Source organism: Paenibacillus sp. GM2 (assembly GCF_900069005.2).
GTDB lineage: Bacteria > Bacillota > Bacilli > Paenibacillales > Paenibacillaceae > Fontibacillus.
In genome coordinates this window covers 608,658-661,157 of sequence record NZ_LN831277.1, presented here as the reverse complement: position 1 = coordinate 661,157, position 52,500 = coordinate 608,658, and the positions used below count along the sequence as shown (strand labels likewise).

Genomic DNA, 52,500 nt, shown 5'->3' with positions numbered 1-52,500 from the left:
CAAGATTATACTTTTCTTTATCGATGTACGGATCCAGCTCCACAAGTTTGCCATCGGCCACATACTTCTCAAAATTACTGGTGCCCAGCAGCAGCAGGTCTGGCTTCTCCTTATCAACCAGCTCATCAAAAGCCTCATCGTAAGACTTGCCTTCTGAATTGCTATACAGTCCTTGTGTAGAAACGACCTCAAACTCAATATTCTCTCCATTCTTCATGGTGAACAGGTCGCCATATTGTGAATAGAACCAGCTCTCATCACTATAAAGAACTTTCAAAGTTGATTTCGCGCTTTCCGTCTTCTTACCTGCCCCGCTCGTACAGCCAGCTACAAGCATACAGCTTACTGCGAATAGGGCTATCTTTTGCCACATTTTCCCCCGCATTTTTTCCTCCTATGATTTATGAATTTTTTTAATCCGGACATTGATAATACGTATTTATTGGATGTAAGGTTACACGTTTACTGCAATTACAAAGATTTTCTGCAATCCAGACATTAGGAAAAGACATCCCCGTCCTCTATGCGTAATAGGCGACTTGCCACACTACGCTAGAAGTGCAAAGATGCCTTTATAAAATTACTTTTTAATTAATCTTGTCTTTAAAGTTTAGCTACCTCTGCTACTCACCCGAAGTGCTCTCTTCTGTAGTTGCACCCGAGTCACTACTCATGTTGTCGGTACTGGCACCTCCTTCGGTTTTATTAGCTTCCTTGTCCTTCAGCCCTTTGTCGAGCGCTGCCTGAGCTTCCGCTTGAATCGTCTTCAGGGCTTCATCCAGAGTCTTCTTATTGTTTTTAACCAAATCTATCTCTTTCGTTTTTATCATATTGTATTCACCATAGAAGGTATCCGGGAGCTTATTCCAACTGAGATAGCTTTTGCTGATCTTCGGTTTCAACGCATAGAATGGATCCAGGCTTTGACCTTCGTAATCCTTCTTGAAGCCCATTCTGGACATCATATTGTTGTCGGATCTGGACTTAACACGGGCATAATCCTCACCGTTAACGAACTTAATGAACTCCCAGGCCGCATCTTTATTAGGTGAAGCCGCATTGATAGCAAAAATCTCACCCATACTCGTATTATAAGTCGAGGTAGGATCTGCCGGATCAACCGGACCAGAGACGATGCCCAATTCAAACGGCTTATAGTCCTTGATCATGTCCTTCGCTTCCTTAAGATTGCGAATCATGTAAGGATTACCTACAGTCAGCGCAACTCGCCCCATCAGGAAAGGTTGGCTTTGATAGTACTCTTCCATCGAACCGCCACTGAAACCATCATCCCCTTCCGGATTATAGACAACCCCGGATTTGTCAGCATCGATGGCCAGTTGGTACACTCGCTTCCATGAATCTGTGTCTAAAGTTACTTTCATGGTGTCCGGATTGACATCTACCAGGCCTTCCGAGCTGGAAATATTACTTACTAGAGTCTCCAACTGAACAGGATAATTATCGCCATACCCGTACACGCGAGTCTTCTTATCGCCATCAGTCGGGAAACGGCGGGCCAAATCGAGAATATCCTGCCAGGACATTCCGTCATGCGGTAGTTCTACTCCATACTTATTGAATAGATCCTTATTATAGAAGACGGCAGTTCCATAAAAGGACGGGGATAGACCGTATAACTTACTGCCGCCAATCTCCTTCAACATCTCGATAAAACCGGGATAAATACCTTCAAGATTATATTTATCCTTCTCGATATATGTATCCAGCTCTACGAGTTTACCATCGCTAATATACTTTTCTAAATTACTGTTATCGAGCATTAGAATATCTGGCTTTTCTTTTTCGATAAATTCATCAAAGGCCTCCTCATAGGACTTGCCTTCCTGATTGTTATAAAGGCCCTGTGTAGAAACAACCTCGAATTCTATGTTCTCCCCATTCTTCATCGTGAACAAATCGCCGTATTGTTGATAGAAATAGCTCTCCTCCCAATAAATCACTTTCAGTGTTGACTTTTCCTGTTCCTTTTTCTTGCCTGCCCCACTGGTGCACCCTGCGACAAGCATACAGCTAATAGCAAGCAGAGCTATCTTATGCCCTATTTTCCCCCTCATGATACCCTCCTAGATTAACTTTTTTTAACATACTTAATGGCTTAACGAACTTGGCAGTTAAAAAGTTACGCTATTGGCCTATACCTTCCAAATATAATATTATAAAAGCCTGGCTTAATGGCTATCGCTAGATTCTACGGAAATAGCCGCATCTGCACTATCGTTACTATCCGTCGATGATGCTGCCCCGTCCTTCGATGCACCCTTAGCTGCTTGGTCTTTGAGTGCTTGATCAAGTGCTGCCTGCGATTCTTCTTCAATCGTCTTAAGCGCCTCATCAATCGATTTCTCTTTGCTCTCTACTAATCCAATTTCACGAGAATAAACGGAATAATAATGATTATAGAACTCGTCTGGAATCTTGCTTTCCACAGAAATGGAACTATCATCGATCAAAGGCTTCAGCTTATAAAAAGCCTCCAGATTCATGCCGCCGTATTCTTTCATCATTCCCATACGCGACAGCAATCCATCATTCATCGACCTGGATTTGATCTTGGCATACTGCTCGCCATTAATGAATTTGATCAGCTCCCAGGCCGCGTCAGCATTCGGGGAATTGGCCCGAATAGCGAATATATTGCTCAGATACACATCGCGGGAAATCTCCGGATTGGCAGGATCCACCGGACCCGCAACGATTCCTACCTGGAACGGCTTGTAGTCTGGCAATCTATTCTTAATCTCCTTCAGCTCACGCAAATAATAGGCGCTATTGATGGTCATGGCCATACGTCCCGTCAGGAATAATTGACTCTTATAATAATCCTCCATAGTCCCTCCTCCGAAGGAGTCCTCCTTGGGATTATAGATAGCATCCGAAGCCAGCGCATCCTGGGCGAGCTTAAATGACTGCTTCCAGGCATCCGTATTGACAGTAACCTTCATGGTTTCCGGATTGACTACTTTCAAACCTAACGGAGATGCAATGCTTGATGCCATGTTTTCCAGAGTCATACTGCCGTAACCGTCTCTGCCATATCCATAAACCCGGGTATCTTCATCCCCGTCGGTTGGAAACCGCCTTGCCGTATCAATAATATCCTGCCAAGTCATGCCGTCATGCGGTGGTTCAATTCCATACTGTGCAAAAAGATCTGCATTATAAAAAATCACATTCCTATAGAAGGTAGGGACTAAACCATGCAGCTTCCCTCCGCCTTTATCCTTTAAAATATCAATTAATGCAGGATATATCGTATCGATATTATATTTATCGCGCTCAATAAGCGAGTCCAGCTCCGTCAACTTGCCTTCTGAAGCCATCTTGCTGTATGTATTCATATCCAGCATCAAGACATCCGGTTGCTCCTGATCAATAAAATCCTGCAGCGCTTTCTCATAATCCTCGATCGGACCATCGTTGTACATTTTCTGAGTATTTACCAGTTCAACCTCGATGTTCTCGTTTTGTATGGAAAATAAATCACCATAAGTCTGATTGAAAGAGTCCTCGTTGTAATACATGACTTTTACCGTGGTTGGTGTTTTCGCCTCATTCTTCCCTGAACCGCTACTACAACCTGCCAATAACACTCCTACCATTACCAAAATTACAAGCTTTTGAATCCATTTGTTTCTCATCATAACCTCCCAGTGATATAAATCCTATGAACCGATAGCAGCAACGCAGATCCCAAAATAGTTAGATATTGGGTGTCTGTGTTCCCAAATATTATTACATAGGATACCTAATTAATCTACCATAATCAGGGAATCAAGGGGTTTAATATTGTAATTGCATGGCGAATCATGCTGTCGATTGTCCGTGAAGCGGTAAATCGGACTAAACTAGAAAATCCCCAGGCAGCACTTCAAATTGAAGAGGTGACTGCTTGGGGATCGGTCCATTTTATGTGATTATATTAAATCTCATATCTGAAGTTGATGCATAGCAGTTATGCCGTTAGGAAGTTGGTGAATTAAGAACCAGATCCGCCTTCTAATAGACGGATGAATTCATCTTCATCCTCGATCACCATAATTCCAAGTGCCTGGGCTTTGGCCAACTTGCTGCCAGCCTTCTCGCCAGCTACGACTATATCGGTCTTCTTCGATACGCTGCCGGTTACTTTTGCGCCGAGCGCCTCCAGACGCTCACCCGCTTCATCCCGGGTCAGTTTATGCAACGTACCTGTAAGAACAATAGTCTTGCCATTAAAGAAAGAATCCACCGGCGGGGCCGCCTGCTCTTCAGGAGGTATCGCTTTTACACCTAGTGCCAGCATTTTATCAATACTAGCCCGGTTGAGCGGATCGGCAAAGTAGGAAACGATGCTCTCAGCTACAATGCCGCCGATATCCGGCAGAGCCGTCAGCTCCTCAACCGTGGCACTCATCACTGCTTCTAAGCTGCGGAAATGATCAGCCAGCACCTTGGTGGTCGATTTTCCGGTATTCGGAATCCCAAGCGCAAACAAGAAGGCAGACAGGTCGCGGCCTTTACTCTGCTCAATAGCCTCCAGCAGGTTGTTCGCTTTCTTCTCGCCAAACCGCTCCAGCTTGATCAAATCCTCAAAGGATAGTGTATAAAGATCAGCAGGCCCATGAATATGGACTTCTTCATATAACTGCTCTGCTGTCTTCTCGCTAAAGGTCTCGATGTCCATCGCATCACGCGAGGCAAAATGCGTAATCCGGCTTACAATTTGCGGCTTGCAATTCAGCCGATTGTTACAGAACAGATGGGCGCCGCGCTGCTCCAAGATGGAACCGCAGGCCGGACACTCAGTCGGGAATAAAATCTCCCCGCCATCCTGTTCATCCGTTACTTTCCCAAGGATTTCCGGAATCACGTCATTGGAACGGCGGATAAAAACCCGGGTACCCAAAGCGAATTTCAAGTTCTTACGCTCGATATCGCCAACATTGTTTAAGGTACAATTCTGCACGGTAACCCCGGCTAACTCCACTGGCTCCACCTTGGCAATAGGAGTCACTTTACCGGTTCGGCCGACATTCCAGCTGACCGATTCAAGAATCGTGGTTGTCTCTTCCGCCTCAAATTTAAAGGCCACGGCCCAGCGCGGAAATTTATCTGTATATCCAAGCACTTCCCGTGTACGCATATCAGTGATCTTGATGACCGCTCCGTCGATCAGATAATCCAGCGTTGACCGCTGCTCTACGATATGATGCAACTCCTCCATTACCTGAGCAAAATTCGTATGGTAAGTGACGTAAGGATTCACCTTAAAGCGATTATCCTTGAGGAATGCCATCATTTCACGATGATCTGCAAATTGAATATTGTCCGAATAACCGACATTATAGAAAAACGCACTTAATTTGCGTTCGGCAGTCGTCTTCGGATTCAGGTTACGCAAAGCGCCTGCTGCTGCATTACGAGCATTTTTCAGCGGATCAGCTGCTGTCTCATTGTATTTGTTCAGTACAGACAGGTTCATAATCCCTTCGCCTTGCACTTCGATCGTCCCTTCACGATACGGAATCGTCAACGGCACCGACTTGATTGTCTTCACCTGCGCCAGGATGCCTTCACCGACGACGCCATTGCCCCGCGTGGATGCCTGTACCAGCTTGCCGTCACTATAGGTCAGATTAAGGGTCAGTCCATCAAATTTCAGCTCAACGACATAAGTTGGGTCAGGGAGCGGATTTTCGGGATTTTTCGTGTTGTAGTCAGCGATTAACCGTAGCGCCCGAGCATTCCAGTTCAGAAGCTGTTCTTCATTCTGCGCCTTATCCAAACTCCACAGCGCGGCCAAATGACGATGCGGCTTGAACCCCTCGAGCAATTCTCCACCAACGCGGATCGTCGGGGAATCCGGCAAGGTTACCCCCGTCTCTGCTTCAAGAGCAGTCAACTCGTCGTAGAGTACATCGTACTCCTTGTCACTGATCAACGGTTCATCCAACGTATAATATTGATAACTATAGTGATTCAATTGCTCCACGAGCTGTTCCATTCTTTGCCTAGCGTCCATGCAGGGACAACCCTCCTTATTATAAAAAAAGTTGAGATTACCTTATCTCAGGAAGATGGTGATCATGCTTCATTCTATCGGCTTTACGCCGATTTATGAATAGTTCTCGAGTGGGTGATAGACACCCCATATATCTGATACCCGCAAGCATCAAGCAAACATTGTCCTCTTCACAGGGACATTTACGCAAAATGTCTTTTAGAATGCGGACACTACTTTTGAGAAGAAATACGTTCGTTCACAGCACACAGACAATATATATAGTGTTTATTATCTATCTTTCGTCTATATATTGATTGATATTTTGCTTCATCAATATATCCCTTGTGTCCACTTTTAGGCGGACATTTTACGCATTTGTGTGCAGTACAGGGACAAAAGAGTTCGTTGGTGCTTCTTTGGTGCTTCAAGAGCCTTCGATTGTCTTCAATAGTGCTCTATTGACGCTTTATTTATGCTCTATTTGTACTCCGTTTCCCATACCCTATTCCACGATCCGGCAGCATACAAAAAAAGTAAGTATTCTAATTGATTGTCACAATATGTATAGAAAGTATATGTAAAGTTATACAGCACTTATATATCAATTCGCATTGATTATCACATACATTGGAAATCAATCTCTTATATAACATTCTACACAAAACCGCTTTTCTCCATACTAGATCAATCGAGACCATTCGCCACCCGGGTTCATGATCTCGATTAAAAGGGAATATCTGATTCTATTACTAATATTCACATGAATAGATGCTTGTGCGGATGTATGTGCTGTGCAGTGGGACACTGCACTGTAAAGGCTGGGCGCTGGCCGGGATTGAGGCCAGCGGCTCTCGCGTGGCGCCTGGCGAGCCCGATTACTCAATCACCTTGGTGATTGGAGCGAAGCTGGCGAGCAGGCGCTTCACGCCGACCGGCGCCGGAAAGGCGATCTGCAGCTCCGTGTCATTACCGGAGCCCTTGATCGACACGACGGTGCCGATGCCCCATTTGCCGTGCGACACCTTGTCGCCGGCACTGTAGCCGCCGGGGGCTGCACCCGGTGCAGGGCGCATTCCGCCAGCGGCCCCTGGCACGCTGACGGTCACTCCGCTTCGGCCGCCAGGCGCNCCCCACGGTGGCCGAAGTTGCTGCCGCCGCTGCCGCTAGAGCCGCGGCCGCTGTAGGCGCCCCCGATACCTGCCCCGCGGCGGTATCGGTCGCGTGCGACGACGGTGTCTTCCTTCAGTTCCTCCGGAATCTCGTCGAGGAAGCGTGACGGCGGATTTGACGTTGTCCGCCCGTACAGAGTACGCATCTGCGCGCAGGAGAGGAACAGCTTCTGTTCGGCCCGCGTAATGCCTACATAGGCAAGGCGGCGCTCCTCCTCCAGCTCCATATCATCCTGGAATGCTCGGCTATGCGGGAACACCCCTTCCTCCATCCCGATAATAAATACAACCGGGAACTCCAGGCCCTTGGCACTGTGCATTGTCATCAGCACGACTGCGTCGTCCAAAGGACGCTCATCATCGTTATCATTCATCGAATCGATATCGGCAATCAGCGCCAGATCCGTCAAGAACGCCACCAGCGTCTTATCCTCGCTGTTCTTCTCAAATTCCATCGTGACGGACAGGAATTCATCGATATTTTCCAAACGTGAACGCGATTCGATCGTATTCTCCGTCTGCAGCTCCATGCGGTATTCGGTAAGCTCAAGCATCTTCTCCGTCAATTCCATAACAGACAGATATTCCAGCATCCGATGCAGGTTCTCAATCATATCAAAAAACTCAACCAGTGCATTTCGTGTCCGTCCGGCAAAACCCAGATCATCCACGGTCTCAAGCACCCGGTAGATCGATGTGCCCCGTTCAGCGGCAGCGGCTGCCAGCTTGGCGACTGTCGTATCGCCGATGCCACGCTTCGGTACATTGATCACCCGAATCAGGCTGATATCATCGTCCGGATTGGACAAAAGACGCAGGTAAGCGAGGATATCTTTGATCTCTTTACGATCATAGAACTTGATGCCGCCCACGATTTGGTACGGGATGTCCGACTTGATCAGCACTTCCTCTATAACCCGGGACTGAGCGTTCGTTCGGTATAAAATGGCATGATCGCGATACGATTTGCCTGCTTTAATATTTTTCTGGATTTCCGAGGTGACAAAATAACCTTCATCATGCTCGGAATCGGCGCGATACACCTTGATCTTGTCGCCTTCACCTTTATCCGTCCACAGCTTCTTCGGCTTGCGGCCCGCATTGTTGGCAATAACGCCGTTGGCTGCGTTCAGGATATTTGAAGTCGAGCGATAATTCTGCTCCAGCAGAATCGTCTTCGCCTCCGGATAATCCTGTTCGAAGTTGAGAATGTTGCTGATGTCAGCCCCGCGCCAGCGGTAAATCGACTGATCGCTATCGCCGACGACGCAAATGCGGTGGTGATTGTCCGCCAGCATCCGACACAGCATGTACTGCGCCCGGTTCGTATCCTGATACTCATCGACATGGATATATTTGAACTTGTTCTGATAGAAATCCAGTACCTCAGGCGCTTCCTTGAACAGTTGAATCGTCTTCATAATCAGATCGTCGAAATCCAGCGAATTGTTGCTGCGCAATCTTTTTTGATACATCGTATAGACCTTGGCCACAATCCCTTCAAAATAATCGCCGACCTTCTGTTCATACTGCTGCGGTGTAACCAGTTCATTTTTGGCCGCGCTGATCATGGACAAAACGGCCTTTGGCTCGAACTTCTTCGTATCGAGATTTTGCTCCTTCATGCAGTTGCGAATAACTGAGAGCTGATCGGTCGAATCCAGGATCGAAAAATTCGAAGTAAAGCCAATCCGTTCAATGTCCCGCCGCAAAATACGCACGCACATGGAGTGGAAGGTCGAGACCCAGATATCGCGTCCATCCGTTCCTCCCACTAGCCGGGAGACGCGCTCCTGCATTTCGCGGGCCGCCTTGTTCGTAAATGTAATCGCCAGAATGGACCAAGGTGCAGCCTTGCGGGTTGCTATCAAATAAGCGATACGGTGCGTCAGTACACGCGTCTTACCACTACCGGCACCAGCCATAATGAGCAGCGGCCCCTCCGTCGTCTCCACAGCTCTGCGCTGCTCGGGGTTCAGGCGGGCTACCGCCTCTTGTATATTAACAGGTTGCATAGATCAATCATGCTCCTTTCTAATAGCTTTAACCTAAATTTAAGCTCAATCTCGTTGAACTCATGATGTACGGATGAAGGCAGCGGGTTCGTTGGAGGCTAACGATCATATAGGTGTAAATCATACACTTATTCTGTGGAGGTTAGCGAATGCCCCTCTTGCAAGTGTATTTTGTACAATTAAAGCTCTTCGCTGCCCTGGAAGCTGTGAAAAACAGGGTTTTAAATGTATAATTTGCAATTAAAAAGAAACCCGAGCCACTCCGAGCAACTTTAGTTGTACTTTTTACAATTAGGCTGCACAGTCAGATACCTCTATTCTTAATGGCGTCCACGGTCTTCAATGCCTTATCCAAATCGCTGTAGACAATGTTACCCACTACAACTGTGTCACAGGCGGACGCAGCCAGACGAGCTGTCTCTCCATCCACAATTCCGCCGCCATAGAAAAGACGGGCATGCTCCAGCCTGCGCCCCACTGCTGAGACCAGCTCCATATTACCAAAGGTTCCACTGTACTCCACATAAACAATCGGAAGCTGCAGCATCCTATCGGCAATTTGTGCATATGCCGCCGATTCAGATTCGGTCAGCAAGGTGTTGGCTTCTGTACGCTTGGCTACCGTCGAATCGGGATTCAGAACGATATATCCTTCCGGAACAAGCAGGTTCCAGGGGATCATTTCGCCATACATCTCCGCGGCTTTCGCCTGGTTGCCGATCAGCCACTGCGGATCACAGCTATTAAGCACCATCGGAATCAGGAAAAGATCGAAGCCCGGCACAATCGCCTCCAGCGAAGATACCTCAAGCACACATGGAATTTGGAATTTGCGGATCCGGGTCAGCAAACAGTCGGTATTATCATAAGTCACACCACTGGAGCCACCCACCATGATAGCATCCGTCCCGGAACTGCAAACCGCTTCCAGCGTCTGATCATCAATAGGTCGATCCGGGTCCAATTTGAACACATGTCGCCATGCTTGTACGATTTGCTTCAACACCGATTCCTCCAGTTTTACTTATTTGACTAATAGAGGTCATTCCAAGAGTACTCTTTTGATAAGACAACCTGATCGGAGCCACTGCAAGGATGAGCAACCGCCGTTTAAATATAGTTTTCTTGCGATATAGAATGTTCATCAACAGGCACTGATAACTTATAAGTTCTATATCTGATACCAGGATATATTAATGAAACCATTCGGCAGCGAATCTTAATTCACCCGGCCTAAGCGAATGATTGAGGAAGTCCAGTTTCCTGCGGAAACATTTCGGGTGATCACGTACCAACTGCAAGTATATGTTCCCAAGCCCGTTTTCTCAAAAAAGGTGTAGCTTCGCTCCTCAGACCCTAGCTTCATCCAACTGAAGCGTTTCAAAGAAACACGAATTGGAAGTATAAGCTTTGAAGCCGAAAACAAGGCTTTCAACTCCCACTAGCAGGTCCTCATTCCATGAAAAAAAGGGCCTGCCTTCGCCCCGCCTGTCGTATAGTGTGTGCTCAACCTCTTACCGTCTTCCTGCTAATGAACCCAGTCTAAAATTCAGGGTTGAAACCCGGTCTTTTCCTTGGAAGAATGCGGGTGCAATGTACCCCGTTCCTCTCGCACTTCTTAGTCTAGTTTACCATAGAAATGCTGTCAACGTTCGCATAAAAGGCGAACACAAAAAGATGCCCTTCCTCCTATCTGGAAAGGCATCTTGTCTTATAATCCTAAGTAATTACGCCACCATGAACGATTGCCATCTTCCTCAGTCAAAGAATCCGTGTAGAAGCCATACACACCCATATTCCTAAATTTCTGCATTTTCTCCACATCATTAATAGTATGGACGTAAGAAGGTATTCCGAGCTTGTTCAACTCCGAGACCAGGCTCTTGTTTGCCCGAGCCTCCGACATCGTAATTGCTGCCAGTCCCTTTTCTCGGGCAAACTGCAGTACTTCATCATCGGACTCATGGGTCTGATACAAGGTAAAAATGACGGATTCAAACGGATAAATCGCTTCGATCTGATCCCACATGGGATGATTATAGATCTGCGGTACAATTCTTGCTAGAATCTCCGGGTCGCGCTGCTTGGCGCCATCTACGATTTTGGAGAAAATTTGCTCGATCTCTTCCGGCTTAATTTGCTTCGTATCCGTTACCAGGTACATATCGGGATAGTCAACCATCAGATCGAGGACATCGTCCCAAGTCAGCGGCTCATATCGGCCCATGATCTTCGCGTCCTTAAACTCCTTCGTGGTAAATATGGCCCCGTAACGCTCCGGCTTTAGCCCATCTTCTTGCCCCATCAATTTGGTGAAGCTCTCTCCCCATTCATGACGGGCGATCAGATCATTATCTGCGCTAAGCAGGAAATCGGCCTCAAATACGCGCAGCCCTTTCTCGTAATTGGCGATAAAAGATTCATAGCTGTTCGTATATGCCTTTCCGCTGATCCCGCCCATGGCATGAGCAATCATACGGTGAGCTCTGAAACCATCATTGTACTGCGATGAGTCGTTGGACTTGTTAAAGAAGAAGACTAAGCCCAGAAATATTGCGAGAAGTATAACAATTAATAATATGAAATATAGCCATTTTCTTTTCATTAATATTTTCCATCCTAATCTTGTTCTGCATTTCTGTTTGGGTTTATTTCTCTATTTTAACTTAATCAGGGTAAAAATACAATTTCATCCATTTAATAAGCGTTTTTGTTTACAAATCCTTGTAGAACGGTCTTAAATATAATTTTTATATCCAGCAAGATCGACCAGTTTTCTATATAGAAAATATCATGCTCAATCCGATCCTCGATCGACGTATCGCCTCGCAGACCGTTAGCTTGAGCATACCCGGTAATGCCGGGACGAACATGGTGCTTCACCATGTATTTCGGGATCTCTTCACGGAACTGCTCCACATAGTAAGGCCGCTCCGGCCTTGGTCCAACGACACTCATTTGGCCAGCTAGCACATTAAAAAACTGTGGGAGCTCATCCAGACTCGTCTTACGCAGTAAGGCTCCGAACTTCGTTCGTCTAGGGTCATTTTCCGTCGTCCAGCCCGTATCTGTCATCCCCTCCGGCAAAACCCGCATGGAACGGAATTTGTACATAGAGAACTTACGACGGTTCAGCCCCACTCGCTCCTGCTTGAAAATAATCGGTCCCTTGGAGGTTAATTTGATACCTATGGCAACCAGCAGCATGATAGGCGATGTAATGATGATAGCGAATAAGGAAAATACGATATCGAACATCCGCTTCACTAGACGATTTCCGGTCAGATCAAGCGGAATATCGCGCACGTTAATCATCGGCATGCCGGCAAAGTTATCGAAGTATGGCCGTGCTGGCAAGAAGTCAAAGTAGTCAGGAATGATCAATGTTCTGACTCCGGCTTTTTCACAAATGGATATAATCTTGGCATATTTGGGATGCGCATATAGCGGTAAGGCCAGGACAACTTCATCTATTAATTTCTTCCGCAGGATTTTCTCCAGTTCGTCCACCGCACCCAGGACTGGTTTGTAACGTTTAAGCTCCTCCGGTGTAAAGGTACGATGGTCATCCAGAAATCCGATCACTTCATACCCTAGCTCCGGATACTGCCTTAGATTCTCGTAAAATTTACAGCCCAGCGAGCCTGCTCCGATAATGAGTACGAACTGCTTATTGAAACCCTTTTTGCGAAAATGCTTAAGGGATTGCTTGAGGAAATAGCGGTAAAGCATAATTAGCAGCAAGTTAAAGCTTATATAGAGGGCCAGGTAATCCCGCGAGATATCGACCTGCTTCACAAAGAACATAATACTGAGCAGGACGAACAGGCTTGTCATATGGACCTGAATCAGCTTAAGAACTTCATCGGAGAAACGCTTTTTACGTTTAGGGGTATAGAGCGAGACCAGAACGCCAGTCATGATCGCAATCGCACCATAGACGAGACTCCAGAAGGCGTAGATTTCAACCGGAAGGGCTCCTTCAAAATCCATCCATCCGCTCTTAAACTTCAGCCACCAGGCAAGTAAAAAGGATACCTGGATGCATAAGAAATCGACTAAGCTATATAGCTGTGCTAAAAAGCGCTGGTTCTTGCGGATCATGACCTCACCTCCAATTTGGGATCGTTAGCGGACGACTGGCTTCCCATCCCCCGATTTGAATCCTTGCCCCGCCCGCGGGGTATCAATTTATTTTTCGCTAATGATATCGTGAATTTGACAGCAATTCCGCAAAAGACAGCCGTGTTTGTAAGCCAGGAGTATTGCTGTACATAATGTTTGCGATGAAAGATCCACATCGAATGGTGGAATTCATATATAATCTTGAACGGCTTGCGCCGGCTGCTCGCTCCCTTATAGTGAACAATGTATGTGACTGGATGGTACCAAATGTCCCAACCTGCTTGCTTGATTCGGTAGCACCAGTCCACATCTTCTCCATACATGAAAAATGTCTCGTCCAGACCTCCCACCTGCTGCAGCGTCTCCCGCCGTACCAGCATAAAGGCTCCCACCAGACAATCGATGGCATAGCTCTCATTCGGATTGAGATAACCGAGTTGATACTGATTAAACCGCGGTCGATCCGGGAACAGCTTTGCGAAACCAAAGGCATAGTAAAAAGAAGCGGATGGCGTCGGAAATCCCCGTCGGCATGCCTTGTCTAAAGAACCGTCCGGAAGGATCACTTTGCAGCCCGAGGCCCCAACCTTTGAATTTTCATCCATAAAGGTTATCATCGTCTGTAACGTATTCGGCTGCACAATGGTATCTGAATTCAACAGCAATATGTAACGGCCAACCGCAGCTTCCATCGCTTGATTGTTAGCCTTGGCAAAGCCTGTATTCTCTTCATTCGCAATCATCCGCACCTGCGGGTATTGCTCCCTAATCTTCTCTACTGAGTCATCCACCGAGGCATTATCTACCACAATCACCTCATACGAGTAACCCGTCTCGGAATCATACACCGACCGTAGGCAATCCAACGTCAATCGGCAGGTATTATAATTCACGATCAACACACTCAAATCCATGTACTACGCGCCCCTGACAAATATAGTAATCTATCGACACTCGTCAACATTATAGCATAATGTGGGGGAGAGAACCTGAAAGGGGGGGATTCTTAAGGTATTTGAAAGATCTTTGGGAAAGTTTACTTTTGTTTCTCTATTGTTTCTCTTTTAATTCTCTGTTTCCCCTTAACTTCATTTCTCTTCTCTTTTAAGCGCGGAATTTCTATAATCAATTCCCACCACGCCCCTAATACTTTAGGCTCGCGCAACAAGAAATACCCATTAGCAGCTATTTCATAAACCAGAAATTTAGGAAGGCTTTTTAGCCATGATAACCCGGAGAGATTTTTGTAGATCATTTTATATCGATTGATATAAGATTTTCTGCGAATAAATAGTGGCTGTGAGCTTCTACCACCCTTTTTCCAGCCGCGTTTATGATAGCCTACGGCCCCCGCACAATAATAGGATTTCCACCCTAATAATTGAGCTCTCCAGGCAACATCTACATCTTCTTTATAAGCAAAGAAATCCTCATCAAAAAACTGGCCTTGAACTGATATATCCTCAATCATCGTGCGCCTATAAATCGCAGCAGCTCCTGAAGGGCCAAATACTGAACCTGACTGCTTCCATTTCTCCGCCTGATCCCCTGCTCCACGATCAAAAGCGCGCCAGATGCTATTCAATACTAAACCTGTACTATCCACTGTGTCAGTTGCGGGCTGACGTAGTAGAAGTCCCGTAGCGCCCCCCATTTGAGGTTCCTCCTCCATATAGGAGATAATCTGTTCGATATAGTCGGGCTGGAGCCGGACATCCGGATTCAATACTAGGGCATAATCGCTACTAGATAAAGAGAGTGCTTGATTATGTGCAGGTGCAAAGCCCGTATTCACAGTGTTTTCAACTAACTTAATTGACACCTGTTCCTTCATAATCATGGACCTTACTTGCTCCACTGTATCATCAGCAGAAGCATTATCAATGACAATAATTTGTTCAAGTTTATGAGTTTGTGCCAAAACTGCACTCAAACAATCTACTATATCAGCAGAGCTATTATATGTAACGATCTGTACACTTACAGTTGGCATTGGGAAAATCCCTTTCTGATAGTATTCCAAAATAAAAGAACACCATTTTAACAATAGTGCTCTTAATCGACTAGTTACATTATAACAAAGCCTATATATTCATACTATGCAAAGATGAGACATATCAATCTGAACCATTAACGAGGTATTCCTGTAAAAACGCCTTAAGTCCTTCTCGCCAATGCCTCATATCCTGTAATCCATTAGTACGTATACTAAGATGCTCCATCACTGAATTAGCAGGGCGAGGCGCAGGACGCGGGAACTCCTCCGATGTACAGGGAATGACCTGAACATTATACTCTTTATTTGAGATGGAACCTGCTTCTGCAAAAATCGCTTTCGCAAATTCATACCATGTACATTCTCCAGAGTTAGATGCATGATAAATCCCGTACTTTTCTGTTTGCACAAGTTCAAGAAGAAATTTGGCCAAATCCACCGTATAGGTTGGTGAGCCCTTCTGATCATCTACCACATTAAGTATCTGTTTATCCTGTCCTAACCGCAGCATTGTTTTCACGAAATTATTGCCATGAAGTCCGTAAACCCATGAGGTCCTTACAATAAAGTAGGCTGAAGACAAACTCTGGACAAGCACCTCTCCAGCACGTTTAGATTTTCCATAAATACTTTGAGGGTTTGTGTTGTCATATTCATGATAGCCTTTGGTAGACTGTCCATCAAAAACATAATCCGTACTAATGTAACCAAATTTTGCGCCGACTTCCTCAGCAGCAACGACCAGATTTCTTGTCCCTACAGCATTCACTTCATAAGCCAGATTAATATCCGTTTCCGCCTGATCTACAGCCGTGTAAGCTGCACAATGAATAATTACATCGGGTCTAAACTCCTCAACTCGTTTCAAACAGGCATCAGAATCTGTAATATCCAAAGATTTACGATCGCAAGGCAACACTGCAAAAGATTGTTGCTCAAACAGCGCGACTACATCCCGTCCTAACTGTCCTGCTGCTCCAGTGACAAGAATCTTCATGCCTGATCCCCTAGCCTTGCCCCGTACTGTCTGGAATAATATTCCTGATATTCTCCGGATTGAATGCGCGTCCACCATTCCTTATTGTCCAGATACCATTTAATGGTTTCACGAATACCAGTCTCAAAGGAATGCCTCGGCTTCCAGCCAAGCTCCGTCATCGTCTTGGTCGGATCAATGCCATAACGGCGGTCATGACCAGGGCGATCCTTCACATAAGTCATCAGCGATTCAGATTTACCCAGCTGCTTCAAAATCGTTTTAATAATATGCACGTTCGTTCGTTCATTATTGCCGCCAATATTGTAAACTTCACCATTTCGTCCCTTATGAATAACAAGGTCAATCGCGCTACAGTGATCCTCAACATACAGCCAATCGCGAATATTCATTCCGTCCCCATAAATCGGAAGCGGCTCATCCTCCGAAGCCTTAGAGATGATCAGAGGAATCAACTTCTCCGGGAATTGGTAGGGTCCGTAATTATTGGAGCAGCGAGTAATGTTTACAGGCAAACCAAATGTCTCGTGATAAGCACGAACTAGCAAATCTCCACCTGCTTTGCTGGCAGAATAAGGGCTATTAGGTGCAAGCGGCGTTGCCTCGCTAAATAATCCAGTCTCTCCCAAAGTACCGTAAACTTCATCTGTTGAGACCTGTACGAACTTGCTAATACCATGTTTTTTTGCTGCATCCAGCAATACCTGAGTACCTAGAACATTCGTCTTTACGAATATATCCGGCTCCATTATACTGCGGTCAACATGAGACTCTGCTGCAAAATTGACAACAACATCAATGCCTTGACCAATCAATTCATCCATTTTTGCTGCATCACGAATATCTGCTTTTACAAATACATGGTTGGGATCGTTCTCTATCGACTTTAGATTCTCTAGATTACCTGCATAAGTCAGCGTATCCACATTCACAATTTGATAATCCGGATACTTCTTCAGCATATATAAAACAAAGTTGCTGCCGATAAATCCGGCCCCGCCGGTCACGAGCAGTTTCATGGGTGCAACCTCCTAATCAAAAGTTCAATTCTGCATCCGCCAAAACGGGGTGCTTCCGATCCTTGTCCGAGAGTAATGGCTCACTTATAGGCCAATCTATGTCAAGTGCCGGATCATTCCATAATATGCCACGATCATTTTCTGGCGAATAGTATTCATCCACTTTATATAAAACTTGGGTGTTCGGAGTCAAGGTACAGAAGCCGTGGGCAAATCCTTTGGGAACCAGAAGTTGTCTTTTGTTGTATTCGCTAAGAATCACTCCGATCCACTGTCCGAAAGTTGGTGAACTCTTCCTGATATCCAGAATCACATCGTATATCGCTCCGGTTAACACACGAATTAACTTTGTCTGTGCCTTCGGATTCAATTGATAATGAAGTCCTCTCAGGACTCCAGGATCAGCGGACAACGATTGATTATCCTGAATAAAATCATAGCTCACACCTAACTGTTTCATAACCTGCTCATTATAACTCTCTATAAAAAAACCCCGGTGATCGCCATGTACCACCGGTTCGAGAATAGCAGCACCATCCAGTTTCAATGGTGATAACTTCATATCTATACATCCTCCCTATTTAACTGTTAATCAAACTTATAATCCTCGATTTAATGTTTGAGCTTACCGAATTCTTCACCAAATGTAATATCGCGTGCTAACTCATTAGCTTTGGCCAAGGAAGCATGCGTCCCAGCATCAGTCCACCAACCTTGCAAGACGTCGTACGTAAGCTCCCCTCGTTTAATATATGCATTATTAACATCGGTGATTTCCAATTCACCCCGGGCGGATGGCTTTAATGTTTTAATAATTTCAAAAACGGTATGATCAAACATATATATTCCGGTTACCGCATAATTTGATTTCGGCTGCTGCGGCTTCTCTTCAATGGATATAATTCTATCTCCTTGGAGCTCTGGTACACCAAAACGCCTAGGGTCCGCAACATGCTGAATTAATATCTTCGCACCCTTCTGCTGATCACAGAAATTAGAAACATACGGCGAAATATCATCAGCAAAGACGTTATCACCAAGAATTACGACCATTTGATCTTGGCCTACAAATTGTTCGGCTAAACCCAGTGCTTGCGCAATTCCACCAGCTTCATCTTGGACTTTATATGTGAAAGAAACACCTAAATCAATACCGCTGCCAAGCAAACTTACTACGTCACCCATATGCTCCTTACCAGTGATAATGAGTATATCAGTTAACCCCGCCTGCTTTAATTTATAGACGGGATGAAAGATCATAGGATATTTTCCAACAGGAAGAAGATGTTTGTTGGTGACTTTTGTTAAAGGGTAAAGGCGGGAGCCTGTCCCACCTGAGAGAATAATGGCTTTCATAACGACTCCTCTAATCGGAATTTGTAAAATTAATCCTTTCCTTTTCAACTACAAGGGGTCTTTTTAAAACCTGAGTGTGTATTGATCCGATGTATTCTCCAATAATTCCTATAAAGAAAAGCTGTACCGACGAAAATAAAAATAAGCCAATTATTAATGGAGCCGTCCCCATAGTAAAAGAGTTCCAGAACAATAGCTTAGCAATAAAATATCCCAATGCAACCAGTAAACTTAAAGCTGACATTAAAAAGCCAATCATAGCTGCTAATCTCAAGGGGATCTTAGAATGATTTGTAATACCTAACATCGCCATATCGTATAAAGTATAAAAGTTATTTTTTGTAATTCCTCTTTTCCTTACTGGTTGTTCATACTCAATTTTATAACTTTCAAAGCCTATATCTGAAATAAGCCCTCTAAAATAAGGATATGGATCATCAATTTGTCTAAGTATTTCAATTATTTTTTTATCATACAGACCAAAACCGGTGTTATTTTTCGTTAATTCAATTTCTGAAACTCTGTTGATGAAATTATAGTACATTTTTCTAATTGCAAACATAGCAGGACTTTCTTTACTCTGAGTTTTAACACCTAGAACAATCTTGTATCCTTCTTGCCACTTATCGATAAAATCTTTAATCATTGATGGAGGGTCCTGCAAATCTGCAACAAGTAAAATAACCGCATCCCCCTCAGCCTGCAATAATGCATGATAAGGAGAGCGGATATGTCCAAAATTTCGCGCATTGACTATGACTTTTACATTTCTATCTGTTGCCGCTAGTCTTTTAAGAATTGAAACTGTATTATCTTTGGAGGCATTGTCAATAAAAATATGTTCATAAACACAATCATTTATTCTTTCAAAAACCTCTTTTACTTGTTTATATAACTCCTCAACGTTTTCTTCCTCGTTATAGCAAGGAGTTACAATACTTATTTTATGCATTTATTTTTCCCCAATTTCAATAAATTAATAGTTTCAGAAACACTCTGTAATGAGTTGAACTTAGGATTGTATCCAATTTTTTCAGCATTACGGTTCATGGAATAGTAGTTATTTTTATTCCCTGTGATCGACCTAGACTGACCATTAAGATCATTAATATAATTAACTTGTAAATTGTGATTACTTACAAAATAGTCTAATAGTTCAAATTTGGTAACAGGTTTTAGTGAATAAGCATCAAAACTATCATTTACTTTATGCTTATTCATACAGAGATCTAAAATCGCTATTAAATCTGACGGGTGTACATAGTCTCTAATCATATCTTCAGAAGATGTATTCAAAACATGATTGTTATTCAAAGAATTAAGGATATCCGTTAAGAAAAACCTTGATTGTGTATCTATATAAGCACTAAAAAAACCAAATATTCTCAAATCAACTATATGATTTTGAACAAGACTACGATGCTTTGCTTCCATATTTAATTTAGAAATACCATAGTAATCTTTATTTGATAAATGATTGACGTCAATTATCAATTTCTTGGACTCCGAGGCTGGCTCTTCATAATCAGTACCGTAGATTGCCCCACTACTAAAATTAATATACAGCGTTTCCGGATTCTTATAAATATAGTTAAGAACTAAATTGTCAATTTCCTCGGTGACTTTAAAAACTAGAAAAGGATCATTTGCAAGAGCTCCCGGATTTCCAATCCCGGTGCAATTTATAACAACATCATAATATTCCGAGGTAAAATTAGAGAAATCCATTATAGAAATATCATTAGCATACTCCATGTTATTCTCTTGTAAGAAACTCACTAATTTTTCACGCGATCTAACAAATAGGGACAGATGATACATTCCATTTTTGCAAAAGGCTTTGGTTACATTTTTACCGATATGTCCAGTTGCCCCCAATATCGCCACTTTCTTCAAGGAATTATTGATCATTGTGGCTAAACTCCCTTTACTTAGGAATTTCCATTTCTTCTACTAAATCAATTAACATTATGTCCTTAAGTTCTTGTCGATCTAGATAAGGAAACATATCTTCAACAGGTCGATTAACAACTAATTTTGGGTGTACTTCAGTATTACGTTCTAATATAACTTCTAAAAGAGCTGGTCCCTTAACGGAGAGAAAATCATCTATAAACTCCAAGTCGTTCAACGATCTTAATTGGATAACCGGTATATTGTATGCTTTAAAAATCTCCTTAAAAGAAGGATTTTTATTAACCGTCGATTGTTGTCTCCCATCCATATATAAATCTTGAAATTGTCTGACCATTCCTAATGAATTGTTATTAATAACTACAATTTTTATATGTAGCTGTAGTCGTGAAATTGTATCTAGTTCTTGAATATTTAGTTGGATACCGCCATCTCCGGCAATAACCAAAGTTTCTTTCTTTGTAGCCAAAGAAGCACCGATTGCAGCAGGTAAAGCAAACCCCATTGCCCCCATGCCACCGGAATTCAATAGCCTTTGAGATTTTGATAATTTAAAAGACTGCGAAGCCCACATCTGATGCTGCCCAACATCTAAACAAATTGAGCCAAATTCCCCACTCTTCATGGAGAGAACTTCCATAAATCTATTTGGTTCAATTTCATTCTCTGTTGGTTTAAATGAATATGTCGGATATTTATCCTTTAATGATTCTATTTTAGCTTTCCATTCATTAATATCCGTATTAAGTGAATTATCAATTGATTGATTTACACTACTAAGAAAATCCTTAATGTTAGCTCGGATAGTTACATCCACTTTTACTTTACTATTTAACTCCAATGGATCAATATCAACATGCACCTTTTTTGCAGCTCTAGCAAATGTATCAGGTCTAGTTCCAGTTTGCCTACTATCTAATCTAGAGCCTAAAATAACTAATAAGTCACAATTTGCTAAAGTCAGATTGCTATACCTATTTCCATAAGATCCAATTAAGCCAACATATTGCGAATTATAATGAGAAATAACATCAAGTCCCATTAAAGAGCTTACAACAGGGATACCTGTTTTCTCCAGAAACTCTTCTAATTCTTCAACAGCATTACTTAGACGAACTCCACCGCCGACTAGAACAAGAGGTCTTTTTGACTCTTTAAGTAAAGTAACAACATTCTCAATTGTTCCATTGTTGATAACATTGGTGTTAGTACTTATTAAATCACGATATTCTTGACTATCATAAAAGCTTTCTAATTCATTTGGCTCTATTTGAGCCCTTTGAATATCCATGGGAATGTCTAAAAGCACAGGGCCGGGTCGACCGTTCTTCGCTAAAAAGGTAGCCTTTTCTAAATGATATCTAATCTTAGTAGGATCTGTTATTAGTTCAGCATATTTGGTTAAAGATTGAGCAACACTTACTATGTCCGTTTCTTGAAAACCGATTTGTCTGATTGGTCTATCAAATTTATACTCGTAAGTGTTAACCTGCCCAGTAATGAATAGGCACGGAACCGAATCAAAATAACAACTTCCTATACCCGTTAATAGGTTTAGTGCCCCCGGCCCACTTGTGGCCATTGCGACACCTAATCGTCCATTCATTCTGGCATAGGCTTCTGCAGCAAATGCTCCTGCTTGTTCATGTCTTACAGACACACATTCAATATCTGTTCTAATGTATATTGAATCAAGCAGGTGTACAATTGCACCGCCAATAAACTCAAATACATGAGAAACGCCTTCTTTGTGTATAAAATCTACTACATAGTCTGAAAGCTTCATTTAAGAAGATCCCCTTTCTATGAATTTACATATTCATTAATCTGATTGAGGCAAACTTCTCTTAAGCTTGATTTATCCCTCGAAAATGCTATATTAAACTCCACGATTTTATCGATAACATAGTCTAAATTCCATCTTGGACGCCAATTTAAATAAGTAATCGCTTTAGAACAATCAAGCTTCAGAAAATGAGCCTCATGTGGTTGTGGATTTGTGTCAATGAAAACAGACGTCTCTGTCCCCCACTTTTCACATAATCTTTTAACAATCCATTCGACTGGCTTAGCATCCTCATCACGTGGCCCAAAATTCCAAGCACTTGAAAATTCCGATCCCCTTTCAAATAGACCTTGAGCTAAAAGCAAATAACCACTTAGGGGCTCAAGCACATGTTGCCACGGTCTAATGGAATTAGGATTTCTAATAATAATTGGTTCATTTGATGAAATAGAGCGTATGCAATCCGGTACCAATCGATCGCCAGCCCAGTCACCACCGCCAATTACATTACCTGCTCTAGCAGAAGCTACAGCCACATATCGCCCATCCTCTTTATTACTAAAAAATGAATTACGGTAGGCGCTGGTTACCAGCTCAGAACAAGCTTTACTGCTTGAATAAGGATCATAGCCTCCTAGTGGCTCATCCTCTCTATATCCCCAAACCCATTCTTTATTATCATAACATTTATCAGTCGTTACATTCACAACCACCGAAACACTCTCACAAATTCTAACTGACTCAAACAGATTTACTGTTCCCATCACATTAGTTGCATACGTTTCTGCAGGACTCTTATAAGATTCACGAACTAAAGGCTGCGCCGCCATATGAATCACTATATCCGGCTTGGCTTCCTGCATTGCAAATTGAAGAGACTCTCTGTCTCTGACATCAGCGATAACGCTTTTAGTAATTAGCTCTTCGACATTAAGTAGTTCATATAAATTGGGTTGAGTATTCGGTTCTAATGAATACCCTGTTACCTGAGCACCCATAGAAGATAACCATATACTAAGCCATGATCCCTTAAAGCCAGTATGCCCTGTAAGGAATACTTTCTTGTCTTTCCAAAAAGCAGAATCTATCATTATATATTCACCAGCTCTTTACCCCAAGTTTTCCAAGGAGCCTTTCCTGATTTCCAAAGCTCCTCAAGATAATTTTTATCGCGAAGGGTATCCATAGGTTGCCAGAATCCCTCATGCTTAAACCCCATCAGTTCATCATTTTTCGCTAGGCCTTCTAGCGGTTCTTTTTCAAACACTGTTTCATCTGAGCTTATATAATTAAGTACTTCCGGCTCTAGCACAAAGAAGCCAGCATTAATCCAAGCGCCATCACCTTTAGGCTTTTCTTGAAATCCTTTCACTTCATTATTTGGATTTATTTCTAACGCACCAAACCTTCCGCTAGGCTGAACTGTTGTCACTGTGGCAAGTCTACCATGTAATTTATGGTATTGAACAAGCTCCGTAATATTTACATCCGAGACTCCATCCCCGTAAGTCAACATAAACGGCTCGCTTCCTATGTATTCCTGAACCCTTTTGACCCTGCCACCAGTCATAGTATCAACCCCAGTATTTACCAGGGTGACTTTCCAAGGTTCAGCCGTATGCTGGTGAGTAATCAATTGGTTACCATTTTGAAAATCAAAGGTTACATCTGATTCATGCAAAAAATAATGCGCAAAGTATTCTTTAATATAAAATCCTTTATAGCCCAAACAAATAATAAAGTCATTAAATCCGTGTTGAGAATAAAGCTTCATAATATGCCACAGAATAGGCTTCTGTCCGATTTCGATCATTGGTTTCGGTCTAAGATGCGACTCTTCACTGATTCTAGTTCCATATCCGCCTGCTAGTATAACAACCTTCATTTCATTGTCCCCCATCAATTATTTTAAAAGAACAAATTGCTTGATTTTCTCAATCACATAATCAATCATCGTTTCAGTTAATCCAGGATAAACACCTATTAAGAAAGTATCATCTAATATTTTATCGGTATTAGTTAACTCCCCATGAATTCGATAATTCGCACCACGAAAAGCTGGCTGTCTTGTTAAATTACCCGCAAATAACATTCTTGTTTGAATTTTTTGAGACTCTAAATAGTTGACAATCTCATTTTTAGTAAAGTGAGCTCCATCACGAACAGTTAGAATAAAACCAAACCAGCTCGGGTCAGAATTCTCGGTAGCTCTTGGTAAAATAAAAAACCGTTCTAGTTCTTTAAGTCCATCATGCAACTTTTTGAAATTGGTTTTTCTAGCATCTACAAAGGCAGGAACCTTCTTTAATTGCTCCACCCCGATAGCAGCCTGCATTTCAGTAACTCTCAGATTATATCCAATATGAGAATAGGTATATTTATGATCATATCCATATGGTAGCGAACCAAGTTCCCAGCCGAAGCGTTTATTGCATGTATTGTCACAACCAGATGGACACCAGCAATCTCTTCCCCAATCACGGAAGGATTCAATAATGGTTTTTAATAGAGCGTTATTTGTATAGACTGCTCCACCTTCACCCATCGTCATATGGTGAGGAGGATAGAAACTCGAAGTTCCAATATGGCCATGAGTTCCCGTGAGCTTCCCTCTAAATGTTGAACCAAGAGCATCACAGTTATCTTCAATTACCCAAAGGTCATACTTATTTGCTATCTCCATAACCTTATCCAATTCGAATGGATTTCCCATTGTATGAGCAACCATAATTGCTTTAGTCTTAGAAGTAATCGCACCTTCAATTTGATCAGCCAGGATGTTATAAGTCCCCAACTCAACGTCAATAAACACAGGAACAGCTCCATTTTGAATAATAGGAGCAACGGTTGTCGGAAAACCTGCTGCAACTGTGATTACTTCATCACCTGGCTTAATCCGTTTTTCTTTCAATTTAGGAGATGTTAAAGCAGAGAAGGCTAAGAGATTTGCAGATGATCCTGAGTTAGTTAGAAGAGCATATCTTACACCGAGATACTCGGCAAATTCCTTCTCAAATTGCTTATTATATCTTCCCGCAGTTAACCAAAAGTCTAAGGATGAATCTACTAAGCTTCTCATTTCTTTCTCATCGTAAACACGTCCACCATAAACTACTGATGAATCTCCAGGAATGAAATTACTATTGCGGTCAGAGTGAAATAATTGATAATATTCTTCAACCTTCAATAGAATATCGAGTCTTTTTATCTTTTCAAATTCCTCTTTTTTTATCTCTGAATGGAATTCAGCTCCACTCGAATCAATATTTATTTGATTTCGAACATCTACAAAAAAAGAAGGGCCTTCACTATTATTAATATTAATTCCCATATGGAACTTATCCGATAGAGTTTCAGGCTTTGCTTTTGACAAGGCATACCCCGATAATATATCGTGATCAGTACTACTTACTAACGCATAACTCTTTGTGTTCTTAATGTAAACGATACTCCCAGATTCGATCATTATTGCACTCCTTTTGGGCTTTCCACATCATTAAAGCTCCAGTATTTATGTCCAAAAAAACTTACCAAAGTAGTTAAAAACAGCGCGATTGCCTGTGCAATTATTTTATTCAATGCTATTGTATCAATTAATAAAAATAAAAGTAATAGATTGACTAGAAAAGTTACGACATAAACAGACATAAATTTCATAGCACTTTTCGCACTATATTTCTTTTGTTCAAAAGTCCACTTATTATTCCATAGATAACTATGTGCTACACCTATAATATGCGAAAAAATTAATGCAATTAAATAGTTATCGTATAAAAAATGAATGAAGCCTGCAAAGGCTAAGAATCCTACTATCGTATTTAAAACACCAACTGCAATAAATCTTATAGATTGTCTTTGTGTTGATTTAAGTGTTTTTTTTAACTTCTGAATATTTACCCCCCCTTATTTATTTTGACTAACATTTTTCCAATTTAACAATACCTCTTCATTTGCAATATTTCGATTAGTAATCAACAACTCATTTACTACACCGTTAAAAGGGCGATCTCCTTGTATCCAATTTCCTATATAAAATGGCATACTACTGTTCTTGTAATGATCCTTAAGTACAATATTATTCATCAATGAACCATTTAAATAAATCGTTACCTTGTCAACATCAAATGAGATTACTATATAGTTTATCTCATTGGGTAACAAATCCAAATCAACTAAATCTATAAATTTTTCTCCATTTCCATAACTAAAGGTAAAGGTATTCTTCTCATCCTTCTTTTGTTGTAATACAAAACCTTCAGATTGATTATATCCAGGGTGATTGCCAAAAATATGTGCATAAGGAATCTGCTCCTCAAAGGGCTCCACCAATAATTCAATGCTGAATTTTGACAATAGACTTACGCTATCTAAGGCAATACCAGTTCCATATGAACTGGTTTCAAAACCTTTATGTAGAATATCTAGTTTAGAACTTATTAACACTAAATCCTGCCGATCCTTCTCATTAATAAACGTAGATATCCCAAAACTCCCTGACCCATTTACACTGACAGATTTAATATCAATTTCTTTCTTATTGTTGGTATATGAATATAATGATGTTGCTAACCCATTTACTAAATGTGGTTGTAAATCATCAAAGGTCAATCTAAAAGGTTCTAAACTTCCAGGTATCGTTGGATCAGCCCAATAGCCATCAATAACAATACCTTTAGCCTGTTCTTCCTTCGGGATATATATTTGAAAGCCACTACCAGACATACCATGAATTTTGTTGTCAATTGTGGATATATAATCCAGGCTACTAATCATTGCATAACTTAAACCATTCTCGTAATACCCGTAATTTAAGAAATATTGATCTGGTAGAGCTTGATTAGTATATGAATCCATACTAGTTACAGACATTATCTTGTTAGGCGAATACAAATTATAAAAGGCAGTAGTATCCCAAAGGTTTGCCTTCCCAACTATTAACTTTGAACTACTATTAATCTCACTAAACAATCCATTTTTTACAGCGTCTAAGACTAACTCCCTTGGATATAAGTATGTTCGATTTAACTCATCTACTACAACACTATTATTTAAATAATTTATGCTTCCTAAAGTTGAACACATGAGAAAAAAAATAATTGAAACACCTCTATTTAACTTTCCATTGAAAGAGTTAAACATTCTAAGTATCAAGGGTAAGCACAACATAATCAGTCCAAAATATGAAATGTAAACCGGGAGATAACCATTTCCCCAATTAACTTCAGTTTGATATTTTGGTGAAAAAGAAACTAGCAAGTTAGGTAGAATAAGAAAAGCACTGCCAAATACTATTAATACTTTATTAACTTCTCTACTTACTTGTTCTGACTTCACAGTCATAACAAATTTATTAAACAACAAATTCAGTAATATAATTAGCAAGCCTGAAATTATGAATTTAGTTGAATGGATGCTTTGAATATAAACTAAGCTTGATGGATTAAATGATATATAACTCAATGGAAATGCAGCAATAATTTGTTTGAAGAAGAGAACTATATAATCTTTAACCACGAAACTTGGATTATAGGCACCCTCATTTAATTCATTTAACCCTCCGATCCCGGCATTTATTCTTAATACCAAGGATGTTATCCCCATCACAAGCACAACTACAACATATGGAAGTAATAATTTTATTTTCTTTTGGAGATTTTCTTTCGAATATAAAAAAATAATAAGCAAATGTAGAATAATAAATAAATATGTTATTTCATATATAAGAGTACTTATTAAATAAAACGCAACACTCATAGAGTAATAATATATTTTATTATTCTTAGTAGATCTCAAATAAAATAGCAAAGAAATTAATGATAAAAGAGTTAGAGAAAATACCAATTCTAGAAGCCAGTGAAACCCTAAAATTGGATCATGTGGAATTCTAAATTGAAAAAAGCAGGCTGGCAAATACATTGCAGTTAAACCAAGAAATGTTGATCTCGTTATTGTTTTAATAAAAAAACTAAATAAAGTAATATTTAGTAGAACCATTAATAGAATCGAAATTTTATATACTATTACACTTTTTATAATATAAAACAGAAAATACATATAGAAAGCTAAGGGGAAAAAGCGTCCCTCACTCATCCATGATTGATTAATTGAAGCATAAAACTCAAAAACTGACATCCCTCGCTCATGAGCTATTCCATAGGCATAAGAATTAATTGAATCATCACTATAGTATCCACTGAAAATCATTGGTGATAATATGATAGCATTTAACAGCAAGGCAAGTATTATAAATATTATTATGGTATTATGTTTTTTACTTAACAAAGTGAACTAAGCACCCCTGAATAACTTGTCTTTACGATCAATCGCTTTATTCGTAACTACAAGAAAAATTTTCAATTCTATAATAAAGATCTCTACTATCATCTGTTGCATAAACTTTTTGAACATCATTTTTAAATCTGATATTATAACTTCCCTTTGGAATAGTGATATTTATTGTATAAGACTTAGGTTCATTATTAATTTGCATCTCTTCTGAAAATTCATTACTTTCAAATGTGATATTAGACAGCTCAGGGTAATTGGTTGACAATTGCATGTTTAATGTTACCGTTCTGTCTTTATTCGATAAGTTATATAGGGTTAATTCCCCCTCTTTTGATGCCCATCTCCAATTATGGTTATCATCACCCTCAAGATCATAAACTCCACGAGACCATCGAATGAGCACAGGGTAAAGTGTCTCTAACTTTTTTTCTTCCCATCCTTTATCTGAATAGTTACTTTTCAAATTTTCTTTATACTTCTGTAGGTCATAGAAAAGTAATCTCTCATCAGAACTTATTAAAGGTTTTATATTAAGTACTTTGGTTAATTGCTCTGTGAGTTCCTTCGCACCATCAGAATATCCATACGTATCAATATAGATGCCATTAAATCCAGAAATCGATAATTCATTAACCATAATATCAACTGGTTTTTCTGATAGTTGTTTTAGAAATAAATCACCTTCTCTTCCTTTGACCACACCATAGCTCCAACGTAATTTTCCTGAATGCAGATATCCCTTAAACAATTCATAGTCACTCATATTATTAACAGGAGGATTTTCCGGAAACGGAACATACGGAAGTTGGAAGATCTGAGATCCAGAAGGTAAAGACTTCTCGATTTTTCCGATGAAAGTTTTATCATTATAAAATCTTTGCTTTGTTGTAGCATAATCTGGAACCATCGAATTAGTCGTCTGATCTAAAATACCAACAAACATAACAAACATAACAAAAATACGCATTAGATTTTTATATAAATTTGTTTTTGTTCTTATCTTTTCGAATATAAAATTTAATATTACTAAAAAGGCTGTTATTGAAAAGAATGAAATAAAAATAGAAATGCGGTTATATGCCCTAATCTCTGATAAAATTGTCATTGCAAATACAGTACCGAATCCTCCGACTGTAGCCAACAAAAGAGCTGCTAAATTCATTTCACCTGAGAATGACAATATCTTACTAGAATCAAATCGTTTTCTAATGAATAGCATTATTAAGGAAATTAGTAATCCAATAGCCCCTACAATACCTAAGCTTGAAAAATCATTCTCATTAACTAATGGAGCATTACTATTATATGCTTCCTTCAATTGTGCTAGATAAGAAATTCTATGAGAAGTAACTGGTAAAACCAGTTGTGAGATCTTCAAACCATATATCTCAGACTCTACAAAGCTCCTGTCAGCAACAGCTGAATTACTGCCGTTTATCACTTTGTACGCTAAATTAGGGGCAATATTCAGTAAACTTCCACAGACAAGAATAGCAATAATTAAAATAGCATTGACTAGATTATGAATTTTTTTATTATTAATCCACGACGATGTACCTGCTATAATTAATAAGAAACAAGAAAAAAAAGTGTAATAGATCCCACATGAGGAAAATACCAAACAGAATAACACTAATAATATATTACTTTTACTCAAGTTTAGTTTAATTTTCCCCTTATTAATTCTATAAAAGTTGATCTCAGAGTTATAAATTTTATAAATTATAAAAACAATAATAGGAACAAAAAAATATGAAGATAAGAACAGGTGAGATTGTCCTCTTAAAAAGTGATACGGTACAAATGTAAACAGTTGACTCCCTAACATAGAGATAGAGGTGGATAACTTTAGTTTTCTAAATATATAGAAAGAAACAGCAGCTGTCAGTGGAAACGTCAATAAAAAATATACATTATATACAAGAGCGTATTGAGAAGTGAATAGTGAAAATACCTTAATTATTAAAAGAAAAAAATTATCAAACATTGTGAAGTCAAAAAATTCAAGACCAAAAGGGGCACCTACGAGGTTGTTTGTTAAGTACCATCCACTATCGATAATACTTTTTATCATCAGCCCTGTGAGAAGGGAATCCCCTGAGTAGCTCAAGGGAACTGACATATCTGCATTCCATAATCTTAGAATAATAATTACAAATAACACAGACAGTAACGCAGATAATAGAGTATAACCCGCTATATTTTTGAAATTCTTAGACATCGTTTTCTCCTACTTTTGAATAAAATACATTGCTTAATTCATCGATATTATTATGAATAATGTCTTTCATATTGTCATAATATGAACTGTAGATTGAAGTATATCTATTAAAAAATAGTCGCATACCCAAAAATATATTAATTTGCTTACCTTGGGCGACATCTTCAATAAAATGAATATATTTATTACAAGAATATGATAAAGTATGATTTTCATTAGCAAATTTTATTATTTCTTTTGACAAACTTATATTATCTGTCTTAAAAATTCTAACTATATAATTCACTAAAGCAGATACTTCGTTTTCTCCTATACTCACTTTAGAGACAATAGTATCGGGAAATTCAGAAAATGATCCTATATTCGTAGCTATAACTGGTTTTCCATGGCCCAATATTTTGAGTAGACTTGCTGAGTTCTCGCCTTGTGTTGGATATCTTAAATTTATACACATATCTGAAGCAGCAATATATTTATCAAAGTCTTCAAGTTCTACGTATCCTGTAAAAATCACTTCATTTTCTAACTTTCTTTTTTTCACAAGCTCTTGAAGTGGGTATGATGGTGCAATTTCACCAACAATATAAAACTTAATATTGTCAATTAATTTCTTGGATTTTATTATTTCTATAGCTTCAATAATCTTATCTATTCTTTTTGTAGGGTTCGCATATCCCAATGCACTAATCACAAAATCATTTTGATCAATATTAAGCTCTTTTCTGCTTTTTTCCTTCTCTAGATCCAAGTCATCCAATCTACTAATGTGTGGCGCTGGAATGGGTACCACCTCAATTGGTACATAGCTCGCCTGCTCATGAAGAAGATTCTTTGCAAACTGCGAATGAACAATTACACCTGCCGAATGATCCAATATTCTTAAATTTAGAGGATATCTTAAGGAATCATTCTCCCATATCGGTGGAATCACTCCGTTGACAAACCGATCTACTTCGTCGAGCCCTTCTTGACCATGACAATAGAGCATTTCATCACGATATGCCTGTAAGTTACCTTTTTCCAATGTTTTAGCTGCAAAAAAATGATGCAAGGAATAATCATGCAGCACTACTATCCCCGGGTATTTGATAATGAAATCATAAATTTCTTGATGCGCAGAAAAGTTATTTCCCATATGATAAAGAATTGCACTATACTGCTTCTCACCATATCTTTTGGGAAATTCGGCATACTCTCTAACTACGAAGTTTTCTTTAATATAATTATTCTCGATTTGAAATCCATTACTAATGTAGATCTCAATATCGTAAGTTTTAGCCAACTCCGGTAACAAATCTTCACTATAATCAGAAATTCCAGATCGAATTGGATTTAATGGTGAAAAATACGCTATCTTTCTCAATATTTAAACCCCTATCTTATTGTCTCAGTTAATCGATCTATAACATAATCCCAGGATATATGCTTAGCCTTCTCATATCCGGAATTCCCAAATTCCTTCGCTACTTGTTTATTCTGATATAAATAATTAATTTTCTCAGAAATTTCTAAGGAATTTGTTAAAATATAACCGTTAATATCATTCTGTACAAATTCTAATACCCCACCAGTGTCATTCAATGTAATAACTGGTTTTGAGGATAAAAACGCCTCTAATGTAACATACCCATAATCTTCATCATAAGGTGCAAAATAGACAGCTAAGCAATTAGCGTACAACTCAAGTAACTTCTTATCTTCTACAAAACCAAGGAATTTTACTCTATCAGTTAATCCCAGTTTAGCTGCTAATCGTTCCAAGTGATCCCGTTCAGGACCCTGTCCAGCTATTAAACATTTAATGTTAGAATTGGTCTTTTTAAGTGATTCTATTAAAAGGTCAACTCTTTTCAACTTATCTAACCTACCTACTGATAAGATATAATTATCAAAACTATCACTATAGTACAAACCCGTATGCTTAGGAGGATGATATAACGTTTCAGAATCAATCTTATTGTATTTAGCTAATCGATCTGTTGTGTTCTGAGCGATTGTAAAAATCTTTCGTGAATCACTAAGACTATTATTATCATATCTATTAATAAGCTCTTTAATAGATAAACTCTCAGGTGAGAAATCGTACTGACTGTATTCTGTTCCAAACAGATCGTATACCTGTCTAAATTGGTGCACCAGCCAGGTAACTTTATTTTCATGGTTTATACCATAGGAGGGAAATTTAGTTCCTATTACGAGATCAATTTTTTCTCCGTTACTTTCAGATAGATCAATAAATTTCCAATTCATCATACTTTGAATTAACTGCTCGTTTGGATACCATTTAAAAGGAAGTGCAATAACTTCTGAACTGTAACCTCTTTTTTTCAGTTCTGCACATAATGATTCAACCAACAGTTCGGCTCCGCCGTGAACAAATGGAACTTGTGAATGACAAATTGCTACCTTTTTCTTCATACCTTATCAACCACCCGTTTTTTTCTGAAACACACTATTCTTGAGAGTGGAAGTTCATCACAAACTCTTCCTATGTTTAAATACTCCCCAACTGGAATCTCATCTAAGACCTCGAATCCATAAGTATTAAGTTCACTTAGAATCTCGAACTTATGCCAAAAAACATCATAAACATTGAATGACCCCCATTTAAGTGAGGTGCGTAGTTGCGTTTCTGCCTGTGTATTAGGGAAATCCACAATACAAATACCATCATCTTTCAACAATCCATAAATCTTCTTATACAATGTCCCTCTGTCTATAATATTAAAATGTCTTATAAATCTAAAAACTGTGATGATGTCAAATCTCTTATCCGTCGAAAATTCAAAAAAGTTATCTTTTATAAAGCACACCGTATCAGATAACTTACTTACTGAAATAGCTATCATATATGAAGAATTTTCAACAGCAGTGACTTTTCCAAACTCCAATAACCCCCGAAGTATTCTTCCATCTCCAGAAGCAATGTCTAATATTTCATTTTCGCCAATTTGTTTTGGAGAGAACCTCTTTATAAATATATCGACGGCCTTTCTCTCAAGCTTATCATAAGTTCTCATAGGAAAGTCTGAGAATCTAGACTCATCATAATTTTCAGCTATAAAAGAATCATTATAATAACTGGTCATCCCATTGCGATCCATAACTAAAAACATATTATTATCATCCAATTCCTTTTGCCAATCCTTTAGCGTTGGCGACGAGGTTTGGTAAGCAAGTTGGTCATATATTCCCATGTAGCTTTTATTTAGATTCTCGATGTCAAATAATTCTTCTCCGTGAGCGACAACATTCATTTTATAAAAGTCGTAGTTATGTTTTAATTCTTCAAGTTTAGTTATCAAATCCTCACTATTACTTTGGGAAATAACTCCAAGTTGGTAGTGAGCTACTATATCCTTTAAACCAACATACTCTGTAACTAAAGCAGGAATTCCGATGAGTACTGATTCTACAATAGATAGTGGGCAAGAATGATTGTTTGACTGAGATGTATATGGTGCTAACATAACATCAATATTATTATAAAATTCAGCCATATCTAAATGACCATTATGAATTTCAATATTATTAATTTCATTCTTTTCACATAAACTAATTAGTTCATCATATCCTTCATATCTCCAAGCAACCTTGAATTTATAATTTGTTAGTTGCTGAGCTACTGATAATAACAAATAAATCCCTCTATCTTCCCAAATATCTTTTGATAGTGGTGAGGAAGCAAAGCCAATTGTAAAGTTGTTACGTTTCGATTGTTTTTGATTACTTTTTATAGCACTTTTTTTAACTCGTGGAAGCATCAAATGAGTCTGCAAGCCTATCTTTTCAAATTCCTGTTTTACAGTAATTGATTCTACAAATAAATATAGATTACCCACATCAACTGCATGTCTTAAATGTATAAGATAACCTTCATCATACTTATGGAATCCAATCATTCCAGTTATGGTATATAGAGTGGTAATCGGGAAATTAGGGTAATTCCGCTCGAATAAATAATATCCATCTAGGCTATCAGCGAAAACATGAATAATGTCCGGCTTTTCTTTCCGAAGCAATTCATTAAAATTTATTCCCCAGTAATAGACGTCGAATTGGTTATCATACTCCTCTACGTTATCCTTTATACAATCTTCAAGGGAAATAAACTTAAAATCATAATCTTCATTAACTAATTTATATGTTTGATAATATGTTTTTGCTTCCTTCTTTATTGCCTCAATATCTTTATCCTTCTTAAAAGAAAAGCAAAAAATATATATTTTTGGGTTATTTAAAATCTCATTGTTATTTAACATCGATTTTAGCCCCCGCCTTTATGTTCATATTTACCAATCCTATTGATTTAATATCAGATAAAACTCTAATGAAAGTAACATCAATCATTCTATCTATCGTGACAGTCTCATTACCTGATTGATCAGTTATACCAAAAGTAAGAAAGTAGGTCCCCTCATTCAAATAAATTGGTAGATCTATCTCAGTTTCTAAAAGAGTTCCATTTCTCACAGTTCCAATTTGCTTTCCAAGAATTTTAGTGTTTGTACCAAACAATTCAATTCCATTAATTGTTTTTATGATAACTCCAAAAACCGGTGAAGAAATTTCTTCAAACACCTCTGATTTAAGTCGAATTTTTAACTTTTCTCCACTCTTAAAAACAGTGGATGCATTACCTTCTTGGTCACACAATTCATAACCAGTAATTTTAGCTTTACCATTACCATACCTAATTTCATCTTTTTCTTTCTCCAATTGACTAGATACTTGAAGGTTGGCAGTCAGAGACATCTTCTGGTAGTAGTTCACCACGTCATTTGAGTTCCCCTCAAAGATCAAACTTCCATCGTAAATGATTCCTACCCGATCACAAAGTGCTCTAACGGCATTTAAATCATGTGTTACCAGAATAATCGTCTTTCCAAAAGCCTTAAATTCTTCAAATTTAGCATAACACTTCCGTTGGAACACTTCGTCCCCCACTGCAAGTGCCTCATCAATAATAAGCACATCAGGATCAACATGAATGGCCAAAGAAAAAGCTAGCCGAACATACATACCGCTAGAATAACTTTTGACAGGCTTATCAAAGAATTCACCAATATCAGCGAAGTCTTTGATCGCCTCCATTTGCTTTTGTATTTCATGGCTTGGAATACTGTATAAATAACTATTATAAATAACATTTTGTCTTCCAGTTAACTCAGGATGAAATCCTGCCCCTAACTCCAATAGAGCGGCGATCCTACCGTTCACTTGAAAAATACCTTGAGAGTGTTGTTTTGTTTGAGCCAAAATACTTAGAAGAGTACTCTTACCAGAACCATTAAAGCCAATAATACCGTATGTCTCTCCCTTATTAACATCAAAAGAGATATTTTTCAACGCCCAAAAATTCTGGTGTCTTTTTACAAATCCACCTGTAATAAATTCAACTATTTTTGAACTACTCTTAGAGTACAATTTAAATTTTTTTGATAATCCTTTGCAAACTATAGCTTTATCATCGTTTATATCTTCTTCATAATCTACGGATTGTTTTTCCAAAATAACATCAACAAATATTGAACTTGATCCATAAGAATTAAACCAAGAATCGCCTTCACGTACCAAGTCCCACTGTATGTCTAATTTATTTGAGTTTGTATACACTATATAATTACATTTGACCAGTACACTTTCGCCGGGGGCTATATTATACGGTAACTTCGTACGCATGCCCTCAACGATATCACCTTTATCACTTTTATAATGATAGCCAATTAATACAGGATGGTCCTTACTGTATGCATACCAAACCTCTTCGCCTATATTAGTTAAATTCAGTGAAATTGAACTAATTCTCCCTGAAGCTGTAACTCTACTACTTTTTTCATCAATCGGAATTATCCTTGCGTTATATGGAATCATTAGTTTTCAACCTACTTTTATTCATTCTCTCAAAAGCTGCTATTGCTTCCATTTCTATATCTATATTCTCCGGATTTTCTCTAAGTGCCATTAATAGCATGTGATACCTACTAAGCTCGTCATTACCATTGCCTTCAAACATTGCTAAATCCCTAAAGATACTACTTTTAATATCCCTATATAATTGAGCCATTGTTCTATTCATTTGCTCTTTTGTTTGAGTTAGATGTTCATTTATATGTTCATTCATCTGTTCATTTATCTTAGCCTGCAGTTCATTCTCATAGTAACTACGTATGCTCTCAAGATTAGAGGAGACAACTTCCTGTAGAGCAATCTTACATTCATCGACAATATCATCTACAATGCCTATGGAAATAGAATGAAAGACTTCATTATTTATATTGTTTTGTTCAACTTGTTGTCGATCAACAATATAAAACTGATCAATTACTTTCTGATTAAAATGAATTTGTTTCATGAATAACGGTCGTAGTAGTTTTCTTAATATCTTTTTAAACCTAACAATATATTTGCCCAAAATTTTACGATGGGAGAAAAACTCCACGTCTAAAATGTTATGAGAATCTATCAGTGGTTTTAACACAACCTCGCTCTGGTCATTACTGATTGGTTTGTTTAAGTGGTTATTGTTATTTAATTTGAACTGTATTCTATCAAGAATACGTTTCTTCAACTGTTCCTCATCAAAATTTATTTTTTCCATTTTTTCCCCCTGATTAAATCAAATCAGATACTTCATTGACCATTTTTTTATAAATAATCCAACCAAACAGGAAGGTAATTAGTGAAATTAGGAGTATATTAATAAAGTTCACAAAATCCCCTTTCAGAACCAAAAGTTGATATGATTCTATAAAATAATAAAGAGGATTGAATGTCATTATCCTCTTCAATCCATCCGGTAAAATATCCTTCACATATACGATTGGCGTAAGCCAAAACCAAACTTGAAGCAATATTGATGTAATTTGATTTAAATCGCGAAAATGAACATTAAGTACAGAAAGCACAAGGCCAATACCAGTACAAAAAATCTGTTGTAAAATAATTATTATTAGAACCGCTATATAATTTATGTGTAATTCATAACCAATCCCCAACAGCACTAAAAGTAATAAAGAGTAGTTTATTAGCAGTTCAATAATAGATGAAACCATCAAAGAGAAAACAAGAATAGATTTTGGAAAATATATTTTTTTTACAATGTTAGAGTTTTCTATAAAAACATTTTGGAATCTTGTAATCGTTATATTAAAAACCGTCCAAGCTAAGATCCCTGAACTAAGGTAAACACTATAATCGAATTGACTATTATTCATATTTGGCAATTTTGCAGCCATCAATTGTGAAAATACGGTGGTATAAATAAGAATGTAAGCTATGGGTAGCAGAAGATTCCAGAACAGCCCAAAAGTAGAACCCGCATATTTATTTCGAAAATCCCTCTTAACCATATCCCAAACCATATAAAAGGTACCACTTTTCATCGTTTTCCCAACCACTCTTCTTTTCTGATTTCCTCTAATACATCATTCAGGCTTTGTATAAGATCAATACTTTTCTCCCAACATACTTCTTTTGTAATTTTATCATTACTTCCATAGTACAGTGGAATATCAATCGGTCTAAATCTGTTGGAGTCAACTTCTATATCTATCTGCTTCGATGATAAGGAAATCATCATTTGCAATAAATCCTCTATTGAAGTTGCTATCCCCGAACAAAGATTATAAGTTTGACCTTTCCGCCCTTTGACGGCGGCTAGAGCGTATCCCTTCACGATATCTCTAACATCTGTGAAATCTCTTTTAGAACTTAGATTTCCTACAAGGATGACTGGATCCTGTAATCCCCTTTCAATGTCAACTATCTGATGAGCAAAGTCGGGAACAACAAATCCTTTCATTTGACCTGGGCCAATATGATTAAAGGGTCTAATATGAATAATGTCCATATCAAAAACTTCAAAAAATTGTTTGGCAAGTAATGCTGTACTCATTTTGGATACTCCGTATGGATTTAAAGGATTCGATTTACTATCTTCTGTTAAAGGAAACTCCATGCCTTCAAAGTATCCATACTCCTCCGAAGAGCCAACATTTACTATACGAATTTCACGTGATACTTGTTTAACCGCTTCAAACAAATACATCGTTTTAACCGTATTTGTAAAAAATGTACTACTTGGTTGTTCCCAAGCCTCTTTCACATTGCTTTGTGCCGCTAAATGAAAAACTACATCGGGTTTAATTTTATCGATGACTTGAATACAATTTTCTTTACTATCTAAATCAGAGATAATAACTCCATCTATTATATTAGCGGTCAGCATATTGGTTGACATCCTGCTTGTTCCAAAAACTTTGACATTTTGACTTTTTAACAATTCAGCAAGATGTCGTCCCACAAATCCATTTACTCCAGTAATTAGGGCTGTCTTCATAAACTCTCCCCTTACTACTATTTTTTGATCTTTTTCAGATCATTTTCAACCATCATTTTAACCAATTCTTCAAAGCCCACCTCTAGTTCCCAGCCAAGTTTCTCCTGTGCTTTAGAACTATCCCCTAGCAACAAATCTACTTCAGCTGGACGAACAAACCTAGGATCAATAACAACATAATCCTTCCAGTTCAATCCAACATGACCAAATGCAATTTCAATAAGCTCCAGGACAGTATGAGTTTCACCTGTTGAAATGACGTAATCATCTGGGTTATCTTGTTGCAACATCAGCCACATTGCTTTGACATAATCACCAGCAAAACCCCAATCGCGTTTAGCATCTAAATTCCCCATTCTTAGTTCACTTTGAAGGCCCATTTTTATTTTTGCTACCGCATCAGTAACTTTCCGGGTAACAAATTCCACTCCACGACGTGGAGATTCATGATTAAATAAAATACCGGAACATGCAAACATATCATAACTTTCCCGATAGTTTACAGTGATCCAGTGTCCATAAACCTTAGCCACACCGTAAGGGCTGCGAGGATAAAACGGAGTAGTTTCCTTTTGTGGCGTTTCTACAACCTTGCCAAACATCTCGCTGCTCGAAGCCTGATAAAATCTAGCCTCTGGTTTTGTTAACCGAGCTGCCTCAAGCATATTTGTGACACCCATAGCTGTCGCCTGTCCTGTTAATACAGGTTGTTCCCATGATGTGGCTACGAAAGACTGTGCAGCAAGGTTGTATACTTCGTCTGGATTCGATTTTCGAACAGCATTAATTAGAGATCCCTGATCCAACAAGTCACCTTCAATAAACTCAATTTCATTTTTTATATGCTCAATATTCTCCATCATTGGCGTACTTGTTCTGCGTCTTAAGCCATAAACCTTATAACCTTTTTCAAGCAATAATTCTGCCAAATAAGATCCATCTTGACCTGTGATCCCTGTAATCAATGCATTTTTAGCCATATTCACTTCTCCTTATATTCTTCGCTATGAATTATATTATAAATATTGTTCCAGCTTCTGCATTCTCAATTCCTTAAGAAGTAATTTAACTTCCTGAGCCTTGTCCTTATTACAAATTAATGTAACATCTTCTGTATCGACAATGATTAAATCCTCAATTCCTAATGTTGCAATAAGCTTGCCATTACTTTCAATAATACATCTCTTTGTGTCTAAATTAAGTATGTTTCCTTTAATTACATTTCCATTCTCATCCAAGTCATTAATGCGTTCAAGTGCAGTCCAACTGCCAACATCATCCCAACCGAAGATACATGGAATAACATGTATATCTTCAACCTTTTCCATGATTCCATAATCAATAGATTGATCAGGCATTTTAATAAATTCACTTTGAATAATCTCGTCTCGATCAACAGTTCCAAACGCAGTACGCATTGTCTCCAAAATATCATGCATATCCGGCATAAACTGCTGAATATATCTACGGATAACCTCAGTTCTCCATACAAATATACCACTATTCCAATAATAATTTCCTGACGCTAAATAGGATTCAGCTACTGTTATATCTGGCTTCTCTACAAATTTATTTACTTTATATACCTCTAAATGATTAATAGTCTGTTTTTTATCTGTACTTTCTATGTAACCATATCCAGTTTCAGGATAGGTTGGTTGTATCCCCAAGGTTACCAAACTTGTTTCATTTTGCGCTACTTGAACAGCAGTTTCCAATATTTTAATAAAACCCTCTTCATTCTCAATAATATGATCAGAAGGTAACACGATCATAGTACTATCTGGGTATCGTTCCTCTATTAATATTGAAGCCAATCCGATACAAGGTGCTGTATTTCGACCAACTGGTTCGATGATAATATTATTATGAGGCAAGTGTGGAATTTGCGCTTTTATTAATTCAGCGTAAAGCTCATTTGTAACTACAAAAATACGGCTGATATCTACCAATTTTTCTAATCTAGCAATTGATTGTTGAATCATAGACTTATTACCTGAAATATTAAGAAATTGCTTAGGTAAATTCGTCCTGCTCTTTGGCCAAAATCGTTCTCCCTTTCCCCCGGCCATAATCACACATGTAATATTCATGTCATCCTCCAAATTTCCACAAATGAATATAATCAAGACGTCGTTGTATTAATTCGCCTATCACCTGCGGTGAATAATACTTCTTAATATGGCTTTCACCTGTTCTAGCAATCTTGTTATAATACTCTTGATCTGAAGCAAGTCTAGCCATATACTGTGCAGCATGCCCCACATCAGGATCGGCCCAATACTGATACGACTTATATGGACCATAATCCTGTCCTACAGGAACCAATTTATAATCTACTAAGCACGAGTTGCTATTATTCATAAAATCGGTGTTAGAAGACCAATTCGTTCCTATAACAGGCTTGCCAAGGTACATAGCTTCAGCCAGACCAAGCCCGAATCCTTCACTTCTATGAAGTGAGACAAAGCAATCAGTTACTTCGATTAATGCATTAACATCGTTCCGGCTAATTGTTTCCTTTATCAAATAGATATTACGATAATCAGCTATAAGGGAATCTAAGTAGTTTAACTCGTGTTGATTACTCTTATAACAGTTGACTTTAAGCACCAAACCTACACTAAGATCATCCGGTCTAAAGGCAGCTTTGAAAGAAGCTATAGCAGCACCGGGATTTTTACGTTCCTGATAACTTTTTACATCATACATCGCTAGGAACAAGAACGTATCTTGAGGTAATTGGAAAAACTCACGGCTTCTAGCTACCTCTATATTTACTTCTATAGAGTGTGGAATTTTCACAACAGGAACAGGACTCTTTAGTGCAATTGAATCTACTACAAAAGTAGAAGGTGCCCATATTTCGTCAACCAAGCTGAAATTTTCTATCCACTCTTCTGGAAAATCTGGAAGCTCCCAATGCCAATAACCGATATTATATTTATTTTGAAATAGCTCATTCCCATAAGACGCATAGATCTCCATCATCTGTTCAGCGTTAATGTGAAATATATTAACGTTATATTTAGGTTTATTTATTTCCTTGTACATCCAGGATGTATCATCCATTCTGGCGCTGTTAGTTCCAGTGAAATTGAGAATACCAAAAGGAATACCCACTGCTTCAAGATTTCTAGCTGCAATTCTGCAGGATTCGCCAATTCCCATCTCTGCCCTTGCATACCCTAACAGGTTAACCCCTTTTTCCAAATCAGGGCTATCAATTATTTTACCCTTTGAATAATTATTCTCCAACGGATAAGCTTTTTTTAATATCGCCTTCTTTATTTTTCTACTCAGACCAGCAGGAAGAATCCGAGTTATTACGGGCTTAACTACAACAGCTAATTTATAGGTAACCTGATAAAATAAACGTTTAATATGGCACACCACCAAAACTATAGGCAATAGGTGACACGAATGGGAAATCTAGCCCCAACTCTTTCATTATGCTAAAATACTAACGTATCTACTAGCAAAGGAGAAAAATACGTGTCGAATCCAGTATACGGGAAAAAGACGGTGCAGTCGAGAAAAGGGGAAAATTTGTCTGCAGCGGTTTGGGTGTTGTTGGTTGGTTTGATTCTGTTTCTGGTGTGGTCCCCTTTCCAGGCCGGATTGTTCAATGGACTTGTTCTTAACTTTGAGAAACCGATTCTCTGGGCCGTTCTGATCGGCAGCTTGCTGATGATCGCATGGGTCTGTTCCTATTTTAAAACAATGAAGCTTGACGATCAGAGAGATTGGACAGCGGTCGCAGTACTGCTTATTCCTATAACGTATATACTTGCGTTGATTTCAACGGCTTCGCATTATTTTGCGGTGAATGCTATATTGATTCAATGCCTGTACGCATTTATGTTCATCATCGCTCTCTATTTACTGCAAAATAAACAGGCTAACGCAGCGATCGAGACCTCAATCATTACCGTTTCTTATATCATTGTTTTATTCGGCTTGTTCAACTGGCTTGGCCAAGGTAGAACGGTGTCGGCCATTGTCGGTTGGTTTACACCAACTGTAATTAACGGTCAATATAACCAAGCCATCTGGATCGACTCTAACGGTCCGCGGTTGGCCTCGGTGTTCCAGTATCCGAATACATATGCTGCGTTCCTGATGGCCTTCATGTTCGTAGCTATATTCGCGATTACGCGCTCCAAGAAATGGTGGGTTCAGGCCATTCATGCCTTTATGCTTGTGCCGATGGCTGTGTCGATTCTACTCACACTATCACGCGGTGGCTTGGTCTTCCTGCCGGTCGTATTCATCATACTGCTTCTGTTCTTGAAGCCAGCCAAGCAGCTCCTGTGGATTTTGTACTGTATCATTGCCGGTCTGGGAACCTTGTTAATCGCCAAGCCTGTGACCGACTTAGGGCAGCAATTTCATAACGGCCAAATTAATGATCCAGCCAAAGGATGGCTGTACGTCCTTGCGGCCTCCATCATTTTAGCAGTTATAGCTTGCCTGATTCAGCGTTTTATTGCACCGGTACTTGAGAGAGCCACTGATAAGTGGGCTTCCAGGAAACTCGGAAATCTGTGGTTGCCTGTTGGTTCTGTCGTTGCAGTTGCGGTAATCGTTGCCCTGTTCCTGGGAACAAATCTGAAGCATGTGCTGCCGGGCAATATCGGCGAACGTCTGGAGAACATCAACCTGCAGCAGCACAGTGTATTGGAACGTTTTACTTTCTATAAGGATGCTGTAAAAGTACTCAAGGATTATCCGGTGATTGGCGCAGGCGGTGGTTCATGGGCTTCCATTTATGAGAAATACCAGAACAACCCTTACACCAGTCGTCAAGCACACAGCTTCATTATGCAGTATCTGGTTGAAGTCGGTATCCTCGGCTTTATCATTATGTTAGGATTTTTGATCTTTATTTTTTATAAATATATCCGCGGTTATATCCGCTCGGAAGAACAAGAAAGAAGTTCATACTTTGTCTACTTTATTATTGTATTCTCGATTCTGATTCACAGCTTGATGGACTTCAATATGAGCTATGTCTTCATAGGAATGCTCGTATTCATCGGTTTAGGCGGTATGGCAGCGGCCATGGATAACCGCTTAACAGAACGAGTGAAGCTGAAGGCTTCATCGATGCGTGGCATATACAGTACCGTCATGGTGCTCGCCTCCATCTTCCTTCTCTTTACCTCGATCCGCTATATTCAAGCGAACAATGCTATCGTCAAAGGGCAGAGCTTAATGCAGACCAGTAATGATTACCAGGAGATCAAGGTGGCGTTGGATGATGCGCTGAAGAAACGCAGTGGACATCCTAATGCGGTTCTTAACATGAGTATCTTGCTTCAAGCTGGTTATGAACAAACCAAAGAAGATACTTTCTATAATGAGGAAGTCAATCTACTTACCAATGCTTTGAAAAAAGAGCCTTTCGACAAAAACATGTATGCCAAGCTCATAGCCCTCTATAAAATAAATGGAGAGACCGATAAAGCCTACAGCGTACTAAAGGATAACGCTGGCCGCTACGCCTGGGATATGAATTGGTATGAGGAATTGATTGCTCAATCCTTCGAGCTTGGTTACCAAGCGCTAGGCGCTCAAGATACCGCCCTGAAGGAACAATACTTCAAGAGTGGCTTAGAAGCTTATCAGCATGTCGTAGATGGAGTTGAGCATCTTAAGACACTGCCGGAAGGACAGATGCAAGGGAATCCGTTCGAAATCACCCAGACGATGTCGTTAAATGCCGGCAAAATGCAATTTATGCTGAGTCAGCCTGAAGCGGCGGCTCCCATTCTGAAAGCAGGCATCAAAGAGGATCTTGGTGACTCCACAAGCCAAGAAATAGCCCGTTGGTATCTGGCCGCATTGGAGAAATCCGGACAGAGCGATCAGGCGGTTTATGATAAATTGATTCAGCTTGATCCATCTATGAAGGATCAAATCAGCCAGTTGGCAGCGATCTTCTAAATAAATCAACAAATAAAAATCGGCCTCTCCTAAGAGAGACCGATTTTTTTATCTTCCACAATCTGCTTCATATAAGCTAATAAATCCTCACGCAGCTCTTGGTTCTTCAGCGCATAATGGAGCGTCGTCTTGATAAAGCCAAGTTTCTCGCCAACATCATGCCGGGTTCCCTCGAAATTATAGGCCACAATCCGCTCGCTTTCCCCTAGTTTGGAGATAGCATCGGTCAGTTGGATCTCACCATTGACCCCAACCTGCTGTTCTCCAAGGATTTCGAATATTTTCGGGGTCAGTATGTATCTGCCCATGATGGCCAGATTAGATGGCGCCTTATCAGCGGCCGGCTTCTCCACCAATTGCTTGGCTAAATAGACGCGTTCCCGAAGCTCTGAAGCATCAACGACTCCGTATCTGGACACTTCTTCCCATGGAACCGGCTGAACACCAACCACTGAAGCCCGTTCATAATCAAATACGTCGATCATTTGCTTCAAGCACGGAACCTGGGATTCAACAATATCGTCTCCAAGCAGCACTGCGAAAGGCTCGTCTCCAATAAACTTGCGGGCACACCAGATGGCATGTCCCAAACCCTTCGGTTCCTTCTGGCGGATATAATGGATGTCAGCCATCTCCGAGGACTTGCGGACTTCTTCAAGCAGATCCCATTTCTTCTTCTCGCTTAAGTTATATTCCAGTTCGAAGGAATTATCGAAGTGATCCTCGATCGCCCGTTTCCCTTTCCCCGTGACAATAATAATATCCTCAATCCCGGAGGCTACCGCCTCTTCTACAATGTACTGAATCGTAGGCTTGTCTACGATCGGCAGCATTTCCTTCGGCATCGCCTTGGTTACGGGAAGGAATCTGGTTCCCAGGCCCGCTGCAGGGATAATTGCTTTCCGAATCTTCATCTATCCCTATCTTCCCTTCCTCTAACTTCAATATGCTGCCATTATATCACAGTTCCAAGGAAATACAGATAAAAAAAGCCGCCTCCGTGAGTGAAGCCTATCAGCGGAAGCAGCCATAAATGATTATCAGTCAACAATGAAACAATAGATACGAAAATTATTAATATTTAACTCCAAAATTTGCGTAGCGTGAAGCGCTGAGATTCTTCCTCATGTCTTGCGTCGCGGTTCCACGGTTCCGGCGTATGAAGATGGCGTTCAACCCCGTATTCGATTTTATGGTACTGCTGATCGCCGTCCACCTCAATGCGTCCATGAGCCTTTGTTACCAACGATTGCATTTCGAGGAATCCTTCCAACATCACATTCACCCTCCTACAATATAGGCTAGCCATGTATTGAGCCCATTGCCTTGGCTACGCTTTCATTATATCACATTCATAATTATTTGATGCCTGATAGATAACCATTATCGCTGTCTTTAACAATGTTTTCACACAGTGTACATATTTGAGATTTGTCTGTCCACGGCGGAAAAACAACCGTCTTCCTAGCAAATACCTTAGCATAGAAAAGAACACGAACATTCGGTTCATGCCCTTTTCTTTCTCTATTCTACTTGTTCAATAAAGTCAATTTAAGTGTCGAGCATTATGATCGCGATGTTTGCACTCCCGAACTTCGATCAATCTCTCTTATCTAGGATAGAAGCTCGTTTAACTGTGCTTCGCTAATGCTTCCGGTAATCACCTTTTTCATATTTCCTTCATTGAAATAAGCGACAGCAGGTACGCTGCCCACGCCTATTCTGGCGGCAAGCCCCGGTGATTTATATACATCCACCTTAGTCACCCGCAGTTCTGCGGCATGAGCTTGTTCGAACCTCTCGATCAAAGGAAGCAGCTCGCGGCAGGCCGGCTCTGTAGCATTCCATAAATAGACGACCGAAGGCTTGCCGTGATTCTGAATCTGATTCTCATATACCTCGCCTTCGGATATATATTTTTCGACTCCGTATCCGGCAATCGCACCGTCTCCAACCGCTGTGGCCACCTGCTTCAGGAATTTATCGCAGACATCCCCAGCCGCGAACACCCCAGGAAGATTCGTCTCCATCTTCTCATTTACAAGCACATACCCGTTTCGATTCAGCTCCAGCACACCGGACAAAATTTCCGTATTCGGAATATATCCAATGAACAAGAAGCAGGTATCGATTTTTACAGGCTGCAGCTCGCCGGTTTTTAAATTTTTCAACACCACCTCCTCCAGATGATCCTTTCCCTCAAAAGAGTCCACTACCGTATTCCACATAAACTCCATCTTGGGATTACCAAGCGCCTGGTTCCGGGCAATTTCATTGCAGTCCATCTTGCCATGGTCATGCATAACGGAGACGATGACTTTGTCAGCAAACTTGGTCAGAAAAATCCCTTCTTCAATCGCGGCGTCCCCGCTGCCGATAACCATAACCGTCTTTCCCGTATTAGCCGCCGCATCACAGGTCGCGCAGAAGGAAATCCCTTTATCGTACAAATACTTTTCCTCATTCTTTGCTCCTGTCAATCTTGGCTTCCCGCCACTAGCGATGATCACGGCTCTACATTCGTATCGGACCCGAAACGTCTCTACGATCTTTACCTCATCGTCCAGCGATACCGCTTTCACATCCGTCATTTTGAAGTCGACAGCAAATTTCTTCGCCTGCTTATGAAATAAGTTCATTAACTCCGTGCCCGTTGTACCTTCAGGGAATCCGGGATAGTTCTCGATCTCATTCGTATAAGTGGCAAGACCACCCACCAGTGTCTTCTCCAGAATTAGCGTCTTGAGCCGGGCCCGCCCGCAGTAAATACCTGCGGTTAGTCCCGCCGCCCCGCCGCCGATAATGACGACATCATACTGCTCTGTTTTCTTTTCCATGTGCCTTAGCCTCCATTACCCAAGATAATGTTCAAAGAAACAGGCTGACTTCCGTCAGCCCGGCCGGTCATATCTGTACTCGCTCTTACAGCGCGCGCTTAAAAAGTCAGACTTTCTGCACCGAAGCGTATGCTTCCGATCTGCGTCTATTCAAAACACTTCAGTTAAATAAAACTTGGGTGTTAAATATCAAAATCATCCGTTATCTGCTAGGCTGATACAATTTTAGACCACAAGAAAACCTCCTTATGAATCGCGGTCGCTCATTCCTGGATAACCTAGATGGGTCTTCTTATTAAAGCAGGCCTTTTTAAACAAATCTCTTACATAAAGAATTTAGCTAATAATTTGCCGCCAATAAGCGCGCCTACGAGCAAGAACAGCCAGAAAATCCAACCTGACAGCGAGAGTGAGGAAATCGAGGTGAATAACGCCCCGATATTACAGCCGTTTGCAAGTCTTGCCCCATACCCCATCAGCAGACCACCCAGAATGGCTGCAAATATCTGCTTCATGGAGCGAATTTTCTTCAGCTTGAATTCAGAGGCGAACAGCGTAGCTAACAGTGCTCCGAGAATGATCCCTAAGTTGCGGATCGAACCGCCATCGTTCATAAATCCGTTAGATAACGTCTTCTGCGCCTTCTCCGAGCTAAAATATGCCCAGTTATCGACACTGCCGCCCACAAGCTGGTACAGCCAGGCACCCCAATCCGCAAAGGCACTCGTTACCCCCCAACCTTTAGAGAATACGGCGAGATGAGCCGTAGCGAACACGCCAAGCAGCACAGCTCCGGTCACATAAGTAAACGGCTCCTTCAATAACTTCTTATAGAAGCGGTTAGATGATATTTTCAACCAAAATGCATTCACCGTTCCATCACCATCCTTTTATCATCCCACAGCCCTATTTGGCCTTCTCAATAACGATTTCCCATTCTCCGTCATCGATTTCTTCAATCTCAACGTTGTGTCCCTGCTTTCTGGCCCATTCCGGTACATTCTTCATGGCGCAGCTATGGTCAATCGCTACAACCAGCACATCCCCAACCTTCAGCTCTGCCATCTTTTTTTCTGTTCTCATCAAAGGGACCGGACAAGCCTCTCCCATACAATCCAAAGTAAATTCTGCCATTGTTATAACCACCTTTTATTAAATAATTGATCATTTCTTATACGCACTCTAGGTCAGAGGTATCATTACAGAACAATATTAGTGAAACATTTCACTTTGTATTGAAAAATAAATACTTATCCTGGAATAACCATATCAATAATTCTTCAACCTTACCTTTACTCCGAACTGCCCATCTTCTTCTCCTGCCATTTAACAGAAGCGATGTAAAGCAATAAAATAATCAGGAACTGCACGAGCAAAGCACCCAACCAGCCAAATACGTCTGGCAGGAAAACCGATGGCGCATCCTTGATGACATGTGCCCGCCACCAGCCCATATCATGTGCCCCCCATAGCGAACCGATCACAAAAAACAGCAAAGCGAGCATCTGCATCGTAAAGCCTTCCCCAACCCGCATTAGCGTTCCGGAAGCACAGCCGCCGGCAATGACCATTCCGATTCCGAAAATAACCGCCCCAACGATTAGAGCCAGACTGATCTGACCGACATTATCCATGCCGGGAATCGGATTTCCACCTGTGAACGCTGCATACTTGATCGCCGTAAAGCCAATTGTAGCGATGGAGCAGGCGATTAATACAGCTCTTGTCACTGAAGTGCTCCCCGTAATCCAAGGATCTCTCATTGAAGCGGTGAAGCAGAATCTTGATCTTTGCAGAATCACGCCAAAGGCAAGCCCAAATAACAGATAGGTAACCATCTTGTCATTGTAATGATGCAGGTAAAATCCAAATCCAATGACGAGAGCTGTAGCCAACAAAGCGAAGGGCAGCTGACTCTTCTTCGGTTTTCTAGGTGCCCGGGTACGAGCGGATTTTGTTGCGGGACTTGCGTTTTGTCCCATTCATGAACACCTCCAGCATTAAAGTCAATTGACTATGTGAAAATAATAACATTCTTTCTATTCCCGTAGTCATCGGCTTTTTTGATACTGCATAAGATTTTCTTATGGCAAATTGATCATAGACAGGTGTGATATACTTTGTTCAAAGGTTGACAACAGGAGGGGTATATCGATGAATTTGGAAACGCTTAAATTATTTCTTGATATTTCCATACTCAAGAGCATCTCCAAAGCAGCGCAAAAGTCGCATATTACTCAATCCGCGCTCAGTCAACAATTAAAGTCCTGGGAGACTACACTGGGGACAGAACTGCTGCAAAGGAGCAATAAAGGCGCCAAACTTACGGAGGCAGGAGTGATTGCGAAGAAATACGCCCTTCAAATCTGCAAGCTGTATGAGGATATGGTTACAGAGATCGGGCAGTTACAGCCCTCTGAATGCCAGCTATCGATCTATGCCATCCCTGAGGTGTGCAATTATGCTCTGCCCTGCACTTTATTTGAAGTGAAGAGGCATTTTCCTCATTTTCACATTTCATTAAATGAAGCCCTCAGCTCACAAGTTGAAGAGCATGTTCTGCTGGAAGAGGGGGATATCGGGTTCATCTCCGGTCCATCCTCTAATCCGGGAATAAGCTCCAACCCGGTATTCTCCGATCAGGTCATTCTCGTAACCAGCAGTTCCAAACCGAGCCCTAATGAGATTGATATCGAGGAGCTGCACCGTTATCCTTTGATCTGGTCGACACAGCTCTGCTGCGTCCAGCGTACACTGGCCCGAACGCGGGTCGATGATCATGCGAAATTGAACATTCTTTACAACCTAGACTCCATTGAGGCCGTGAAGCTGGCAGCCATCAAAGGTCATGGCGCAGCATTTTTGCCGTATATGTCCATAAAAAAAGAGCTCTACAGCAAGCAGCTCAAAGCGATTCATATTCGCGATTTTCAGGTATATAACGAGGTCCATATGATTAAGAAGCAGGATCAAAAAACAAATCGCAACACAAAGCAGTTAATTCAATACATTGAACAGACCTTAATTGATACGTTGTGTTAAAAGAAATAGCAGCGCTTAAACTTCAATAAATATGTCATAATGAGGCTGCCGAGCTGATTATGCTCCTCTCTTGCGCCCAATCCATCAATCCCAGGTCTCAGCTGGGCTACAGGGGGGCTACACACATTGCAGCATTCAATCCGGCAAGTTCGCTTCGATGCTGATCTCCCACACACCATTGATCACTTCCTGGATCGAGCAGCGCAGATTGGTCTTATCACAATATTCCGTAATCGACTTCCTCGCACAGCTATGGTCCGTGATGAGCAGTACCCTCCCACCGCTTCGAATGGCTTGCTGGTGCTTCTTCAGCATCATAACCGGAACAGGACAAATTTCTCCCAGACAATCGATTTCAATCATCTAAGCTTACTCCCCTTCCATGTAGTTTCCGAATAAAAACAGTATAGCTTAAGTCTTTTAATTCGATTATGAACTGCTTCACAAAGGCTTTATTACCTAAAATAAACCTCCCCAACCTAAGCAAGCCTAAGTTGGGGAGAAGTTGTGTTCATTTATTTCACTAGCTGGCCACGGGTAACACCCAATTGGTTGGTCGCCTTCAGCGTACGCCAGACTTGTGTACCGCTGATCTCACCATGAAGCGCACGGGTGTATAAATCGATAACCTCGTGGACTTTGTCCGGTGTCTCTTCCAGAAACTCTATACGATATCTGGACACGCCCAACTCAAGGAAGTGGCTCAAATACTCCGCACCGGATTGTTCGATTGCGTTATAGACTGTATTGCGGCAGCCTTCGTCTACGCGAACCGGGTGGGACATGCCAATCCGGTCTTGCAGTGAGGCACGGTGTTCCTCACAAGGACGGCCGCAGTTAGTATAATTGGTGCCCTCGCTCAAGAAGGTACAATATACGCAATGCTCGGTATGGAACATGGGAAGATGCTGATGGATCACGACCTCCAGTTGATCGGTCATGCTCTCGCCAAGTAAATCAACCATTTGCTGGATGTTCAAGTCATAGGACGGCGTCACGATGTCGCAGCCCGCGTCCAGGAACAGCTCCACCGATTTATGATTGGCGATATTCAATGAGAAGTCGCCGATCAGCTGCGGGTGGAACGCATCCGGGTTCTCCTGGCGGTGGCGCAAGTAGTAATAGAGCGCACCGGTATTGCGCACGAGAACGGCGTCCGGCTGCAGACGCAGAATATTGTTATGATAGCCGTTCTCGCCCGGCATATGGATGCGCGGCGTTGCCAGCGCGATTCGCTTGCCGGCGGCCCGAACGGCATCCACCGCTGCCGGGAACTGCTTGATGAACTCGAAGTCGGCGTAGATCATATCCACGCCGGCCTCGAGCGCAGCCTGCACCTGCGGCAGGCTGCGGCACAACGCGGTGAGCTGCGCTTCACCGCGGGCCACCGCGCGGCGCTGCGACCGAGTCGCAGCAGCGCCCGCGCCATGCGGCCCCT

Annotated in this window: 42 protein-coding genes and 1 pseudogene (1 of these 43 cut by a window edge); 2 read left to right on the top strand and 41 right to left on the bottom strand. The window is 40.5% G+C overall.

The features are described 5' to 3' along the window. From BN1360_RS06400 to BN1360_RS06240, 33 genes and pseudogenes are all read right to left on the bottom strand, one after another. Nucleotides 1–385, bottom strand: partial view of an extracellular solute-binding protein gene (locus BN1360_RS06400; protein WP_068779061.1) — the 5' portion only. The gene continues 1,052 nt to the left of window position 1, outside the view; 385 of the gene's 1,437 nt are visible here — the first part of the coding sequence; the start codon lies at nucleotides 383–385; its stop codon lies off the left edge, out of view. Nucleotides 386–623: 238 nt separating this feature from the next. Further along, nucleotides 624–2,078: an ABC transporter substrate-binding protein gene (locus tag BN1360_RS06395; RefSeq protein WP_068779060.1), complete on the bottom strand. Its 1,455-nt coding sequence runs from the start codon at nucleotides 2,076–2,078 to the stop codon at nucleotides 624–626. 114 nt (nucleotides 2,079–2,192) lie between these two features. Beyond that, complete coding sequence (locus tag BN1360_RS06390; RefSeq protein WP_068779059.1) at nucleotides 2,193–3,662, bottom strand: ABC transporter substrate-binding protein; 1,470 nt, start codon at nucleotides 3,660–3,662, stop codon at nucleotides 2,193–2,195. A 338-nt stretch (nucleotides 3,663–4,000) separates the two neighbouring features. Continuing rightward, complete coding sequence (ligA, locus tag BN1360_RS06385; RefSeq protein ID WP_068779058.1) at nucleotides 4,001–6,025, bottom strand: NAD-dependent DNA ligase LigA; 2,025 nt, start codon at nucleotides 6,023–6,025, stop codon at nucleotides 4,001–4,003. Between the two features lie 857 nt (nucleotides 6,026–6,882). Beyond that, nucleotides 6,883–9,191 (bottom strand): annotated as a pseudogene (pcrA, locus tag BN1360_RS06380) (DNA helicase PcrA). Nucleotides 9,192–9,495: 304 nt separating this feature from the next. Beyond that, on the bottom strand, nucleotides 9,496–10,194 hold the full coding sequence (pcrB, locus tag BN1360_RS06375; protein ID WP_148466529.1) for a heptaprenylglyceryl phosphate synthase: 699 nt from the start codon (nucleotides 10,192–10,194) through the stop codon (nucleotides 9,496–9,498). 708 nt (nucleotides 10,195–10,902) lie between these two features. After that, nucleotides 10,903–11,796 carry a phosphatidylinositol-specific phospholipase C/glycerophosphodiester phosphodiesterase family protein gene (locus tag BN1360_RS06370; protein WP_068779056.1) on the bottom strand — a complete coding sequence of 298 codons (894 nt, stop codon included), beginning with the start codon at nucleotides 11,794–11,796 and terminating at the stop codon, nucleotides 10,903–10,905. A gap of 92 nt (nucleotides 11,797–11,888) precedes the next feature. Beyond that, complete coding sequence (locus BN1360_RS06365; RefSeq protein WP_068779055.1) at nucleotides 11,889–13,295, bottom strand: undecaprenyl-phosphate glucose phosphotransferase; 1,407 nt, start codon at nucleotides 13,293–13,295, stop codon at nucleotides 11,889–11,891. Further along, complete coding sequence (locus BN1360_RS06360) at nucleotides 13,292–14,230, bottom strand: glycosyltransferase family 2 protein (protein WP_068779054.1); 939 nt, start codon at nucleotides 14,228–14,230, stop codon at nucleotides 13,292–13,294. The genes BN1360_RS06365 and BN1360_RS06360 overlap by 4 nt, the downstream gene beginning before the upstream one ends. A gap of 122 nt (nucleotides 14,231–14,352) precedes the next feature. Beyond that, nucleotides 14,353–15,309, bottom strand: coding sequence for a glycosyltransferase family 2 protein (locus BN1360_RS06355; protein ID WP_068779053.1), 957 nt, complete (start codon nucleotides 15,307–15,309; stop codon nucleotides 14,353–14,355). A gap of 124 nt (nucleotides 15,310–15,433) precedes the next feature. Further along, nucleotides 15,434–16,309, bottom strand: a complete 876-nt coding sequence (rfbD, locus tag BN1360_RS06350; protein WP_068779052.1) for a dTDP-4-dehydrorhamnose reductase — start codon at nucleotides 16,307–16,309, stop codon at nucleotides 15,434–15,436. Further along, nucleotides 16,306–17,328, bottom strand: coding sequence for a dTDP-glucose 4,6-dehydratase (gene rfbB / locus BN1360_RS06345; RefSeq protein WP_068779051.1), 1,023 nt, complete (start codon nucleotides 17,326–17,328; stop codon nucleotides 16,306–16,308). Before rfbB ends, rfbD begins: the two co-directional genes overlap by 4 nt. A 16-nt stretch (nucleotides 17,329–17,344) precedes the next feature. Next, entirely contained in the window at nucleotides 17,345–17,890 is a 546-nt protein-coding gene (gene rfbC / locus BN1360_RS06340; RefSeq protein ID WP_068779050.1) for a dTDP-4-dehydrorhamnose 3,5-epimerase, read from the bottom strand. Between the two features lie 50 nt (nucleotides 17,891–17,940). Further along, a complete protein-coding gene (locus tag BN1360_RS06335) occupies nucleotides 17,941–18,684 on the bottom strand; it encodes a sugar phosphate nucleotidyltransferase (protein WP_068779049.1) in 744 nt (247 codons plus the stop codon). A gap of 10 nt (nucleotides 18,685–18,694) precedes the next feature. Then, a complete protein-coding gene (locus tag BN1360_RS06330; RefSeq protein ID WP_068779048.1) occupies nucleotides 18,695–19,636 on the bottom strand; it encodes a glycosyltransferase in 942 nt (313 codons plus the stop codon). Then, a complete protein-coding gene (locus tag BN1360_RS06325) occupies nucleotides 19,624–20,595 on the bottom strand; it encodes an NAD-dependent epimerase/dehydratase family protein (protein ID WP_068779047.1) in 972 nt (323 codons plus the stop codon). The genes BN1360_RS06330 and BN1360_RS06325 overlap by 13 nt, the downstream gene beginning before the upstream one ends. Nucleotides 20,596–20,611: 16 nt before the next feature. Next, entirely contained in the window at nucleotides 20,612–22,384 is a 1,773-nt protein-coding gene (locus BN1360_RS06320) for a thiamine pyrophosphate-binding protein (protein ID WP_068779046.1), read from the bottom strand. Between the two features lie 17 nt (nucleotides 22,385–22,401). Next, a complete protein-coding gene (rfbG, locus tag BN1360_RS06315; RefSeq protein ID WP_068779045.1) occupies nucleotides 22,402–23,475 on the bottom strand; it encodes a CDP-glucose 4,6-dehydratase in 1,074 nt (357 codons plus the stop codon). Continuing rightward, nucleotides 23,475–24,269, bottom strand: coding sequence for a glucose-1-phosphate cytidylyltransferase (rfbF, locus tag BN1360_RS06310; protein ID WP_068779044.1), 795 nt, complete (start codon nucleotides 24,267–24,269; stop codon nucleotides 23,475–23,477). The genes rfbG and rfbF overlap by 1 nt, the downstream gene beginning before the upstream one ends. Before the next feature lie 18 nt (nucleotides 24,270–24,287). Beyond that, nucleotides 24,288–25,850 carry a lipopolysaccharide biosynthesis protein RfbH gene (gene rfbH, locus BN1360_RS06305; protein ID WP_082789962.1) on the bottom strand — a complete coding sequence of 521 codons (1,563 nt, stop codon included), beginning with the start codon at nucleotides 25,848–25,850 and terminating at the stop codon, nucleotides 24,288–24,290. Next, nucleotides 25,850–26,221 (bottom strand): GtrA family protein, encoded by a 372-nt coding sequence (locus tag BN1360_RS26375; protein WP_420707884.1) that lies wholly within the window; start codon nucleotides 26,219–26,221, stop codon nucleotides 25,850–25,852. Before BN1360_RS26375 ends, rfbH begins: the two co-directional genes overlap by 1 nt. A gap of 66 nt (nucleotides 26,222–26,287) precedes the next feature. Continuing rightward, complete coding sequence (locus BN1360_RS06295) at nucleotides 26,288–28,666, bottom strand: LamG-like jellyroll fold domain-containing protein (RefSeq protein ID WP_068779043.1); 2,379 nt, start codon at nucleotides 28,664–28,666, stop codon at nucleotides 26,288–26,290. Between the two features lie 46 nt (nucleotides 28,667–28,712). Next, nucleotides 28,713–30,893: a hypothetical protein gene (locus BN1360_RS06290; protein ID WP_068779042.1), complete on the bottom strand. Its 2,181-nt coding sequence runs from the start codon at nucleotides 30,891–30,893 to the stop codon at nucleotides 28,713–28,715. Next, entirely contained in the window at nucleotides 30,886–32,256 is a 1,371-nt protein-coding gene (locus tag BN1360_RS06285; RefSeq protein WP_068779041.1) for a glycosyltransferase family 4 protein, read from the bottom strand. Before BN1360_RS06285 ends, BN1360_RS06290 begins: the two co-directional genes overlap by 8 nt. Before the next feature lie 11 nt (nucleotides 32,257–32,267). Further along, nucleotides 32,268–33,311, bottom strand: a complete 1,044-nt coding sequence (locus BN1360_RS06280) for a glycosyltransferase family 4 protein (protein WP_068779040.1) — start codon at nucleotides 33,309–33,311, stop codon at nucleotides 32,268–32,270. Then, complete coding sequence (locus BN1360_RS06275; protein WP_068779039.1) at nucleotides 33,308–35,155, bottom strand: methyltransferase domain-containing protein; 1,848 nt, start codon at nucleotides 35,153–35,155, stop codon at nucleotides 33,308–33,310. The genes BN1360_RS06280 and BN1360_RS06275 overlap by 4 nt, the downstream gene beginning before the upstream one ends. Further along, nucleotides 35,145–36,767: an ABC transporter ATP-binding protein gene (locus tag BN1360_RS06270; RefSeq protein ID WP_068779038.1), complete on the bottom strand. Its 1,623-nt coding sequence runs from the start codon at nucleotides 36,765–36,767 to the stop codon at nucleotides 35,145–35,147. The genes BN1360_RS06275 and BN1360_RS06270 overlap by 11 nt, the downstream gene beginning before the upstream one ends. Beyond that, nucleotides 36,754–37,494, bottom strand: a complete 741-nt coding sequence (locus BN1360_RS06265) for a hypothetical protein (RefSeq protein ID WP_068779037.1) — start codon at nucleotides 37,492–37,494, stop codon at nucleotides 36,754–36,756. The genes BN1360_RS06270 and BN1360_RS06265 overlap by 14 nt, the downstream gene beginning before the upstream one ends. 13 nt (nucleotides 37,495–37,507) lie before the next feature. Further along, on the bottom strand, nucleotides 37,508–38,278 hold the full coding sequence (locus BN1360_RS06260; RefSeq protein ID WP_068779036.1) for an ABC transporter permease: 771 nt from the start codon (nucleotides 38,276–38,278) through the stop codon (nucleotides 37,508–37,510). Next, the gene (locus BN1360_RS06255; RefSeq protein ID WP_068779035.1) at nucleotides 38,275–39,234 is read right to left on the bottom strand and encodes a GDP-mannose 4,6-dehydratase; all 960 of its coding nucleotides are present in this window, start codon (nucleotides 39,232–39,234) and stop codon (nucleotides 38,275–38,277) included. Before BN1360_RS06255 ends, BN1360_RS06260 begins: the two co-directional genes overlap by 4 nt. A 17-nt stretch (nucleotides 39,235–39,251) precedes the next feature. Then, nucleotides 39,252–40,214 carry a GDP-mannose 4,6-dehydratase gene (gene gmd / locus BN1360_RS06250; RefSeq protein WP_068779034.1) on the bottom strand — a complete coding sequence of 321 codons (963 nt, stop codon included), beginning with the start codon at nucleotides 40,212–40,214 and terminating at the stop codon, nucleotides 39,252–39,254. Nucleotides 40,215–40,250: 36 nt separating this feature from the next. Then, a complete protein-coding gene (locus BN1360_RS06245; protein ID WP_068779033.1) occupies nucleotides 40,251–41,327 on the bottom strand; it encodes a mannose-1-phosphate guanylyltransferase in 1,077 nt (358 codons plus the stop codon). 1 nt (nucleotide 41,328) lies between these two features. Continuing rightward, complete coding sequence (locus tag BN1360_RS06240) at nucleotides 41,329–42,645, bottom strand: glycosyltransferase (protein WP_229520853.1); 1,317 nt, start codon at nucleotides 42,643–42,645, stop codon at nucleotides 41,329–41,331. Between the two features lie 84 nt (nucleotides 42,646–42,729). Between BN1360_RS06240 and BN1360_RS06235 the strand changes: the two genes are divergently transcribed. Then, nucleotides 42,730–45,183, top strand: a complete 2,454-nt coding sequence (locus BN1360_RS06235; RefSeq protein WP_068779032.1) for an O-antigen ligase family protein — start codon at nucleotides 42,730–42,732, stop codon at nucleotides 45,181–45,183. A 29-nt stretch (nucleotides 45,184–45,212) separates the two neighbouring features. Here BN1360_RS06235 and galU read toward each other — a convergent pair whose 3' ends face one another. From galU to BN1360_RS06205, 6 genes are all read right to left on the bottom strand, one after another. Further along, a complete protein-coding gene (gene galU / locus BN1360_RS06230) occupies nucleotides 45,213–46,097 on the bottom strand; it encodes a UTP--glucose-1-phosphate uridylyltransferase GalU (protein ID WP_068779031.1) in 885 nt (294 codons plus the stop codon). 167 nt (nucleotides 46,098–46,264) lie between these two features. Further along, nucleotides 46,265–46,459, bottom strand: coding sequence for a hypothetical protein (locus tag BN1360_RS06225; protein ID WP_068779030.1), 195 nt, complete (start codon nucleotides 46,457–46,459; stop codon nucleotides 46,265–46,267). A 337-nt stretch (nucleotides 46,460–46,796) separates the two neighbouring features. After that, nucleotides 46,797–48,020: an FAD-dependent oxidoreductase gene (locus tag BN1360_RS06220; RefSeq protein WP_068779029.1), complete on the bottom strand. Its 1,224-nt coding sequence runs from the start codon at nucleotides 48,018–48,020 to the stop codon at nucleotides 46,797–46,799. 323 nt (nucleotides 48,021–48,343) lie between these two features. Continuing rightward, nucleotides 48,344–48,892 (bottom strand): YeeE/YedE thiosulfate transporter family protein, encoded by a 549-nt coding sequence (locus tag BN1360_RS06215; protein WP_195714231.1) that lies wholly within the window; start codon nucleotides 48,890–48,892, stop codon nucleotides 48,344–48,346. A gap of 34 nt (nucleotides 48,893–48,926) precedes the next feature. After that, entirely contained in the window at nucleotides 48,927–49,154 is a 228-nt protein-coding gene (locus BN1360_RS06210) for a sulfurtransferase TusA family protein (RefSeq protein WP_068779028.1), read from the bottom strand. A gap of 158 nt (nucleotides 49,155–49,312) precedes the next feature. Next, nucleotides 49,313–50,002, bottom strand: a complete 690-nt coding sequence (locus tag BN1360_RS06205) for a YeeE/YedE thiosulfate transporter family protein (RefSeq protein WP_068779027.1) — start codon at nucleotides 50,000–50,002, stop codon at nucleotides 49,313–49,315. A 172-nt stretch (nucleotides 50,003–50,174) separates the two neighbouring features. On the opposite strand from BN1360_RS06205, the gene BN1360_RS06200 reads away from it, so the two are divergent. Then, nucleotides 50,175–51,062: a LysR family transcriptional regulator gene (locus BN1360_RS06200; protein WP_068779026.1), complete on the top strand. Its 888-nt coding sequence runs from the start codon at nucleotides 50,175–50,177 to the stop codon at nucleotides 51,060–51,062. Nucleotides 51,063–51,197: 135 nt separating this feature from the next. Here BN1360_RS06200 and BN1360_RS06195 read toward each other — a convergent pair whose 3' ends face one another. Then, complete coding sequence (locus BN1360_RS06195; RefSeq protein WP_068779025.1) at nucleotides 51,198–51,425, bottom strand: sulfurtransferase TusA family protein; 228 nt, start codon at nucleotides 51,423–51,425, stop codon at nucleotides 51,198–51,200. Nucleotides 51,426–51,577: 152 nt separating this feature from the next. Then, nucleotides 51,578–52,500: U32 family peptidase (locus BN1360_RS25875; protein ID WP_229520852.1), on the bottom strand; the 923-nt coding region annotated here is incomplete at its 5' end.

Bases quoted from the DNA above. Each gene is read 5' to 3' on its own strand.
- BN1360_RS06290 (WP_068779042.1), bottom strand. From the start codon at position 30,893: ATGTCTAAGAATTTCAAAAATATAGCGGGTTATACTCTATTATCTGCG.
- BN1360_RS06200 (WP_068779026.1), top strand. From the start codon at position 50,175: ATGAATTTGGAAACGCTTAAATTATTTCTTGATATTTCCATACTCAAG.
- BN1360_RS06370 (WP_068779056.1), bottom strand. From the start codon at position 11,796: ATGAAAAGAAAATGGCTATATTTCATATTATTAATTGTTATACTTCTC.
- BN1360_RS06210 (WP_068779028.1), bottom strand. From the start codon at position 49,154: ATGGCAGAATTTACTTTGGATTGTATGGGAGAGGCTTGTCCGGTCCCT.
- BN1360_RS06280 (WP_068779040.1), bottom strand. From the start codon at position 33,311: ATGAAGAAAAAGGTAGCAATTTGTCATTCACAAGTTCCATTTGTTCAC.
- BN1360_RS06245 (WP_068779033.1), bottom strand. From the start codon at position 41,327: ATGAATATTACATGTGTGATTATGGCCGGGGGAAAGGGAGAACGATTT.
- BN1360_RS06325 (WP_068779047.1), bottom strand. From the start codon at position 20,595: ATGATCAATAATTCCTTGAAGAAAGTGGCGATATTGGGGGCAACTGGA.
- BN1360_RS06275 (WP_068779039.1), bottom strand. From the start codon at position 35,155: ATGTTAAATAACAATGAGATTTTAAATAACCCAAAAATATATATTTTT.
- BN1360_RS06355 (WP_068779053.1), bottom strand. From the start codon at position 15,309: ATGCCAACTGTAAGTGTACAGATCGTTACATATAATAGCTCTGCTGAT.
- BN1360_RS06360 (WP_068779054.1), bottom strand. From the start codon at position 14,230: ATGGATTTGAGTGTGTTGATCGTGAATTATAATACCTGCCGATTGACG.
- BN1360_RS06265 (WP_068779037.1), bottom strand. From the start codon at position 37,494: ATGGAAAAAATAAATTTTGATGAGGAACAGTTGAAGAAACGTATTCTT.
- rfbD (WP_068779052.1), bottom strand. From the start codon at position 16,309: ATGAAGATTCTTGTCACTGGAGCAGCAGGACAGTTAGGACGGGATGTA.
- BN1360_RS06335 (WP_068779049.1), bottom strand. From the start codon at position 18,684: ATGAAAGCCATTATTCTCTCAGGTGGGACAGGCTCCCGCCTTTACCCT.
- BN1360_RS06260 (WP_068779036.1), bottom strand. From the start codon at position 38,278: ATGAAAAGTGGTACCTTTTATATGGTTTGGGATATGGTTAAGAGGGAT.
- rfbG (WP_068779045.1), bottom strand. From the start codon at position 23,475: ATGATAGATTCTGCTTTTTGGAAAGACAAGAAAGTATTCCTTACAGGG.
- BN1360_RS06205 (WP_068779027.1), bottom strand. From the start codon at position 50,002: ATGGGACAAAACGCAAGTCCCGCAACAAAATCCGCTCGTACCCGGGCA.
- BN1360_RS06270 (WP_068779038.1), bottom strand. From the start codon at position 36,767: ATGATTCCATATAACGCAAGGATAATTCCGATTGATGAAAAAAGTAGT.
- ligA (WP_068779058.1), bottom strand. From the start codon at position 6,025: ATGGACGCTAGGCAAAGAATGGAACAGCTCGTGGAGCAATTGAATCAC.
- BN1360_RS06395 (WP_068779060.1), bottom strand. From the start codon at position 2,078: ATGAGGGGGAAAATAGGGCATAAGATAGCTCTGCTTGCTATTAGCTGT.
- BN1360_RS06390 (WP_068779059.1), bottom strand. From the start codon at position 3,662: ATGAGAAACAAATGGATTCAAAAGCTTGTAATTTTGGTAATGGTAGGA.
- rfbB (WP_068779051.1), bottom strand. From the start codon at position 17,328: ATGAAACTGCTCGTGACCGGCGGGGCCGGATTTATCGGCAGCAACTTT.
- rfbH (WP_082789962.1), bottom strand. From the start codon at position 25,850: ATGATCGAATCTGGGAGTATCGTTTACATTAAGAACACAAAGAGTTAT.
- rfbF (WP_068779044.1), bottom strand. From the start codon at position 24,269: ATGAAGGTTGTTATACTAGCAGGCGGATATGGAACTAGAATCAGTGAA.
- BN1360_RS06330 (WP_068779048.1), bottom strand. From the start codon at position 19,636: ATGCATAAAATAAGTATTGTAACTCCTTGCTATAACGAGGAAGAAAAC.
- BN1360_RS06365 (WP_068779055.1), bottom strand. From the start codon at position 13,295: ATGATCCGCAAGAACCAGCGCTTTTTAGCACAGCTATATAGCTTAGTC.
- gmd (WP_068779034.1), bottom strand. From the start codon at position 40,214: ATGGCTAAAAATGCATTGATTACAGGGATCACAGGTCAAGATGGATCT.
- rfbC (WP_068779050.1), bottom strand. From the start codon at position 17,890: ATGAAGTTATCACCATTGAAACTGGATGGTGCTGCTATTCTCGAACCG.
- BN1360_RS06255 (WP_068779035.1), bottom strand. From the start codon at position 39,234: ATGAAGACAGCCCTAATTACTGGAGTAAATGGATTTGTGGGACGACAT.
- BN1360_RS06320 (WP_068779046.1), bottom strand. From the start codon at position 22,384: ATGAAGCTTTCAGACTATGTAGTAGATTTTATACACAAAGAAGGCGTT.
- BN1360_RS06225 (WP_068779030.1), bottom strand. From the start codon at position 46,459: ATGTTGGAAGGATTCCTCGAAATGCAATCGTTGGTAACAAAGGCTCAT.
- galU (WP_068779031.1), bottom strand. From the start codon at position 46,097: ATGAAGATTCGGAAAGCAATTATCCCTGCAGCGGGCCTGGGAACCAGA.
- BN1360_RS06220 (WP_068779029.1), bottom strand. From the start codon at position 48,020: ATGGAAAAGAAAACAGAGCAGTATGATGTCGTCATTATCGGCGGCGGG.
- BN1360_RS06195 (WP_068779025.1), bottom strand. From the start codon at position 51,425: ATGATTGAAATCGATTGTCTGGGAGAAATTTGTCCTGTTCCGGTTATG.